Below are 54345 nucleotides of genomic sequence, written 5' to 3' on the forward strand. Positions count from 1 at the left end.
CACCTCCTCGCGCTCGGGTTCCGCGATCGGGAGTTCCAGGTGTTCCTCGAGTACGTGCGCCAGTGGGGGGTGCTGTGACCGCGCCCCTCGTCCCGCTGTTCGTGAAGCTCGCCGGCCGCGAGGTCGTGGTCGTGGGCGGCGGGGCGATGGCGGCCCTGCGCGTCCGGCAGCTCGCCGAGGCCGGCGCGCGCGTGACGGTGGTCGCGCCGGAGGTGCGCGACGACGTCGCCGCGGGCGCCGCGGCGGTGCACCGCCGGCCGTTCCGGCCCGCGGATCTCGACGCGGCCTGGCTCGCCGTCGCCGCCGCGACGCCGGCGGTGAACCGCGAGGTCGCGGAGGCCGCCGAGGCGCGGCGCCTGCTCGTGAACGCGGTCGACGATCCGGAGACCGCGACCGCGTACACCGCCGGCGTCGTCCGGCGGGGCGACGCCACGGTGGCGATCTCCACGGGCGGGCGCGCCCCTGCCCTCGCCGGGCTGCTGCGCGAGGCGCTCGACGCGCTCCTGCCGCGCGACCTCGCGTCCTGGGTGGACACCGCCGAGGCGGAGCGCGAGGGCTGGAAGCGCGCCCGCGTGCCGCTCGCCACCCGCCGCCCGCTCCTGCTCGAGAAGCTGAACTCCCTGTACGCGCGCGCGCCCTCCCCCGGCGCCGCCGCGCCGACGCCGCCGGGCCTGGTGTCGCTCGTCGGCGCGGGGCCCGGCGATCCGGGCCTCCTCACCCGGCGCGCCGCCGACCGGCTCGCCGAGGCGGAGGTCGTCCTCTACGACGCGCTCGTGGACGCCGACGTGCTGAGGCTCGCGCCGCGCGCGCACTGCTTCCAGGTCGGGAAGCGCGCCGGCCGCCCCAGCGTGTCGCAGCGCGCGATCGAGCGGCTCCTCGTGGGCGCCGCGCGGCAGGGCAAGCGCGTCGTCCGGCTCAAGTGCGGCGACCCGTTCGTCTTCGGGCGGGGCGGCGAGGAGGCGCGCGCGCTCGCCGCCGCGGGCGTGCCGTTCGAGGTCGTACCCGGGGTGTCGTCCGCCATCGCCGCGCCCGCGCTGGCCGGCATCCCGGTGACGCACCGCGGGCTCGCGGCCGGCTTCGCGGTGATCGCGGGGCACGACGAGCGGACCTACGGGCCGATCCTGGATCGGATGGGCGCCGAGACCTCGCTCACGCTCGTCGTCCTCATGGGGATCGGCGCGCGCGAGCGGATCGCGACCCGGCTCCTCTCGCGCGGGTGGGATCGGGAGACGCCCGCCGCGATCGTCCTCGGCGCGTCGTCCCCCGACGCGTTCGCCTGGAAGGGCACGCTCGCGGGGCTGCGCCACGCCGCGCTGCCCGATCACCCGGAGCTCCCCGGCACCCTCGTCATCGGCGCCGTCGCCGCCCTGCAGCTCACCTCCTCGCGCGCCGACGCGCGTGACCACGAACCGCTCGCGCCCGCGCAGAGCGCCTGAAAGGAGCCGCATGTCCCGCCCCTCAGAGCCCACCCCGCCCGTCCGGGAGACCTTCGCGGACGACCGCGAGATCGACGCCTTCGTCGAGACGCTCGGCCGCTTCGAGCGCGGTGAGATCGACGCCGACGCCTGGCGCGCCTACCGCGTGGTGCGCGGCGCCTACTCGCAGCGGCAGGACGGCCTGCACATGCTGCGCATCAAGCTGCCGCAGGGCGCGACCTCCGCCGCGCAGCTCCGCGCGCTCGCCGACGTCGCGGCGCGCTTCTCGCGCGGCTACGGGCACGTGACGACCCGCCAGAACTTCCAGGTGCACTTCGTGCGGCCGGCGGACCTCGAGCCCGCGCTCCGCCGGCTCGCGGCGGACGGCGTCACCACCTCCGGCGCGGGCGGCAACGCGGTCCGCAACGTGGTCGCCTGCCCCCTCGCCGGCGTCTCGCCGGACGAGCTCTTCGACGTGACGCCCTACGCCGAGGCGGCGACGCGCCACTTCCTGCGCCACCCGCTCGCGAACGCGCTGCCGCGCAAGTTCAAGATCGCCTTCGAGGGCTGCGCCGAGGACCACGTCGCGACGGCCATCCACGACCTCGGCTTCCGCGCGCGCGTGCGGACCGAGGGCGGGCGGACCGTGCGCGGCTTCTCGGTGACGGTCGCGGGCGGGACGGCGTCCCTGTGCACCTCCGGCGCGCCGCTCGTCGACTTCCTGCCCGCGTCGGAGCTCCTCGCGCTCGCCGAGGCGATCGTCCGCGTGTTCCACGCCCGCGGCGACCGGGTGAACAAGCAGCGCAACCGGCTCAAGTTCCTCGTCCGGTCGCTCGGGTTCGAGCCCTTCCGCGCGCTCGTCGAGGAGGAGCTCGCGCGCGTGCGGGCCGAGGGCGCCCCGCGGCTCCCGTTCGATCCCGACGCCGCGCCGGCGGACGCCCCGCCGCCCGCGCACGCGCGTCCGGAGCCTCCCACCGCCGCGGAGATCTCCGCGCGCGTCGCCGCGGCGCCGCCCCGCGGCCCCGGCGAGCCGCCGGCGGTCCTGCCCGTGCTCGCGCCGTCGCCCGCGGCGCTCGCCGCGTTCCGCGCGACGAACGTCCGGCCCCAGCGCCAGCCCGGCTTCTCCGCGGTCACCGTGTCGCTCCCGCAGGGAGACGTCACCGCCGCGCAGCTCGAGGTGCTCGCGGACCTCGCGCTCGCGCACGGCGACGGCGCCGTCCGCTTCGCGAGCGACGGCAAGGTCCTGGTGCGCTGGGTGCCGTCCGACGAGGTCCCCGCCCTGTTCGCGCGGCTCGCCGCGGCGGGGCTCGGGCGCGACGGCGCGCGGAGCGCCGCGGACGTCGTCGCCTGCCCCGGCGCGGACGTGTGCCGCCTCGCCGTGACGCGCACCCGCGGGATCGCGCGGCTCGTCGAGGAGCGCGTCCGGCAGCGGCTCGGCGCGCCCGGCCTCGCCGCCGCGCTGCCGGTCCACGTCTCCGGCTGCCCGAACGGCTGCAGCCAGCACCACCTCGCCGCCATCGGCCTGCAGGGGAGCGCGCGAAAGCTCGGCGGCCGGGCGGTCCCGCAGTACTTCGTGCTCGTCGGCGGGGGCGCGGAGGACGGCGTCGCGACGTTCGGGAAGCTGGCGGGCAAGGTGCCCGCGCGGCGCGTCCCCGAGGCCGTGGAGCGGCTCACGGCGCTGTACCTCGCCGAGCGGCGCGAGGGCGAGGCCGCCGGGCCGTTCTTCTCCCGCGCGCTCGATCGCGTGAAGGCCGTCGTCGCTCCGCTCGAGGCGCTCAGGCTCGAGGACGCCGCGCCGGAGGACTTCGTCGAGCCCGGGGCGAGCGACGACTTCAGCCCCGAGACCCAGGCGGGCGAGTGCGCCGCCTGAAAATGGAGATCCTCCGCTTGACGGGAGGCTCGTCCGCTAAATAGGATGACCACCGATCGCCGCAGCCGCGGCGATCGGAGTCCGTGGCGATTTGCGGCGTATTGCGGCCACGTTAAACCAACCGCTAAAAAGCCCCTCCCCGGCTGCCTGCAGTGCCGTCCGGCGAGGGAGAAGGAAGTCTCCAGCATGTCCTCGTCCCTCGCGGCCGCGCCCCGCGCGGCGTCCGCTTCAGCGGATCCGCACCGTCCGGAGCTGTCCCCCCTCGTCTGCCGCCGCTGCGGCGCGCGCTTCGAGCCTCGCCCCGTGGCGGTGTGCGAGGAGTGCGTCGGGCCCCTCGAGCCGGCGTACGAGAGCGACCGCGTCCTGCCCACGCGCTGGCAGATCGAGGCGCGGCCCCGCTCGATCTGGCGTTACCGCGAGTGGCTCCCCATCCTCGGCGAGCCCGTCCTCTCGCTCGACACCGGCTTCACGCCGCTCGTGGACGCGCCGGCGCTCGCCCGCGCGCTCGGCGTGCGGCGCGCGCTCGTGAAGAACGACGCGGTCTCCCACCCGACCCAGTCGTTCAAGGACCGGGTGGTGGCGGTGGCGCTGAACGCCGCGGCGGGGCTCGGCCTCGACACGGTCGGCTGCGCGTCCACCGGCAACCTCGCGAACGCCGTCGCCGCGCAGGCGGCGCGCGCCGGGCTCGCCGCCTGGATCTTCATCCCCGAGGACCTCGAGCTCGCGAAGATCGTGGGCACCGCCGTCTACGGCCCGCGCCTCGTGCGCGTGCGCGGCACGTACGACGACGTGAACCGGCTCTGCGCCCAGGTGGCGGATCGCTTCGGCTGGGGGCTCGTGAACCTGAACCTGCGCAGCTACTACGGCGAGGGCTCGAAGACCATGGCCTTCGAGATCGCGGAGCAGCTCGGCTGGCGGCTGCCCGACGCGGTCATCGCCCCGATGGCGGGCGGCTCGCTCGTGACGAAGCTCGACAAGGGCTTCCACGAGCTCGCCGGCGCCCACCTCGTGGACGGGCCGCTGCCGCGGATGTACGGGGCGCAGGCCGCCGGGTGCGCGCCCATCGTGAACCTGTTCGAGAAGGGCGGCGAGGCGATCGAGCCCGTGGTCCCCCGCACCATCGCCCGCTCGATCGCCATCGGGAACCCGGCGGACGGGCCCTTCGCGGCGAGGGCGATCCGCGCCTCGGGCGGCGCGGCGGCGGCGGTCACCGACGAGGAGCTCGTGCGCGGCATCCGCCTCCTCGCCGAGACCACCGGCGTCTTCACCGAGACCGCCGGCGGGGTCACCGTCGCCGCAGCGCTGAAGCTCGCGCGCGAGGGTAAGCTGCGCGCGCAGGACGAGCTCGTGCTCTGCATCACCGGAAACGGTCTCAAGACCATCGACGCCGTCGTCCCCGCCCTGCCGGAGACGCCGGTCATCTCAGCGAAGCTCCGCGAGGTCGCGGCGCTCGTGGACGCCTGATCCGAGGAGAGACGAAGATGCCCATCACCTTGAGGCTCCCCGCCGTGCTCGCGAAGGCCGCCGGCGGAAAGACCGTCCACGAGGCGCGCGGCGCCACCGTCGGAGAGGTCGTCGGCGACCTCGCGGGCCGCTTTCCCGAGCTCGGCCCCCGGCTTCGCGATGCGAAGGGCGAGCCGTACCCTTACGTCATCTTCTACCTGGACGACGAGGACATCCGGTTCCAGCAGGGCTTCGCGACGCCCGTGCCGGACGGCGCCGAGATCGTGGTCGTCCCCGCCATCGCAGGAGGCTAGCGAGATGTCCATCGGCCGCACCGCACAGGAGCTCCCGCCGCTGTCGCAGGAGGAGATCCTCCGCTACAGCCGCCACCTCATCATCCCGGAGGTCGGCGTCGAGGGTCAGCGCCGCCTCAAGGCGGCGCGCGTGCTCATGGTGGGCGCGGGCGGCCTCGGCTCGCCCATCGGGCTCTACCTCGCCGCCGCGGGCGTCGGCACCCTCGGGATCGTCGAGTTCGACGTGGTGGACGCGACGAACCTGCAGCGCCAGGTGCTGCACGGCACGAAGGACGTCGGCCGCAAGAAGGTCGAGTCCGCCCGCGATCGGATCCGCGATCTCAACCCGCACGTGGAGGTGGTCGCGCACGAGGCGTGGCTCACCTCCGAGAACGCGCTCGAGATCATCCGGGACTACGACCTCGTGGTGGACGGCACCGACAACTTCGCGACGCGCTACCTCGTGAACGACGCGTGCGTGCTGCTCGGCAAGCCCAACGTCTACGGCTCGATCTACCGGTTCGAGGGCCAGTCCACGGTGTTCTGCACGGACGCGGGCCCCTGCTACCGCTGCCTCTACCCGGAGCCGCCTCCCCCCGGGCTCGTGCCCTCCTGCGCGGAGGGCGGCGTGCTCGGGATCCTGCCGGGCCTCGTCGGGCTCGTGCAGGCGACCGAGACGGTGAAGCTCATCGCCGGCATCGGCGAGCCGCTCGTCGGGCGGCTCCTCCTCGTGGACGCGCTGGGGATGCAGTTCCGCACGGTGAAGCTCCGCAAGGACCCGCGCTGCCCCGCCTGCGGAACGCGCGAGATCGAGGAGCTCATCGACTACCAGCAATTCTGCGGGATCCGCGGCGGCGAGGACGAGACGGCCGGCGTGCCCGTCCTCACGGTCGCCGAGCTCGACGAGCGGCGGCGCGGCGGCGCCGACCTCGACCTCGTCGACGTGCGCGAGCCGCACGAGTGGGACATCGGCCGGATCGAGGGCGCGCGCCTCGCGCCGCTCTCCTCCTTCGCCGACGCGCTCCGCACCTTCGACAGCGCGCGCGACGTGGTCCTCTACTGCAAGAGCGGCGTGCGCAGCGCGAAGGCGGTGCGCCAGCTCCAGGAGGCAGGGTTCAAGCGCGTGTGGAACCTCGAGGGCGGCATCCTCCGCTGGAGCGAGGAGATCGACCCCACCGTGCCGCGGTACTGACCGTGCCCGCCTCCGCGCGCCCCCGCGCCGCCCCGCCGCTCGAGACGATCCTCGACGCCGTGGGCGGCACGCCCGTCGTGAAGCTCCGCCGCGTGGTCCCTCCCGGCGCGGCGGAGGTGCTCGCGAAGCTCGAGTCCATGAACCCGGGCGGCTCGGTCAAGGACCGCATCGCGGTCGCCATGATCGAGGCGGCCGAGCGCGACGGCCGGCTCGCGCCCGGGGGGCGCGTGGTGGAGCCGACGAGCGGGAACACCGGGCTGGGGCTCGCGCTCGTCTGCGCGGTGAAGGGCTACCGGCTCACGCTCGTCATGCCGGACTCGACCTCCCTCGAGCACCGGCAGGCGCTCGAGGCGTACGGGGCGGAGCTGGTCCTCACCCCCGCGGAGGCGGGCATGCCGCCCGCGGTGGCGCGGGCGAGCGAGCTCTCGCGAGAGACCGGCGCGCTCCTCCTCCAGCAGTTCGAGAACCCGGCGAACCCGCAGGCGCACCGCGACGGGACCGCGCGCGAGCTCCTCCTCGCCCTCGACGCGCTCGGCGGGCCGTTGGGCGCCTTCGTCGCAGGCGTCGGGACGGGCGGGACGCTCACCGGCGTCGCCGGGGTCTTGCGGAGGGAGCGCCCCGGGACGCTCATGGTCGCGGTCGAGCCCGAGGCCTGCGCCGTCCTGTCCGGCGGGACTCCCGGCCCGACGCGGATCCAGGGGCTGGGCGCGGGCTTCGTCCCGCGCGTGCTCGACCCGGCCGCGTACGATCGGGTCGAGCGGGTGAGCGACGAGGAGGCGTGGGCGATGAAGCTCCGGCTGGCCCGGGAGGAGGGGCTCCTCGTCGGCACCTCGAGCGGCGCGGCGGTCGTCGCTGCGATCCGGGTGGCGCGCGAGCTCGGCGCGGGCCACCGCGTCGCAACCGTGCTGCCCGACACCGGCGAGCGCTACTTCTCCGCGGCGGAGTGGTTCGCGCGCGAGGCCGCGCGATGACCGCGCCCGGCCTCCGCCACGGCGCCGCGCCCGTCGAGACGGTGGCGCGGCTCGTCGGGAGCACGCCGCTCGTGCGGCTGCGCCGCATCGGGGCGGAGCTCCCCGGCATCCGCCTCTACGCGAAGTGCGAGTTCATGAACCCCGGCGGCTCGGTCAAGGACCGCCCCGCGCTCCGCATGATCGAGGCCGCGCTCCAGGACGGGCGCCTCGGGCCCGGGCGCACCCTCGTCGACTCCACGAGCGGCAACACCGGCGTCGCCTACGCCTGGATCTGCGCGGCGCTCGGGGTCCGCTGCGCCCTCGTCATGCCGCGCAACGTGAGCGCCGCGCGCAAGCGCATCGCGCAGGCGTTCGGCGCCGAGCTCGTGTTCTCGGATCCGCTCGAGGGCTCCGACGGCGCCATCCGCCAGGTGCGCGAGCTCGTGGCGCGGGAGCCGGATCGCTGGTTCTACCCGGACCAGTACGGGAACCCGGAGAACCCGCGCGCCCACGAGCTCGGGACCGCGGTGGAGATCGCCGAGGCGCTCGACGGCGGGGTGGCCGCGTTCGTGGCCGGGATCGGCACGAGCGGCACGGTGATGGGGACCTCGCGCGGGCTGCGCGCGCTCGCGCCGGGGGTGCGCTGCCACGCGGTCGAGCCCGCCGAGCCGCTCCACGGCCTCGAGGGGCTGAAGCACATGGAGAGCTCGATCGTGCCGGCGATCTACGACGAGGCCGAGCTCGACGGGAAGATCTCCATGCCCACCGCGGAGGGCTGGGCGATGGCCGAGCGCCTGGGTCGCGAGGAGGGGCTGCGCGTCGGGCACTCGAGCGGCGCCGCGGTGGCCGGGGCGCTCCAGGTGGCCGAGCGCATGGCGGCGGCCGGCGAGCGGGGTAACGTCGTGACGGTCCTGCCGGACCGCGCCGACCGCTACTTCGAGCCGCGCCGCTGGGACCGGAGGATCACCTGGTGACCTACGGCCCGGAGCTGCTGGCGCGCCTGCGAAAGCTCAGCGAGGCGGACCCGGAGCGCGAGGTGTGCGGGTTCGTCGTCCGCCGCGGCGACGCGCTCGAGGCCCTCTCGCTCCCGAACGTCGCCGACCGCTACCACGCGCTCGATCCCGCGAGGTTCCCGCGCACGAGCCGCGAGAGCTACCTCATGGATCCGCGCGCCCAGCTCCGCGTCCACGAGGAGCTCGAGGCGAGCGGCGGCGAGATCGTGGCCGTGTGGCACTCGCACGTGGAGGTCGGCGCCTACTTCTCCGCCAAGGACCGGGCCGACGCGGTGGTGGACGGCCAGCAGCTCCTGCCCGGCGCCGAGTACCTCGTCCTCGGAGTCCGGGGAGGGCGCGTCGACGAGGCGCGGCGCTACCGCTTCGACGCGGGCGATTTCGTCGAGGCGAAGCTCGACTAGCCCGCCGCGAGTCGAATCGATCTCGACCCCGACCTCTCGACCCCGACCTCTCGACCTCGACTGCTCGACCTCGACTGCTCGACCTCGACTGCTCGACCTCGACTGCTAGCGAGGCCGAGCCCACACCCGCCTATCGCGTCGCCGGCGAGGGCGCATCGAGCGCGGGGGGCACGGGCATCCCGAGCGCCTCGAGGAGCTGGCGCGCCTTCCCCTGCACGATGCGCGTGTTTCGCGGCCCCATCCTGAGCAGGTGCTTCTCCACCTGCGGCGCCGTCTCGAGCCGCTCGTCCTGGAACAGGAACACGCCCTCGCGCTCGACGACCGGAACGTCCCCCTCGACGACCGGCGCCGCCGCGAGCCGGCCGAGGGCGCGCGCGGTGACGTCGTCGAGCGACGCCTCCGGATAGCCGAGCGCGCGGTAGGCGAGCTGGAGGACCCCGTGGAGCGAGCGGTAGACGCGCGCCGCCTCGCGGGCGTCCACCGAGGCGATCGCGTCGCCGAAGGCGTCGTAGCGCGCGTACGAGGCCGGGTCGATGACGGTCTCGGCGCCACGCCGCTGCACCGAGAACGGACGCTCCGGCCGGAGGGGGTCGAGCTGCTTCCGGGGCGAGACGCCCTCCGCGAGGTTGTCGAGGAGCACGGCGGCGCGCCGGACGACCTCGCCCTGCGCGAGCGTCCGCCGGTAGAGCTCGCTCTGCGAGACCGTGTCGGCGAGCGCGCGCGCCTCGGGGTCGCTGACGTTCGGCCCGAGGTCCGCCGCCCGCACCGGCGGGGCTGCCGGCGACGCCGCGGGCGAGGTCTCGCCGGCCGGCGACGCGGGCGCGGCGGCCGGCGGGGTCTGCTCGGTGCGCCCGCCGAAGCGCCGGCTCGCCCAGAAGCCGGCAGCGCCGAGCACGACGAGGATCGCGACGACGAGCGGCGCCCTGCTGGGCCGACGGAGCGTGGTCTTCGGGGTCTCGTCCATGCGTGCCTCACTCGTGAGCGGCCGCGGGGGCCGGGGACGGCGCGCCCTGGAGGCGCCGCGCGTAGCGCTCCGCCAGGATCGAGCCGACGAACAGCTGGAGCTGATGGTAGAACATGATCGGCAGCACGATGAGGCCGAGCCCGGGGTGCGCGCCGAAGATGAGCTTCGCCATCGGCACCCCCGAGGCGAGCGTCTTCTTGGACCCGCAGAACACCGCGGCGATCTCGTCCTCCTTGTCGAGCCCGACGAGCCGCGCGAGGCGCGTCGAGAGCGTCAGGACCACCGCGAGGATGAGCGCCGCCCCCGCGACCGCGATCGCGAGCACGGAAACGCCGTGCTTCGTCCAGAGCCCCGCCCGGACCGAGTCCGAGAACGACACGTAGACGAGCAGCAGGATCACGAGCTTGTCGAACGTGCTCGCGTGCCGGTGCCAGCGCTGGAACCACGCGCCGAGCGCCGGGCGGAGGAGCTGACCGAGGACGATGGGGAGGAGCAGCAAGGTGGCGATGTCGAGCACGGCGCGTCCGACGGAGAGCGACTCGCCCGAGGTGGACGCCCACACGCTCACGAGCAGCGGCGTCGCGATGATCCCGATGAGGCTCGACAGGGTCGCGTTGAAGATCGCGCCGGGGACGTTCCCGTGCGCGACCGCCGTCATCGCCACCGAGGAGGAGATCGTGGAGGGCAGCGCGCAGAGGTAGAAGAAGCCGAGCAGCAGGTCCTCCGGCAGGAACCGCCCGAACGCCGCGGCGAGCACGAGGCCCACGATCGGGAACGCCACGTAGGTCATGGCCTGCACGACCGCGTGCAGCTTCCAGCGCATCATGCCGGCGCGCAGGCGGTCGCGGGAGAGCGCGAGCCCGTGGAAGAAGAAGATGCCGAAGATGCCGGCGTTCGCGACGCGGTCGGCGTGCAGCGGCCCCCCGCTGCGGCCGAGCTCCGGCAGCAGCGTCGCGAGCACGACCGCCGAGACCATGCCGGCGAGGAACCAGTCCCGGGCGAGGCGGCGCAGCCGTTCGATCACGCGGTGACCTCCACCGACAACGAGTAGCACGAGCGGCCGGGTCCAGCCGGGTGACTTGGAAGCGCGCCCATTCCCCTGGCCTCCCGCGGGGCGCGCCACGCGGCCTTCTTCACCCGGCGGCCGCCGCGGGCTTCCGCGCGACGAGCCGCGCCTCGTGGCGGCCCGACTCGAGCCAGCCCTCCTCGTAGCGGACGACCTCGAGCCCGCGGACGAGCGTCGGGAGCTCGCCGTCCTCGAGGAGGTGCGCCGGCCCCGGGCGCGCGTGGCGCTCGAGGTTCCTCCGCGTCGCGTGCGCGACGACGAGGAGTCCTCCCGGCGCGAGCTCCGCCGGGATCGCCGAGAGGAGCGGCCGGTGGAGGAAGTACGTGCAGAGGACGAGGTCCCACGGGCCGTGCGGCAACGGCGACGCCTCGAGATCGATCCGGAGGGTCGCGAGCGAGAGCCCGCGCCGGCGCGCCTCGCGCGCCGCGCGCTCGAGCGCGACCTCCGAGACGTCGGCGAGCGTGACCTCGAGCCCGCGCCGGGCGAGCCAGAGCGCGTTCCGGCCCGAGCCGCCCGCGACGTCGAGCGCCCGACCCTGCCGCGGGAGGAGCGCGTCGAGCGCGTCGAGGAGCGGCGAGGGCTCGGGGATCGCGTCCTCGTCCCGGTACCGCGCGTCCCACCGCTCGCGATCGCCCTCGGCCACCCTCTTCTTTCTAGTCGAGGCGCGCCGCGAGAGCGCCGGAGGGAACGGGGGCTCGGGAGGGGCGAGCCGCAGGCGAGCGCCCCACCGGTACGATCAGACGACCATCACCGCGTCCGGCAGCTCCGTGATCCGCTCCCCGCCGCCCTCGCCCACCGCCCAGGTGTTCTCGATCCCGATGGCGCCGAGCCCGGGGAGGACGAACTTGGGCTCGACGGCGAGCACCTGCCCGCGCACGAGCGGCACGTCGAGCCCGGGCGCGAGCACCGGCAGCTCGTCCAGCTCGAGGCCGACGCCGTGGCCCACGAAGCGCGCCTGCGCCCCCGGCGGTCCCATGAAGCGATCGCCCAGCCCCTCCCGCTCGGCGAGCGCCTTCGCGCGCGCCCAGAGCTCCGACGGGATCGCGCCGGGCCGGAGCCCCTTCACGACCTCCTCCTGGATCGCGAGCGCCACCTCGAACGCGCGCGCGAGCTCGGGGGCGAGCCGGCCGCACACCGCGATGCGGGTCATGTCCGTGACGTAGCCCGCCTTCATCGCGGTGTAGTCGAGCAGGATCGGCACGTCCCCCGGCACGGGCTCGACCGACGCGCCGAGCGGGGAGGACGGCGACAGCCCGCGCCCGGTGACCGGCCCGTCGAAGTAGCTCGGGGCGGTGGCGGAGCCGGCGGCGAGCGCGAGCCCCATGAAGAACTCCTGGTTGAACCCGCGCAGCCGCGGGCTCCCCTCGTTCCCGGCCTTGCGCATCCGGTACTCGAGCTCCGCGGCGAGATCGACCTCGCGCATGCCGGGGCGGAGGAAGGACGGGATCTCGCGGAAGACGCCGCAGAGGAGCGCCGCGGTCTCGCGCATGCGCTCGAGCTCCCAGGGGGACTTCACGCTCCGCTGCACGCGGAGCGCCATCGACACGTCCGCGAGCTCCGCGCCGAGCGCGCGCGCCCAGAAGCGCTCCACCGCGCCCGGGGCGACGTCGAAGGTGAACCCTACCCGACGCGGCCCGCCGAGCGCCGCCGCGAGCTCCTTCGAAGCCGGGAACGGGCGGACGTCCGCGAGCGGGCTCTCCGCCCGGGCGCGCTCGAGGCTCTTCCGCACGAGCAGGACCGCGTCGCCGCCCGCCGGCACCCACAGCGCCGCGTTCTGGCGCGTGCCGGCCAGGTAGAAGACGTCGGTCGCGTGGACGAGGACCGCGCCGTCGAGCCCCTGGGCGCGGAGCGTGTCGCGAAGGGCGTCGAGGCGGGCCCGGCATTCGGTGGCGGGGGTCATGTGGTCAGCATGGACGGGACGGGGCGCGCCCTGCAACCGGGGGCGCCGTGACCCGGGCGCCACTCCCGGAGCTCCTCACCCTCGGTGACGGCGTCGCATTCCCCGACGCCGCCGCGTCGCGGCTACGGCCTCGTCGAGAGCCAGACGAACGCCCCGATCAGCGCGACCAGCGCCAGCACGGCGACGACGATCGCCCCGGCGCCGCCCTTCCGCTCGACACGGTAGCGTTCGAGGCCCGGGCTCGCGAGGCGAGCGCGGACGGTGTCGTCGAGGTAGCGCCGGGCGGTATCCCCGAGGCGTGGCATCTTTGCGGCCATCCCATCACCCCTTTCGTCGCGAGCCATCCTACCGCACGGACCGGCCCGTCTCGGCGGCGCTCGGGGACTCACCGCCGGGGCGAGCGCGACCCGGCGCCCGCCGGCGGCGAGGCACATGGGCTACCGTGGTGGGATGAGCGAGATCGAGATCCGCCGGGCCCGCCCCGAGGACGCGCCGGCGCTCGGGCGGATGGGGGCGACGCTGGCGCGCCTCCACAACCGGATGGACTCCCGGCGCTTCTTCGCGAGCCCGGGGATGGAGGAGGGCTACGCCTCCTGGCTCGCGCGCGAGCTCGCGAGCCGGAAGGCGGTGGTGCTCGCGGCGGTGTCGCGCTCGCGCGGGCGCGAGCAGCTCGTGGGGTACGCGTACGGCCGGCTCGAGGGGCGAGACTGGAACACGCTGCGCGACCCCTGCGGCGTCGGCGTCGATCTCTACGTCGCGCCGCGCGCGCGCCGCCGTGGCGCGGGCCGCCTGCTCCTCGAGGCGCTGGTGCGCGAGCTCGGCCGGCGCGGAGCCCCACAGGTCGTCATCCAGGTCGCGGCGCGGAACGGCCGTGCGCTCGCGATGTTCGAGGGGATGGGCTTCCGCCGGACGGTGGTGGAGCTCGCGATCGATCCCGCCGAGCTCCGGACGCCCGGCGCGGAGTGACGGCGGGACCCGCGTCAGGCGACGCGCGGGCCGGCCGGAGCGCCGGACGACGGCGCGACGCGAGGAGCCCCCCACGCGGCGTTCCGGTCGTGCATCCCGGCGAGCATGCCGATCATCCCGGTCATCGCCTGCTCCGGGCTCGAGGTCCCCCCGATCGCCGCGTAGACCCCCGCCGCGACCGCGTGGGCGGCGTACGCCCCCTCCGCGTACCTCCCCGCCTCGACGCGCGCCTTCCCGGTCCGCGCCCCTGCTCCCTCGAGCTCTCGACGCAGCTCGGCGACGACGGCCTCGTCCTGGTCGCGCCAGTCCTGGAGGTCGCGGAACGCACGTCCGTCCAGCGCGCGGAGCCGCGTCTGCGCGATCGCGCGCGCCACCACGGCGGCCGAAGCCTTCGCGACGCCGGCCGTGACCGGAAACTCGCCGAGGCGAATCCTCCCGAGGTCGCGATCCGCCTCGGCGGTCAGGCGGTCCGCCCACCGCGTCGCGCCCTCGAACGACAGGAGCCGCACGGTCTCCGCCGCGAGGTACGCGCGCGCGATGTCCGCCGGATGCGGATCCTCCGTCCTCCCGACGTTCCGCAACGTCCCCGCGCCGCCCGCGGCCCCGTTCATCGCCCGGAAGTACCCGACGAGCCCGACCGCCGCCGCGGGCCCCATGTTCAGCACGCCGAGGACGTCCGACGCCGTCTCCTCGATGCGGTCCGCCCAGTAGTCGGCGAGGGCGAGCCCCATCTTCTCGCCGAGGAGCCGCTCTCGCACCACCCGCGCGAGCTCGTCGCGCAGCCCGTCGTCCGCCTCGAGGAGGTCGTGTCCCGCCGTCTCGTGCGCGAGGGCCGGCCACGCGAGGATCCCCGCCGAGGCGTTCGCCGCCGGGAGGCTCACCACCGCCGCCTCCACGCCGAGCGTCTCCGTGGCCGTCGCCGGCCAGGTGTACGGGCCGGTCTCGGCGCTGCCCCATCGCACGAGCGGCGGGACCACGCCGTGATCGGGCGGCTTCACGCCGCGGCGGTCCTCGGCGGACAGGAACCCCTCGTAGAGATCGCTCACGACCTCCTGGAAGGCGGCCGTCGCGCGCGCCGCGTAGCCCTCCCCGTGCTGGAGCACCGCCTGCGCGACGTCGAGCAGGAGGCGCGCGGCCCCCTCGCGCTCGGGATCCTCCGCGAGGACGCGGGCGAACCCGCGCGCGCCGAGCCGATCGAGCGAACGCAGGAGCGGGTCCGCGACCTCGCGCCGGTAGCTCGGCGGGAGCTTCGCAGCCGCCCGCTCGAGCCGCGCCCTGAGCGAGGCGAAGGTCGTCGGATCCGGCGGGCCGTCCCCGCCCGCGAGGGCCGCCGTGCGGGCGTCCGCGATGCAGGCGGCGAGGCCCGCGAACGACAGCGGGTCGGAAGGCGAGCGCGGCGCGACGGCGCGGAGCGGCGCGACGCCGTTCGCAGCGTGAAGCGGGTCGCGACGGAGCTCCGGACCGGGGTGCGGGGCGGCCTCGGGCAGCTCGGCGGCCGGGGCGAGGCTTCGGACGGATGCAGCGGAGACGGTTCTCGGGAACATGTGCGCCTCTGGGTGTGGGGGATCGCGCGGGCTTGCGACGGCCGTGCCGGCGCCGTGCCGCGCGCAACCGCGGAGGAGCTGGGGATCCGCGCGCCGAACCTCGCCGTCTCACGCCCACGGCCCACCGCCGCGCGGCCGGGCGGTACGCGCCGCGGACCGATCGCGGGTCGTGGATGCTCAGAACCCCACGATCTCCCCGCTGCACACGCAGCTCCCGCTCGTGGCGCCAGCGGGGACCTCGCAGTTGCCGGAGCAGCAGTCGCCGTTCGCGGTGCAGCTCCCGCCCGCCGCGGCGCACGAGGACGCCGGGCTGCACGTGCCGCTCGTGGCGCCGGCGAGGATCTCGCAGACGCCGGAGCAGCAGTCGCCGGTCGCGGTGCAGCTCCCGCCCTCCGCGACGCACGACGACGGGCTGCACGTGCCGCTCGTGGCGCCGGCGACGATCTCGCAGACGCCGGAGCAGCAGTCGCCGGTCACGGTGCAGCTCCCGCCCGCCGCGGCGCACGACGGCGGCCTGCACGCGCCGCTCGTGGCGCCCGCCGGGAGGTCGCACGAAAGCCCCGCGCAGCACTCGACGCTCGCGGTGCAGCTCTCTCCCACGAGGCCGCACAGGACGGGCGGCGCGGCGACGCACGTGTACTTGCCCTGGCCGCCCGTCGGGAGGCAGGTCGATCCGCCGCAGCAGCTCGTGTCGGCGGTACCGGTGCACCGCGCACCCTCTGCCAGGCAGGCGAAGCACCGCAGGATCCCGGCGCGGTCGGCGACGCACCGGCCGTGGTCGCAGCACTGCTCGCTGAACTGGCAGACGTCTCCTTGCGGGATGCACATCCAGTCCCAAGGCGACGCGCAGGAGCCGTTGTAGCAGGCGCCCGCGCAGCACTCTGCGTTCTGCCGGCAAGGCATCCCGGTCGCCAGGCACATCATCGGCACGGGAGGGCAACCGCGGGTGCAGGTGCCGTTCACGCACGCCGTCCCGCTGCAACAGGTCTCGCCGTTCGCGCACGACCCGCTCGCCTCCGCGCACGCAGGCGCGGCGCACGTTCCCGTGGAGGGATCGCAGGTCAGGCCGGCGCAGCAGACGACGCCGCCCGCGCACGACTGCCCCGCGGCGCCGCACGCCGCGTCTGCTCCGCTCGCCGCCTCCGAGGTCTTGCAGGAGGAGGCGCCGAGCGACAGGGCGAAGACCAGCGGCAGCACTCGTCGACTCAAGGTGGCGTGCGTCATGGCGGCTCCTCCTCGCGAGCCGAGACGAATACCACCGCGCGTGCGCCACGGGTGACGGACAGTGCGCTACGGCCAGGAGTGAATGTGGGATTCCGGAGCCCGACACGACCGGGACTGCGACATCGCGCTCGCGCCGCGCTCCCGGCTCCAGCGCGCCGGCGTCACCGCCCGAACGCGCGCAGGAACGTCCGCACCGCGCCGCGCACCGCCTCGCGCACGGCCGCGTCCGCGGGCCGCTCGAGGATCCCGAGCCGGGCCTTCAGCACGAGGTCGGACTGGCACAGGCTCACGAACTGCACCGCCGCCGCGCGGGGGTCCTCGAGCAGGAGGACGCCCCGCTCCTTCCAGCGCTGGAGGTACGCGGAGAGCATGGCGTAGAGCGAGCCCGGGCCGCGGTCGTAGAGCGTCTGGCCGATCTCCGGGAAGCGCGACGACTCCGCCTGCGCGTGGCGGTAGAGGCCCACCACGGCGGGCGAGAGGAGCAGCCCCATCACCTTCTCGCCGGTCTCCTGCAGCGCCTGCTCGAGCTCGCCCGCGGGCTCGGCGAGGAACGCCCGGATCCCCTCGCGCAGGGCGTCCACCTCCTCCGAGAGGCAGGCGACGTAGAGGCCCTTCTTGTCGCCGAAGTGGTTGTAGACCGTCGCCTTCGAGACCCCGGCGCGGGCTGCGATGACGTCCACGCAGGCCCGCTCGTAGCCGAGCTCGCCGAAGGTGGCGCGCGCCCCCGACAGGATCTGGCGCCGCTTCGCGGGGGAGAATTCCGCTGTTCTGGCGCCAGGTTCGCTCATTCGCACGCTCTATACTGAACGGTTCAGTCTTGACCGTCAACAGGTGCGACAGTATGTCTTGCGGCTCGCCGGAGCGCTCGTCCGGCGTGAACGGATCGACGAAAGCCGCGAAATGACTCCTCTCTCCGTGACCTCGCCCGTCGCTCCGCGACGCGCGCTCCCGTTCCCCCTCCGTGCCGGAGCGTCGCTCGCCACGGTCGCCGCCCTCGCGCTCGCCCTCTCCGGCTGCGAGCGGACCCAGGCGAAGGGACCGCCTGCCGCGGCCCGCCCGGTCGAGGTCGGGGTCGTGACGCTCGCCCCGACCTCGGTGACGCTCGTGAAGGAGCTGCCCGGCCGGACGTCGGCGTTCCGCGTCGCCGAGGTGCGCGCGCGCGTGAACGGGATCGTGCTGAAGCGGCTCTTCACGGAGGGCAGCGACGTGAAGGAGGGGCAGCCGCTCTTCCGGATCGACCCGGCGCCGTACCAGGCGGCGCTCGACAGCGCGAAGGCCGCGCTCGCGCGCGCGGAGGCGAAGGTCGCGTCCGCGCGGCTGCAGGCGCAGCGCTACACGGAGCTCGTCGAGGCGAACGCGGTGAGCCGGCAGGAGCACGACGACGCGGTGGCGACGCTGAAGAGCGCGGAGGCCGACGTCGCCGCGGGGCGCGCGGCGGTGCAGGCGGCGCGGATCAACCTCGGGTACACGACCGTCACCTCCCCGGTGCCCGGCCGCATCGGGCGCTCCGCCGTCACCGAGGGCGCCTACGTGCAGCAGGCGCAGGCGACGCTGCTCGCGACGGTGCAGCAGCTCGACCCCCTCTACGTGGACGTCACGCAGTCGAGCACCGACGCCCTGCGGCTGCGTCGCGACCTCGAGAGCGGGAAGCTCCAGAGCGCCGGGAAGAACCAGGCGAGCGTCTCGCTCGTGCTCGAGGACGGGCGGGAGTACGAGCAGCACGGCACGCTGCAGTTCTCCGACGTCTCGGTCGACGCCGGCACGGGATCGATCTCGCTCCGGGCCATCTTCCCGAACCCGCGCGGCGACCTCCTCCCCGGCATGTTCGTCCGCGCGCGCATCAACGAGGGTGTGAACCCGCAGGCGATCCTCGTCCCGCAGCGCGGCGTGACGCGCGACCAGAAGGGCCAGCCGACCGCGCTCGTCGTGAACGCCGAGAAGAAGGTCGAGCTCAGGCAGCTCGTGACCGACCGCACCATCGGCGACACGTGGCTCGTCACCGACGGCCTCAAGGCCGGCGATCGGGTGATCGTCGAGGGCCTGCAGAAGGTCCGGCCCGGGGCCGAGGTGGTCCCCGTCCCCGCCGCGTCCACGCGGCAGGCCTCCCGCTAGCAGCGCGGTCGCACCCTCCCCAGGAGATCGGACACCCGTGGCCAGGTTCTTCATCGATCGCCCCATCTTCGCGTGGGTGATCGCGATCATCGTGATGCTGGCGGGGGTCCTCTCCGTCCTGTCCCTGCCGGTGGCGCAGTACCCGGCGATCGCGCCGCCCGTCATCAGCGTCAACGCGAGCTACCCCGGCGCGTCGGCGAAGACGCTCGAGGACACGGTCACCCAGGTGATCGAGCAGAAGATGAACGGCCTCGATCACCTGCGCTACCTGTCCGCGACGAGCGACTCGGCCGGCAACGCGAGCGTGGTCCTCACCTTCGACGCCGGGACGAACCCGGACATCGCGCAGGTCCAGGTCCAGAACAAGCTGCAGCTCGCGATGCCGCTGCTGCCGCAGGAGGTGCAGCGCCAGGGCGTCCGCGTCGCCAAGGCGGTGAACAACTTCCTCATGATCGCCGGCTTCGTCTCCGAGGACGGCAGCATGAGCCGCAACGACCTTGCGGACTACGTCGTCTCGACGCTCCAGGACCAGGTGAGCCGCGTGACGGGCGTCGGCGACGTGCAGGCGTTCGGGTCGGCGTACGCCATGCGGATCTGGCTCGACCCGGAGAAGCTCACGAACTACGGCCTCACCCCGCTCGACGTGAGCGGCGCGGTCCAGGCGCAGAACGCCCAGGTCTCGGCCGGCCAGCTCGGCGGCGCGCCCGCCGTGAAGGGGCAGGAGCTCAACGCGACCATCACCGCGCAGACGCGGCTCCAGACTCCGGAGCAGTTCCGCGACGTCCTCCTGCGCGTGAACCCGGACGGCTCGCAGGTGCGGCTCGGCGACGTCGCGCGCGTCGAGCTCGCCGGCGAGACCTTCGAGATCGAGAGCTACTACAACGGCCGCCCGGCGGCCGGCATGGGCATCAAGCTCGCCAGCGGGGCGAACGCGCTCGCCACGGCGAGCGCCGTGCGCGCGCGGCTGGACGAGCTGTCGCGGTTCTTCCCGCCGGGGATGAAGGTCGTCTACCCGATCGACACGACGCCCTTCGTGCGGCTCTCCATCGAGGAGGTCGTGAAGACGCTCCTCGAGGCGATCCTGCTCGTCTTCCTCGTGATGTACCTGTTCCTCCAGAACTTCCGGGCGACGCTCATCCCCACCATCGCGGTGCCGGTCGTGCTGCTCGGCACGTTCGGCGTGCTCGCGGCGGCGGGGTACAGCGTGAACACGCTCACCATGTTCGGCATGGTGCTCGCCATCGGGCTCCTCGTCGACGACGCCATCGTGGTCGTCGAGAACGTCGAGCGCGTGATGAGCGAGGAGGGGCTCTCGCCCCGGGAGGCCACGCGCAAGTCGATGGGGCAGATCACCGGCGCGCTCGTCGGCATCGCGCTCGTGCTCGCCGCGGTGTTCGTCCCGATGGCCTTCTTCGGCGGCTCGGTGGGCGTCATCTACCGCCAGTTCTCGATCACGCTCGTCTCGTCGATGGCGCTCTCCGTCGTCGTCGCGCTGACGCTCACCCCCGCGCTCTGCGCGACCATGCTGAAGCCGGTCGCGAAGGGCCACGGCCTCGAGCGGGGCGGCCTCTTCGGCGCGTTCAACCGCCTGTACGACCGCGGCAGCGCGCGTTACCGCGGGCTCGTCGGCGCCCTGCTCGGCCGGACCGGGCGGGCCATGATCGCCTACGTCGCGATCGTCGCCGCGCTGTCGGCGCTCTTCCTGCGCGTGCCCACCGCGTTCCTCCCCGAGGAGGACCAGGGCCAGCTCTTCGTGCAGGTGCTGCTCCCGCCCGGGAGCACGCTCGAGCACACCCGCGAGATCATGCTGCGGGTGTCCGACCAGCTGCTGCACGACGAGAAGGACGCGGTCGAGTCGGCGATGAGCATCGTGGGCTTCAACTTCGGCGGCCGCGGCCAGAACGCGGGCGTCGCGTTCGTGAAGCTCAAGGACTGGAGCGAGCGCAAGGAGGCGCGGCTCAAGGCGAAGGCGGTGGCCGGCCGCGCCATGGCCGCGTTCTCGGGCATCAAGGACGCGATGGTGTTCGCGTTCGTCCCGCCCGCCGTCTCCGAGCTCGGCAACGCCACCGGCTTCGAGCTCCAGCTCCAGGACCGCGGCGGCCTCGGCCACGAGCAGCTCGTGGCGGCGCGCAACCAGCTCCTCGGCCTCGCCGCCAAGCACCCCGCCCTCGCCAAGGTCCGGCCCGCCGGCCTCGAGGACACGCCGCAGTACAAGGTGGACGTGGACCAGCAGAAGGCCGCGGCGCTCGGCGTGTCGCTCGCCGACGTGAACGCCACCCTGTCCTCCACGTGGGGCATCTCCTACGTGAACGACTTCATCGACAAGGGCCGCACGAAGCGCGTGTACCTGCAGGCGGACGCGCCGTTCCGGATGCAGCCCGCGGACGTGGAGCGCTGGTACGTCCGGAACCGCCAGGGCCAGATGGTCCCGTTCTCGTCGTTCTCGAGCGGTCGCTGGACCTACGGCTCGCCGAAGCTGGAGCGCTTCAACGGGACGCCGGCGGTGGTGATCCAGGGCGAGGCCGCGCCGGGTCACAGCACCGGCGAGGCCATGGCCGCCATGGAGTCCATCGTGAAGCAGCTCCCCACCGGCGTCGGCTCGGAGTGGTCCGGGCTCTCGTACGAGGAGCGGCTGTCGGGCGCGAACGCCCCCGCGCTCTACGCGATCTCGCTGCTCGTCGTGTTCCTGTGCCTCGCGGCGCTGTACGAGAGCTGGTCCATCCCGGCCGCCGTCATGCTCGTCGTGCCGCTCGGCGTGCTCGGCGCGGTGCTCGCGACGCTCCTCGGCGGGCTCGCGAACGACGTCTACTTCCAGGTCGGCCTGCTCACGACCATCGGGCTCTCGGCGAAGAACGCCATCCTCATCGTCGAGTTCGCGAAGGAGCTGCGCGAACGCGGGAGAGGCGTGGTGGAGGCCGCCCTCGAGGCCGCGCGCATGCGGCTCCGGCCGATCCTCATGACCTCGCTCGCGTTCATCCTCGGGGTCCTGCCGCTCGCGCTCGCGCGCGGCGCGGGCGCCGGGAGCCAGAACGCCATCGGCTTCGCCGTGGCGGGCGGCATGATCTCGGCGACGGTGCTCGGCGTGCTCTTCATCCCGGTGTTCTTCGTCGTGATCGGGCGCCGCGCCAGGGTCACCTCGGCCCCCGCGCCGGCGGAGGGCGACGAGGAGGGGGACGGGGGGACCGAGGGGGAGGCGCTCCATGCGTAGCGCCCCGCTCGCCGCGGCCACGGCCGCGGTCCTCCTCGCGAGCTGCACCCTCGCGCCGCGCTACCGCCGCCCCGAGGCTCCCGTCGCCGGGCAGTGGCCCGAGGGCGCCGCCGCGGAGGCGGCGCGCGCCGCGGCGCCCGGGGCAGCGCCGGCGGAGCTCGGCTGGCGCGACGTGTTCGGCGACCCGCGCCTGCAGGCCCTCATCGCGCTCGCGCTCGAGAACAACCGGGACCTCCGCGTCGCCGCCCTGAACGTCGAGCTCGCGCGCGCGCAGTACCGCATCCAGCGCTCGCAGCAGCTCCCCACCGTGGCGGGCACCGCGAGCGCCACGCGCCAGCACGTCGACGCCGACCTCAGCCCCACCGGCCGCGCCTCCACGAGCACGCAGTGGGAGGTCGGCGCGGGCGTCACCGCGTTCGAGCTCGATCTGTTCGGGCGGGTCCGCAGCCTCAAGCGCTCGGCGCTCGAGCAGTACCTCGCGACCGAGGAGGCCCGGCGGAGCGCCCACCTCTCGCTCGTCGCCGAGATCGCCACCCAGTACCTCGCCGCCCGCGCGCTCGACGATCAGGTCGCGCTCGCGCGGCAGACGCTGAAGACGCTCCAGGCCTCCTACGACCTCACGAAGCGCAGCTACGACGTGGGGCGCACCTCGGAGCTCGACCTGCGCACGGCGGAGTCGCAGGTGCTCTCGGCCCGCTTCAACCTCGCCGCGTACGCGCAGCAGCGCGAGCAGGCGCAGAACGCGCTCGTGCTCCTCGTCGGCCAGCCCTTGCCGGCGGGGCTCCCCGCCCCCGAGCCGCTCGAGGCCGCGCCGCTCCTCGCCGACCTCCCGCCCGGGCTCCCGTCGGAGCTCCTGCAGCGGCGGCCGGACATCCTCGGAGCGGAGCACGCGCTCCGGGCGGCGAACGCCAGCATCGGCGCCGCGCGCGCCGCGTTCTTCCCCTCCATCACCCTCACCGCGTTCGGCGGCACCGCGAGCGGCGAGCTCTCCGGGCTCTTCGGCGCCGGCTCCGGGCTCTGGAGCTTCACGCCCCAGCTCACCCTGCCGCTCTTCACCGGCGGCCGGAACCGCGCGAACCTCGACGCGGCGGAGGTGCGGAAGTCGATCGAGGTCGCCCGGTACGAGAAGGCGATCCAGGTCGCGTTCCGCGAGGTCGCCGACGCCCTCGCCGCGCGGGCGTCGCTCGACGATCAGCTCGCCGCCCAGACGGCGCGCGTCGAGGCCGAGCAGCGGCGCTACGCCATCTCCGACCTGCGCTACCGCAAGGGCGTCGACAGCTACGTGACCGTGCTCGTCGCTCAGCGCGACCTGTACGCCGCGCAGCAGCAGCTCATCCAGTCGCGGCTCGCGCGGCTCGGGAACCTCGTCGCCCTCTACAAGGCGCTCGGCGGCGGCTGGCTCGAGCGCTCCGCCCACGCCGCGGCCGCGAGCACGCCGCCGTCTCCGGCGCCGTGATCGCGGATGCCGTCCGGGGCCCGGTGACTCACGGCCCCGAGTCCACCTCCCCCACCCGGAGCCGCTCGGCGAGCCACCGCGCTTGCCACGCGCGCTCCGCCTCGAACGCCGCGAGCCCGCCGCCCAGCGCGGAGGCGAGCGTCGCGGCGATGTAGGAGGTCGTCGCGGGGCCGACGTGCAGCGCGTTCTGGGCGGCGTCGGCCACGAGCTCCGCCGCGCGGGAGGCGGGGCCTGCGCCGCTCGCGACGTCCGCGATCGCGTCGAGCTCGGTCGCTCGCGCGAGCGCGTCCCGCGCCGCGGTGGGCACGTGCGGCAGGGCGAGGTCGCGGGCGCGCAGCGCGCACGCCCGCGCGTAGTCCCCGGCGAGCGCCCGATCCCAGGCCGCGACGCGCGCGACCAGCCGCGCGCGGGGAGCCGCGACCTGGTAGCGGGCCTCTCTCACCGGGCCGTCGAGCTCGATCCGCCAGAGCTCGTCGGCGAGCCAGTACGGGAGATCGCCCGCGCGGCAGGCGTGGATCCAGAGCTCGGGCCGATGGGCTGCGGCGCTCACCCATTCGCCCGACGCGGGCCACTGGAAGCGGGTGAAGGGGGCGAGCGCGCCCGCGGCGAGGAACTTGAAGGCGATCACGCGCCGCCTCCGGAGCCCTTCTTCCAGTCGCGAAAGATCGCGAGCAGCGCGTCGCGCGCCTCGGGCGCGACGGACTCCTCGGTGAGCTCGCCGGCGCGCTCGAGGACCCGGCGCATCTGGGCGAGGTAGGTGCGGCACCAGTCGCAGTAGGTGAGGTGCAGCTCGAAGCGGGTCCGCTCCTCGACCGGCAGGGTCGCCTCCAGGTAGTCCGTCACGAGCTCGACGAGCTCGCGGCAGGAGAGATCGGGGACCGCGGCCGTCACGGCGCCTCCTCCCGTCCCATGCGCGCCTCGAGGAAGGCGCGCACCTTCGAGCGGGCGCGGTGCAGCAGCACGCGCTGGTTCACCTCCGTGATGCCGAGCAGCGCGCACACCTCGCCGGCCTCCCAGCCCTCGACGTCGCGCAGGGACATGACCGTTCGCTGAGCGTGCGGGAGCGTCTCGAGCGCCTCGGCCACGAGCGCGACCAGCTCGCTCGACTCCGCGCGCGCGTCGGGCCAGGGCTCGGGCGGCTCCGACCAGTGGCCGGCCCACCGGTCCTCGTCTCCCCGGAAGCGATCCGGCGACACCGACGGCGCGTCCTCCTCGCCCTCCGGTCCGAGCGACGACATCGGCACCGAGCGACTCTCCTTCAGCCCCCGCGCCTTCGCGCAGTTCACGAGGATGCTGAAGATCCAGGACTTGAGAGACGAGCGCCCCTCGAAGAGGTGGAGCCCCCGGAGCACGCCGAGCCACGCCTCCTGCACGACCTCCTCCGCCACCGCCTTGCTCCGCACGAACGTCGCCGCGACCCGCACCATCGCGCCGTGATGGCGCGTCACGAGGGCGAGGAACGCGGCCTCGTCGCCGGCGCGGAGGGCCGCGAGCTCTCGCTCCTCGGCTGCGCACCCGACCGGCTCCGAAACGCACGGCGGCTCCATCCGCGGCACCTCCCCTGCCAGGAACGCGGGTCGCGCCGGATGTAGCTCGCAGGGCGCCGGGCCACTGTGCTTCGACGGGGACGGCCGTTCGGAGTCGGGCGACTCCACCTCGTGCGCAAGGGGCAGGCGCCAATGCACGGGCGCCCGCCCGCCGAGCTGCCGCCGCTCGTGTAACGGAGGTGACGCTCCGCGCCTCTACGACGAGAGGAGAGCGAGGACGTCATGGCGCACGCAGAGCACGAGCTCGACCTCGAGCAGGCGGCGTTCCGGAGCTGCATCACGGGCGCCGTGGTCGCCACCGGCCCGTTCCACGACGTGACGCTGCTGCCCGACGGCCTCGACGCGGACCTCGAGGAGTGGCAGGCGGGGTTCCTCACCGTCGCGGGGCGGTTCCTGGACCGCCGCGAGGCGGCGGTGGCGCTCGGCCACGCCGGGCGGCTCGAGGCGCGCGCGTACTTCGCCGGCGACCCGTGCCCGACGCTCGAGGCCGGCCACCCGGTGAGCTGGCATGGGCGGCGGGCGGCCTGAGCGTCGCCCCGGCCGCGCGGCCAGGCGCCCTGCTCGGGAGCGTAACGGTGGCCAGCTTTTCCCACACCGCTCGCGTGCGGACGTGCCGTGCGCGTGCCCAGGGAGACCCCCATGGACCTCGACGCGATCATCGTCGGCAGCGGCCAGGCGGGCGTGCCGCTCGCCACCCGCCTCGCGAGCCACGGCCAGCGGGTGCTCCTCGCGGAGCGCGGGCCGCTCGGCGGCACGTGCACCAACACGGGCTGCACGCCCACGAAGACGCTCGTCGCGAGCGCCCGCGCCGCACACGTCGCGCGGACGGCGGGCCGGCTCGGCGTGCAGGCCGGGGCCGTGAAGGTGGACCTCCCCGCGGTCATCGCGCGGAAGGACGCGATCGTCCGCCGCTGGCAGGAGAGCATCGCGAAGCGCCTCGCCGGCGCCGGCGCGAACCTCCGGCTCGTTCGCGGCCACGCGCGGCTCGTCGGCGAGCGGACCGTGGAGGTCGCGGGCGAGCGCCACCGCGCCGCGGTCGTGATCCTGAACGTGGGCGCCCGGCCGATCGAGCCGCCCATCCCCGGCCTCGGCGGCGTGCCCTGGCTCGACAACCGGCGGCTGATGGAGCTCACGGAGCTCCCGTCGCACCTCGTGGTCGTGGGAGGCGGCTACATCGGGTGCGAGCTCGCCCAGGCGTACCGGCGCTTCGGCGCCGACGTGACCGTGGTCGAGCCCGCCCCGCACCTCCTCGGCCACGAGGACCCCGAGATCTCGGAGGCGATCGAGGGGTTCTTCCGGGACGAGGGCCTCGCGCTCGCGCTCGGCGTCCGCGCCGAGCGCGTCTCGGGCGAGCCCGGGCGCATCACGGTGGGGCTCTCGAGCGGGCGCGCGGTGACGGGCTCCCACCTCCTCGTCGCCACCGGCCGCAGGCCCAACACCGACGACCTGGGCTGCGACGCGGCCGGCGTGAAGCTCGACGGGCACGGCTTCGTCGAGGTGGACGATCACTATCAGTCGAGCGCGCCGGGGGTCTACGCGGTGGGCGACTGCGCGGGCGGGCCGCAGTTCACGCACGCGGCCTGGGACGACCACCGGCTCCTGTTCGACGTCCTCACGGGAAAGCCGGGCCGCGGCCGGAAGGATCGACTCATCCCGTACACCGCGTACACCGACCCCCAGGTCGCGGGCGTGGGGCTCACCGAGCACGAGGCCAAGGAGAAGGGCGTCCGGTACGAGGTCGCGACCCTGCCGTTCGGCAGCGTCGCGCGCGCGATCGAGACCGACGAGAAGGCGGGCGTCCTCAGGGTGCTCGTCGATCCGGTGAGCGAGCGGATCGTCGGCGCGTCCATCGTGGGCGCGGAGGCGGGCGAGCTCATCCACGTCTTCGCGGCGCTCATGCAGGCCGGCGCACCGGTGCGCGCGCTGGTCGACATGGAGGTCGTGCACCCCTCGTTCGCCGAGGGCCTCCAGTCGGTCGTCATGGCGCTCCCGCGGTACGCCCTGTCGTGAGCGGCGCGACGACCGGCGAGCTCCCCGGCGAGCTGACGTGCCGCGAGCTCGTCGAGCTCGTCACGGAGTACCTCGAGAACGCGCTCGCGCCCGACGAGCGGACGCGCTTCGAGCTGCACCTCGCCGTCTGCCCCGGGTGCGAGGCTCACGTCCAGACGCTGCGCGCGACGCTGCGGGCCGCGGGCCGCCTCTCGGAGGAGTCGCTCCCGGAGGAGGCGCGCACGCGCCTGCTGCGCGCGTTCCGCGACTGGAAGCGCCGCCCCCCGGGCGCGGCGTGACGCGTTCTCTGCTCGGCGGGCCTGCGAAGAAAGCGCTCCGGGCCGCGCCCCGCGTCACGCGACGCGCAGGCGCGGCCGCCGCCAGAGCAGGCTCGCGCCGGCCGCGGCCAGGAGCACCCCGCCCACGTGGAAGGCCAGGAGGTGCGGGACCTCGCTCTGCAGTCCGCAGGTGACCTGGAGCGCGGCGTCGCCGGCCAGCGCCCCGGCCGCCGCCACCCCCGCGACAGCGAGGCGCGCCGGCGAGGTGGAGCCCCCGCGGAGCGCAAGCCAGACCGCCCCCAGCACCAGCGCCGCAGCGGCGAGCTCGCTCGCGAGGCAGTCCGCGCCCGGTGCGCCGGCGATGGGGGTCCCGGCAGCGGCGATCCCGGCGAGGATCGTCGCGACCACGCTCCCCCCGAGGACGAGCAGCGGCCTCCGGTTCGCCGCCGCGGCGAGGGCGAGGGCGAGCGCCAGCACGAGACCGGCCCTGCCCCAGTCATCGATCGCGCCGGAGCGGCTCCGCGCGATCACCACGAACACGAGGGCGGCCACGCAGGCCGCGGCGCTCGACCCGATCGTACGCCTGCGCGCCTCGCGCCGGAGCTCGGCGACGATCGAGCGAGACACCCGCTCGAGCGCCCCCACCGGCAGCGGCACGGGCTCCGAGCGCTCGATGAGCACCTGGAGCCGCTCCGCCTCCCGGAGCGCGCGGGCGCACTCCGCGCACGCCTTCGCGTGCAACGCGGCGGCGATCCGCTCCGGGTCGTCGGGGGCCAGCGCGGCGAGCCCCGGCGCGTCACCCCCGACGTGCTCGCGGCCGGTCATGAGCGGTCCTCCGCGACGAGGTCCGCGAGGGCGACGCGAAGCTGCTCGTAGGCGCGAAACGCCCGCAGCTTGGCGGCGCCCTCGGAGATGCCCAGCACGCGGCCGATCTCGGCGAAGCCGAGCTCCTCGAAGCGGTGCAGGTAGACCACGACGCGCTGAGGCTCGGCGAGGCCGTCCAGGGCGACCCGCACCCGCTCGGCCCGCTGCCCTGCCAGGACTGCCTCTCCCGCATCACGCGCCTCGGGATCCATGACCTCGTCGTCGCCCTCCTGCACCTCGCGCCCCTGCTTTCTCAGCCAGTCGATCCGCACGCGCCCTGCGATGGTGAAGACCCAGGGGCGGAGCCGCTCCCCTCCCCGCCAGCTCGCGCGCGCGACGTGCATCTTCAAGAACGTACTCTGCAGGAGATCCTCGGCCACCGCTCCAGGCCCGACCGATCGCACGAAGAACGCGTGAACGGACGGCGCGAGGGAACGGAACAGGCGCTCGAACGCTCCCGCGTCTCCCGCGACGTAGGCCTCCATCAGGGCCTCCTCGTTCACCTGACCCCGCATACGTGCGCCGAGGGCTCCGGGTTACGCAGCCGCCGCGAGTAACCGGCGCCTCCGGTCGCGCGTACTCGGAGCACCCCAGGAGCGCACGTTCCTGGAGGGAACGAACGGAGCGAGCACATGCCGCACGCGAGCCATCCGGGAGCCGTCTTCGCGTTCCTCTGGCTGTCCACCCTCGCCTGTGGGGCTCGAGCGGGCGGGACCGAAGCGGCGCCCCGCCCGGCCGTCGCGCAGGAGACCTCGAAGATGTCGACCTACCGGAAGCCGTCGGACGAGGAGCTCCACCGGCGCCTCTCTCCCGAGCAGTACCGGGTGACGCAGCAGGAGGGCACCGAGCCGGCGTTCCGCAACGCCTACTGGGACGAGCACCGGGCCGGCATCTACGTGGACGTCGTCTCCGGCGAGCCGCTCTTCAGCTCTCTCGACAAGTTCGACTCCGGCACGGGCTGGCCCAGCTTCACCCGTCCACTCGATCCCGCGAGCATCTCGACCCGCAGCGATCGCAGCCTCCTCTTCACGCGGACCGAGGTCCGCTCGCGGCAGGCCGGCTCGCACCTGGGCCACGTGTTCGACGACGGGCCCCCGCCCACGGGGCTGCGCTACTGCATGAACTCCGCGGCGCTGCGCTTCGTCCCGGTCGAGCGGCTGGCCGAGGAGGGGTACGCGAGGTTCCTGCCCATGTTCGAGTCGGTGGACGCCACGGCGCCCTCGAGCGACGGGAGGACGAGCCCGTGAAGCTTGCCCTGCTCCTCGGCGCCCTCGCGGCCGCCGTCGCGACGGTCCAGCTCCTCGGCGCTCCCGCCCGCGCCGGGCGCGGAGGCGACGGCCAGATCGGCAACCCCAGCGTGGGCACGAAGCCGGGCCACGTCGGCCACGGCACGGCGCTCGTCGCCTCCGGGAAGAACCAGCTCGCGATCTTCGCCCAGGGCTGCTTCTGGGGCGTGGAGGAGCGCTTCCGCAAGGTGCCCGGCGTCGTGGCGACCGCGGTGGGCTACACGGGCGGGCGGGCCCGGAACCCCAGCTACGAGGACGTGTGCACGAACACCACCGGCCACGCCGAGGCGGTCCTCCTCGAGTACGATCCCGCGAAGGTGAGCTACCCGGAGCTGCTCGCGTTCTTCTGGAAGACCCACGACTCGACGAGCGGCGATCGCCAGGGCCCGGATCGCGGCAGCCAGTACCGGTCCGCCATCTTCACCTTCGGTCCAGAGCAGCAGGCCGCGGCGCTCGCCTCGCGCGCCGAGGAGCAGAAGCACCTCGCGGACCCGATCACGACGGAGATCGCGGCGGCCGGCCCGTTCTGGGTGGCGGAGGACTACCACCAGCAGTGGGACGAGAAGCACGGCGCCCTCTCCTGCCCGGTGCCGCACCGGGCGCGGGCGAAGTGAGCGCAGCCCGCGGAGGCCCCGCGACGCCGTCCCCGCGCCGCGCTGCCGGACTGGGGGCCGCCCGTGGCGGGCGGCGCCACCGTCACACGCCTGCGAACCACTCGTAGCCCTGGTCTTCCCAGTACCCGCCGGTCCGCACCGGGAGGAAGCTCACCTCGGTGAGGTACTTCACCATCTTGTAGCCGAGCTTCACGGCGGAGTAGAGGCGCAAGGGCGCGCCGTGCTCCCGCTGCAGCGGCGCGCCGTTCATCCCGTACGCGAGGATCGTCTGCGGGTGGAGCGCGCTCTCGAGGTCCCAGGACGACCAGTACCCGGAGTCGAAGGAACGGAACTCGACGTAGCGCGCCCGCCGGTCGACGCCGGCGAGCCGGGCGAGCTCGGCGAGGCGGACGCCGTCCCAGGAGGCGACCGCGGACCACCCCTCTACGCAGTGGTGGCGAACGCGCGTGCGCGTGGCCGGGAGGCGCCGGAGCTCCGCGACGGACAGGGTGAGCGGGCGCGCGACGAGTCCCCGCACCGCGAGCGCCCAGCCGGCGGGCGCGACGGGGAGCTCCCTCGAGATCTTGTACGCCGGGAAGTCCTCGGGGGCGCTCTCCTCCCCCTCGGAGAGCTCGGGGGCGAGCCGGCCCGGATCGAACAGCGCGCGCTGGAAGCGCTCGTTGACGTTCTCCATCAGGCCGAGGAACCCCGCGTGCGGGCGATCGCCGTCGCACGCGAGCCCGCCGAGCGCGAGGAGCCCGGCCGAGCGGAGCCCACCCGAGAGGAAGTTCCGTCGCGTCGAGCTCATGGCGCCTCCTCCGGGAGCCGCGTCTCCCGCGGAGCCCGGCGCTCCTCCGGGCCGAGGTCCCGCCCGACCGTCATGCCGGCGAGCGTCCGCGGGTGGAGCACCACCTGGACCACGTGGACGACGGTGAAGAGCGCGAGCCCCGCGAGCACGAGCAGGTGAATGGCGCGGGCGGCGTCGTAACCGCCGAGGAGCGCGGTGAGGAGCGAGAGCTGCACCGGCTTGTACATGGCGAGGCCCGAGAGGACGAGGAGCGGAGCGGCCGCGAGGACCCCCGTGTACGTGAGCCGCTGCATGCCGTTGTAGAGGCCGACCGGCGGCGGAGCCTCCCTGCGCAGCCGCAGATCGTGGAGGAGGGTGCCCCACGCGTTCCGCGCGTCGCGGCGCGGGGAGAAGAGCCGCCGCCGCCACTCGCCGCTCGCGAAGAGATACACGCCGTAGACGAGCGCGTTCGCGACGAAGAGCCAGGCGAAGGCGAAGTGCCAGTGTCGCGCCCCGGCGAGCCACCCGCCGATCGTCAGGGCGTCGGGCGGGCGCATGCCCTGCAGCAGATACCAGCCGTAGTCCCGGCCGCGCTCGCCGAGGAAGGGGTACGCGGCCAGGATGCGGAGCCCGCTCCCGGCCATGACGACGAGGAAGACGAGGTTGGCCCAGTGGGTGGTCCGGATGAGCCAGGGCTGCTTGGAGCGAGGCATCGCTTCGGGAGGTACGAGGGAGGCGGGGTTTCGTTACGCGCCGGGCGGGGGTGCGGCGTACGGCGGGCCGCCAGAGCCCATCGGCTAGAATCCTCTAATGCCATCAACTCCCCGCGGCGCCCCGGGAGCGCCGATGCGAACGCTCGAGCGCGTGGTGATCTGCGGCGCGGGGGCGGTGGGCAGCGCCTACGCCGAGCGCTTCCAGGACACGGACGGCGCGGACCTCTCCGTCGTCGCGGGCGGTGAGCGCCGCGAGCGCCTCCTGCGGGAGGGACTCACCGTGAATGGACGGCGCATCGACGTGCGGGTGATCGCGCCCGGCGAGCCGGGTCCGCCCGCCGACCTCCTGCTCGTCGCGGTGAAGCACCCCCAGCTCGCCGCCGCGATCGAGGACGTTCGCTCCCGGGTGGGCGAGAGGACGATCATCCTCCCGCTCCTGAACGGCATCACGAGCGAGGCGGCCCTCGCGCGCGCGTTCGGGGCCGAGAAGGTGCTGCACGCCTTCGTGGTCGGCAACGACGTGGTCCGGGAAGGGACCCACGTCCGCTACGCGAACATCGGCCGGCTCGTCTTCGGCGCGGCCTCCAACGACCGGGGCGATCCGCGCGTGGTCGCGGTCGAGGCGCTCCTCGCGCGCGCCGGCATCCCCGCCGTGGTCCCCGCCGACATCCTCCGCGAGCAGTGGTGGAAGTTCATGCTCAACGTGGGGGTGAACCAGGTCTCGGCCGTCCTGCGGGTCCCCTATCGCGCGTTCGGCGCCGTCCCGGAGATCCGCGAGCTCACGCGCGCCGCGGCGCTGGAGGTGGTGGCGCTCTCCGCGCGCGAGGGGATCGCGCTCGGCCCCGAGGACGTGGAGCGCATCTTCCCCATCCTCGCGACCCTCGCGCCGGGCGGGAAGACCTCCATGCTCCAGGACGTGGAGGCCGGGCGGAAGACCGAGGTCGAGATCTTCGCCGGCGCGGTCGTCGAGCTCGGCCGGCGACACGGGATCGCGACGCCCGTGAACGCGCTCCTCGGCACGATGATCGCGGCGCTCGAGCGGCTCGCCGGGATCCCGGGCTGAGGCGCTCCGAGGCGCGCAAAGGCCCGGACCGGCCGGGCCGCGCGAGGTGCGCGGCCGGCCGGACCGGGGGAGCCCGCTCCGGGGGGAGGCGTGGCGGGCTCTCTCCCGTTGCGGCCGCTCGTGCTCAGGACGCCGCGTGGGACGCAGGCTTCGCGAGCCCCGCGAGGGCCGGGGCGACCACCGCGGTCCGGCCCCGGGCCGCGCGCAGCGCCTCGGCCGCCGTGTACACCGACGCGCCGAGCAGGACGAGGTCCTTCACGAGGAAGCCGAACGCGGGGCCCTGCGGCGACAGCCCGCCTGGCGTCGTGAAGAGGAACGAGAGCGTGGTCGCGAAGATGACGGTCGCGAGCGCGCTGCCGATCGCCGACGCCACGGGCGAGAAGCGCCGCGAGGCGATGAGGAGCCCCGCCGCGAGCTCGATGACGCCGACGAGGTTCGAGACGCCCTGGACGCTCAGGATCGCGTACAGCCAGCTCATGAACGGGCTGTTCGAGACGAGCGGCTGGATCGCCTTCGCCTCGAACCCGGCGAACTTCAGCCCGCCGAACGCGAGGAGCAGGAACACGACTCCATAGCGCAGGATGGCGGTGCCTGCGGCCTCGATCTTCGCGATGCGGTGCTCGACGTCTGCTGGGTTTCGCTTGTCCATCTGGTCCTCCGAGGGTTCGGGATCGCGGGCGCTGCCCGGGTCATGGCGCCGGGTGTCTCCGGCCGCGGGATCCGTTACGTCGCGCGCGAGCGCCGCCCGGACACGGCGGACACGGATCGGGAAGCGACCTGCTCCGCCGAGGTCGTGCGCGAGCGGGTCGGGCGAGTGACAATGATCGGCGGTGATCGTGGGATGGGTTCACCCGGGCCAGCAGGCCCTTGCTCGAGGCGCGCCATGATCGAACGGGTCGAGCTCGAGGAGCACGTCGGGCTCGACGACTACACCCGGTTCCTGCATCTCGCCGAAGGCGTGCGGCAGCTTCGGTCCGAGGCGGAGCCGTGCGTCCCGAAGCTCGCCGGGCGAAGGGTCTGGATGCTGAGCTCGACGCGGCAGGGCGGCGGCGTCGCGGAGATGATGCCCCGGCTCATCTCCATCATGCGAGAGCTGGGGGTCGCCACCGAGTGGGTGGTGATGCGGACGGACCGCCCGGAGTTCTTCGCGCTCACGAAGCGCCTCCACGCGCTCCTCCACGGAGAGGGCGACCCGCGCCTCGGTCCCTCGGAGCGGGAGCTCTACGAGAGCGTGAGCAGCGAGTGCGCCCACGCGTTGCGTCCGCTCCTCGCGCCGGGCGACATCCTCGTCGTGCACGATCCGCAGCCGCTCGGGGCGGGCGCGCTCCTGAAGGCGATGCCGGGGCTGCACGCGATCTGGCGCTGCCACATCGGCCTCGAGGTGGAGTCGCCCATCGCGAGCGCCGCGTGGACCTTCCTCCGGCCGTACGCCGAACGTCACGATCACGCGATCTTCTCGGCCCCCGAGTACGTCCCCGGGTTCCTCGCAGCGCGCGCCTCGGTGATGCGCCCCACCATCGACCCGCTCGGCCACAAGAACCGCGAGCTCTCCCCCCACAAGCTCGTGGGTGTCCTCTGCAACTCCGCGCTCGTCGCCGGCGCCCACCCCGTGCTGACCCCGCCGTTCGCGCACCCGGCGCTCCGGCTCCGGTCCGACGGCACGTTCGCGCCGGCGGATCAGCCGAGCGACATCGGGCTCCTGTTCCGCCCCGTGGTGACCCAGGTCTCCCGCTGGGATCGGCTGAAGGGGTTCCGGCCGCTGCTCGACGGGTTCCTCGCCCTGAAGCGCCGCGCGGGCGACGGGGCTCACCCTCCGAGGCACCGGCGCCGCCTGGAGATCGTGCGTCTCGTGCTCGCCGGGCCGGACCCCGCGGCGATCCAGGACGATCCCGAGGCGCGCGAGGTGCTGGCCGAGCTGACCGCCGCGTACCGGGCCCTCGAGCCGGGCGCGCAGGCGGACGTGGCCGTCCTGACGCTGCCGATGGCCTCGGTGAAGGAGAACGCGCTCATGGTGAACGCCCTCCAGCGCTGCTCCACGGTCGTGGTGCAGAACTCGCTGCGCGAGGGCTTCGGGCTCACGGCCACCGAGGCGATGTGGAAGGCGGTGCCGGTCCTGGGGACGCAGGCCTGGGGGCTGCGCCAGCAGATCCGCGACGGCGTGGACGGCCGGCTCGTCACGCACCCGGACGACCCCGAGGAGCTCGCGCAGGTCCTGGACGAGATGCTGGCGGACCCGAAGCAGCGCTTCGTCTGGGGGCAGAACGGGCAGCGCCGCGTCCACGACGCGTTCCTCGTGTTCGGGCAGGTGTCGGAGTGGCTGCGGGTGCTCGGCGAGTGCGACGGCCCGGCGCGGGCCGCCGCGAGCGACGCGGTCAGACCCGCCCGCGGACCGCGATGACGCGCGCGGGCAGCGAGAACGGCGCGGTCGGCGCGCCGAGGAGCTCGCGGTACGCCTCGCGGATCGCGGCGCGCCGCTCCTCGGGCTGGGCCACGAGGTAGCCGCCGGCCGGCCCGATCCCGAAGGCGAACGGCGCCCAGAGATCGTCGAAGTCGGCGTAGCGCTCCTCGAGGTCGATGTGGCCGGTCGCGACGTCGCGGAGGCCGGCGCGCTCCCACAGCGCGACGAGCTCCGGCATGCGGCGGAAGGGGAGCCGGGCGTCGTCGGGTGCGTTCGGGTCGAAGCGCCTCGCGGCCTCCCAGAACGTCCGGACGAGGGCGAAGCCCTCCGCCTGGAACGTACAGGCCGCCGCGACGCCGCCGGGACGGACCACCCGGCGCAGCTCGGCCGCCATCCGGTCCGGCTCCTTGACGAAGGTCAGCACGAGCTGCGACAGGGCCGCCTCGAACGTGCCGTCGGCGAAGGGGAGCGCCTCGGCGGACGCGAGGCGTACGTAGGCGCCCGGGACGCGCGTGCGGCACGCGGCGACGAACGACTCGGAGAGATCGACCGCCGCGACCTTCACCGCCCCGAAGCGCTGCGCCATCACGGCGGTGAGCCCGCCCGGCCCGCACCCCACGTCGAGCACGGGCCCCGCCTGCACGCCCGCGAAGTCGAGGAAGCGCGGCGCGAGCTCGCGCGAGTAACGCCCGATGTACCGGTCGTACGCGTCGGCCGCGACTGCGAAGGTCATGGACCCGGAGTTGAGCGCCCCCGCGCGAACGCGTCAAGGCGTGACCCCCGGAAGAGCCCCGTCGCCGAGGCGCGGTCGATCAGCGTGGTCTTGCCTGGCCGGAGCGCAGCACGTCGGCGACCCTGCGACGCAGCTCTCCCGGATCGCCCTTCGGCACCCAGCCGTCGATCGCGAGCCTCGCCGCGACCTTCCTGAGCGCCTGCTCGTCGTTGGACGAGTGGAGGAGGATGCGCACGCCGCGCGTCTTCTCCCGCCCCCGGAGGACCGCCACGAGCCCCTCGCCGGAGAGCGCCGGCATGTTCACGTCCACGAGGACCAGGTCGGGCGCGTTCAGGAGCACCTGCTGCGTGGCGCCGAACGCGCCCACGTGGACGAGGACCTCGTAGCCCTCCGCCTCCAGCAGCTCCTTCGTGCAGACGAGGTGCATCTCGTCGTCGTCCACGACGAGGATCCTGGCTCGGCTCATGGCGCTCTCCTCGGGGGCGGGGTGCCCGGCAGGTGAACGGTGAACGTGCTGCCCTCGCCTCGCCGGCTCGCGACCTCGACCCGGCCGCCGAGGAGCTCCGCGAGGGAGCGGGTGATGACGAGGCCGAGCCCCGTCCCCGGGTGCGACTTCGTGGCCGCGTCCTCGAGCTGGCCGAACGGGACGAACAGGCGCGGGAGATCCGCCTCGGCGATGCCGCACCCGGTGTCGGCGACGGACACCGCGGCGCCGCCCCCCTCCCCCCTCCCGACCCTCACGCGGATCGCGCCGCGGTCGGTGAACTTCGCCGCGTTCGACACGAGGTTCACGAGGATCTGGCGGACCTTCTGCGCGTCCGAGGCGACGACGGGCGCCCCGGCGGCCTCGACCTCCACCCTCACCGGCTTCTCGCCCAGGAGCAGCCGCGCCGTGGCCGCCACCTCCGCCACGAGCTCGGCGAGGTCCACCGGGCCGATCGACACGTCCATCCGCCCCGCCTCCACCTTCGAGAGGTCGAGGATGTTGTTGACGGTGCCGCGGAGCGTGGCGGCCGCGCGGAGCAGCATCGGCAGCTTCGCCCGCACCTGCTCGAGGTTCTCCCGCTCGCAGGCCATCCGCACCAGCTCCGCGAGCGCCACGATGGCGTTCACCGGCGACCGGAGCTCGTGGGTGGCGTGGGCGAGGAACCGGGACCGGAGCTCATCCACCTTCTCGAGATCGCTCGCGCGCGCCACCGCCGCCTCGCGCTCGAGCGCGGTGCGCTCGAGGGCCGCGCCCTGCTCCTGCACCAGCTCGCGAACGGAGGAGTACCCGAGGTACCGGCCCAGCGCGTCCACGACGATCACCTCGTCGTAGACCGACGCCGCGTCGCGCTCGAGCGCGCGCTCGACCGCGGTGGCGAGCGGGACGTCGTGGGGCAGCACGAGCGGGGCGAGGTCGGCGATGCGGGTCACCGGCTTCTTCGCGTACAGCTCGTGGCCGAAGTTGCGCGCGAGCTTCACGAGGAGCCGGCCGCGCGTGAGGAGCCCCACGGGGCGCTCGTCGGCGACGAGGGCGACGGCCTCCAGCTCCGGCCGTCCGAAGAAGAGCTGCGCCACGTCCTGCACCCGCTCCTCGGGCGCGACCCACGCGTCCCCGGTGAGGAGCCGACCGAGTGACGGCGGCGACCCGTCGCGCTCGGCGTCGGGGGTCCCGTCGGCGCGCTCCGGCGGGCGACCCGCGGCGCCCAGGCTCAGCGGCTGCGAGGAGGCGAGGCTCACGCGCGCACCGCCGTCTCGCACTCGACCGCGGCGAGGGTCGCGGGCTCGATGCGGGTGCCGCGCCGCACGACGAGGCGCGTGCCCCGCCAGGCCACGTCGCGGCGGAGGAGTCCCCACATCCAGGCCCCACCGATGACGAGGTCCTTCGCCGGGACGAGCGCGAGCTCGCGCACCCGGAAGCCGCACGGCCTGAGCGCCCGCGCCGACGCCCCGTCGAGCGCGGCCTTCGCCGCGCAGGTCGTCGCGAGGAGCCCGAGCGAGGCCGGCGTGCGCTCGAGCAGGGCGGCCGCCGAGGCGAGCAGCACCGGGTTCAGGAGCGCCTGCGCGGAGTACACGAACGGTCCCACTGCCTGCCGCTGGAGCACGCTCCACCGTGCGTAGCGCGCCGCGAAGTCCCGGACCGTCCGGCGCTCGCTCACGTTCTGGATCGGCCGCTGCCCGACGGCGACGCGCTTCCCGAGCGCGCGGCCCACGAGGAGCCCGAGCACGTAGTCCTCGGCGAGGACGTCCTTCACCGCCTCGAAGCCCCCGAGCGCCTCGAGGTCGCGCCGCCTGAACGCCATCGACTTCCCCACCACGATGTCGCGACCGACGAGCCGCTTCGCGGCCACCACCCCCGGCGCGACCGAGCCGGCGAGGTGCAGGTGATCGAGGAGCGAGCCGACGCGCGCCTCGCCCACGCCGGCGATGGGGTGCGTCACGAGCCCGACGGCCTCGTCCTCGAGCAGGGCCGCGATGCCGGCGAGGTAGCCGGGCTCGACGCGCACGTTGGAGTCGGACACCACGAGCACGCCGTGCCGCGCGGCCCGCGCGAGCGTGACGAGCTGGTTCACCTTGGGGTTCAGGCCCGGCTCACCGCGCTGGAAGACGATCCGGAAGCGGCCCGGGAAGCGCTGCGCCGCCTCGCGCGCGGGCCCGAGGGCGAGGTCCTCGACGCTCCGGAGGCCGAGGAGCACCTCGTAGTCCGGGTAGTCGAGCGCGGCGAACGAGGCGAGGTTCGCGGCGAGGCCGTCGTCGAGCCCGCAGAGCGGCTTCAGGATGGAGATCGGCGGGGTGTGGCGCGGCGTCCGGGCCGGCTCCCGCAGGTGCCGCCGCAGGGCCACGCACTGCACCGAGAGGAAGACGAGGCCCACCGCCGCGGCCGCGAAGAGAGCGAGGGTCGGATGGCTCGGCAAGGAGGTCTCCCGTTCCGCGAACGCCGCGCGCGGGCGTCGCACCGGAAGATCCTGGACGGCCGGCGTGGCTCCGCCGCGACGGGCAGGTGACGGTTCAGCGTTGCTCGCCTGGGCGTGCCCGTCGCGCGCGGGCAGCGCCAGCGCCATCAGGCAGCGGCCGGCAGCGGCCGGGCGGCCGGCGCCGCGCTCGGGCGGTCGAGCTCGAGCCGGCGCTCGGCGACGATCCGGCCGTGCGCGTGGACGAGCACGCGGCAGGAGCAGAGCTCGGGCGTGCTCCCCGCGTTCATGACGTGGAGCGGCCGACCGGCGCGGGACGGCAGCACGACGGAGGACGCCGCGTGCCGGTGACCGTGGGCGACGAGATCGCAGCGGCCGGCGAGCGCCTCGAGCAGGTCCCGCCCGCGGGCGAGCTCCGCCGCGTTGGGCCAGCCGAGCCAGCTCGCGAGCCGCTCCGAGAGGTGATCCTCCGGGAGCGGGAGCAGGTGGTGGTGCAGCATGAGGGCGACGAGCGTGCCCGGCGGCGCCGCACGCACCGCGGAATCGACCGCGGCGATGTCGCCGTCCGAGAGCTCGCCATGAGCCGAGAGGAGCGCCCGGTTGTGGGGGGCCGTGGAGTCGAGCCGGACCACGTGCAGCCCGGGCCGCGCCTCGACGGCCACCCTGACGGGCGGCATGAGGCGGCGCGCGACGTCCTCGCCGAGCCGGTCGTGGTTGCCCGGCACGACGACGGTCCGGTCGCGGAGCGGCGCGAAGATCGCCTCGAAGGCGGCCAGCTCGGCGCGGCGTCCACGGTGGGTGACGTCGCCCGTCACGAGCACCGCGTCCACCTCGGCCTCGCGGAGGGCCACCGCCAGCCGGGCCACGTTCGCGTCCGTCCGCCGGTCGCGGCCGAGGTGCAGATCCGAGATGTGCGCGAGCGTTCGCTCCACCGGTCCTCCTGCCCCGGCAGCTCACTCCGCGCAGGTGACGCGCCGGTGGCGGGACGATCACGCCCTCGTGAATTCGCGCGCCGCGGACGGGTTCACGTCCCCGTCGCGTGCCCGTCCCGCTCTTTTCACGGAGCCCGCCTACCGTTCGCGCTCCCCCCCTGGAGGATCTCCATGACCGAACGCCGTATCCGACCCCTGCGGTCCCACGACTTCGCCGAGCTGATGCGCCTCGAGGAGGAGGTCTTCGGCGGGCACGGCGAGTCGGTGCTCGGGCCGTACTACGTGCGGCTCTGCTGCGAGTTCTTCGCGGACACCTGCTTCGTCGCCGAGGAGAAGGGGCGCGCGGTCGGCTACGTCCTCTGCTTCGTGCGCGGGCGCGAGGCGTACTGCACGACCCTGGCGATCGCCCCCGACCTGCAGGGGTCTCGCGTCGCCGTCCAGCTCCTCCGCGCGCTCGTCGCCGAGCTGGGGACGCGCGTCGACGCGTGCTGGTTCACGGTGAAGGAGGACAACGTCGCCGCGCGCGCGCTCCACGCCGCGCTGGGCGCCCGCGACGTCGAGATCCGGGAGGACTTCTACGGACCGGGCGACCGGCGGATCGTGTCGCGCATCGAGCGGGCCGCGTTCGAGCGCCTCGAGACGCGCATGCGCAGGCTCGGGATCGTGGAGCGCCAGGCGGTGATCGCGGGGGCGGCATGAGCGAGCTCGTCCGGCTCGCTCCCGCCGCCCGGGACCCCGCCTCCCGGCGCGTCGCGCGCGCGGGGGCGCGCCTCGCCGGGCTCGGCCTCACCACCCTCGAGACGGCCGGCCGGGTCCGCGGGCTCCCGAGCGTCGCATCGCAGGACGGCGCCCGAGAGCGCGCGCTCGTCCTCCGGGACGCGGCGCGCCGCGTGCTCGACCTCCACGGCATCGAGGTGGAGGCGGACGGTCCGCTGCCGTTCGGGCCGGTGATCCTCGCCGCGAACCACGTGAGCTGGCTCGATCCGCTGGTGGTCGCGAGCCTGCTGCCCTGCGCGCCCGTCTCCAAGCTCGACGTCGCGAGCTGGCCGGTGATCGGCACGATCGCGCGCGAGCTCGGGGTGGTCTTCGTCTGCCGGAGCGATCCGGCGAGCGGCGCGCGCGCCCTCGTCACCGCGGCGGAGACGCTCGCGCACGGGGTGAGCGTGCTCAACTTCCCCGAGGGCACGACGACGGACGGCACGGACGTGCTGCCGTTCCGGCCGGGGATGTTCGGGCTCGCCCTTCGCGCCCGCGTGCCCGTCGTCCCCGTGGCGCTCGCCTACGATCCCCCCAGCCTGGCGTGGGTCGGAGACGCCACGTTCCTCCCGCACTACCTGACGGTCGCGTCGCGCCGCCGCGCGCGCGCCGTCGTCCGACTCGGCACGTCGATCCTCCCCACCTCCGGCGATCGCGCCCGGGACCTCGCGCAGGCGGTCCATGCGGAGGTCGTACGTCTCCTGAAGGAGCCCTGATGCCACAGGCATCCGCGTTCGAGTACCTGAGCGGCGGGCAGATCCCGTTCTTCCGGCTGCCCACCGCTTCCGCCGCGAAGGTCCCGCCGGGGACGGCGGCGGTCCTCCTCGGCGTCTCGTTCGACGGCGGCACCACCTACCAGCCCGGCGCGCGGCTCGCCCCCTTCGCGGTGCGGCGCGTGAGCGCGCTCGTCCAGGGATACCACCCCGGCCACGAGCTGCAGGTGTTCGACGCGCTCCCCGCGGTGGACGGCGGCAACGTGGTGTTCCCGCCGTTCGACGCGGCGGCGATGCGCGAGGCGGTGCAGGCCTCCGTCGCGGGCGTGCTCGCGGCGGGCTGCGTGCCGTTCCTCGTGGGCGGAGATCACTCCATCGCCCTCCCCGCCCTGCGCGCCGTCGCCGCGCGCCACGGTCCCGTGGCGGTGGTCCACGTCGACGCGCACCTCGACACCTCCGGGCCCGAGACCTGGGGCGAGCGCTTCCACCACGGGACGCCGTTCCGACACGCGCTCGACGAGGGGCTCGTGGCGGAGGGGCAGCTCCACCAGATCGGGATCCGGGGGAGCTGGGGCGGCGCGGAGGATGCACACCCCGGGCGCTCGCGCGGCGCGCGCCTCCACCCCGTGGAGGTGATCTCCGAGCGTGGCGTCCGCCGGCTCGCCGAGGAGCTCCGCCTCGCGATCGGGGAGCGGCCAGCCTATGTGTCCTTCGACGTCGACGCGGTCGATCCCGCGTTCGCCCCCGGCACCGGCACGCCGGTACCCGGTGGGCTGTCCTCGCGCGAGGCCCTGGGGCTGCTCCGCGCGCTCGCGGGGCTGCGCCTCGTCGGCATGGACGTGGTGGAGGTCTGTCCGCCGCTCGATCACGCGGACCTGACGAGCCACCTCGCCAGCCACCTCCTCTTCGAGGGGCTGGCGCTCGCGGCGATCGCCCGGGCGGCCCGCCGCACCGCGACCGCGGAGGCCGGCCGGTCGGCGGCCCGCTGAGGAGCCACGTCGGGGAGCGCCCCGACCCGGCGGCGCGCGCGGAGCGCCGGCGTACTACACCCCGGGTGCACAGGAACGGAGGCGAACATGCCGGATCTGGGCTGGAAGAGGCTGCTCTGCCCGGTGGACTTCTCGCCGACCTCGGAGTCCGCGCTGCGCGTCGCCTCGGCGTTCGCGCGCGAGCTGGGCGCGGAGCTGACGCTGCTCCACGTGCGCAACGTTCCGGGCTCGTCGATCCCCGAGGGGATGCTCGAGCCCACCGGCGAGCTCGCGCACGACCTCTCTGCGCCCGCCGACCGGCCGCTCGAGGCGTGGAAGACCGCCGCCGAGGAGCTCGGCGTACGGCGGGTCGAGGCGGTCACCTCGGTGGGCGAGCCGGCCGTGGAGATCACGGAGCTCGCCCGCCGCGCCGCGTTCGACGCGATCGTGATCGCGACGCACGCGCGGTCCGGCCTGAAGCACGCGATCCTCGGCTCCGTCGCCGAGAAGGTGGTCCGGCTCGCGCCCTGCGTGGTGATCAGCGTGACGCCCGAGGCGGCGAGCCGGCAGGGCTGACCTCCGCGCCCCGCGACGCCGAGCCCTCCGCCCCGTACTGCTTCAGCTTCCGCTTGAGCGTGGCGAGCCCGATCCCGAGCTCCGCGGCGGCGCGCGTCCGGTTCCCGCCCGCCCCCTCCACCGCCGCGAGGATGTACTCGCGCTCGACGTCCTCGAGCGGGCGCGTTCGTCCCGCCGGCCTCGGCCGCGGCATCGCCGCCCGCAGCTCCTCCGGGAGATCCTCGACGTCCACGCGGCTGCCCCCGCTGAGCGCGACCGCGTGCTCGATCGCGTTCTGGACCTCCCGGACGTTCCCGGGCCAGTCGTGGCGGAGGAGCTGATCGGCGGCGCGCGGCGTGAACCCGGTGAGCCTCCGCTTCATGCGACGCGCGGTCTCCGCGAGGAACACCCGCGCGAGCGGCAGGACGTCCTCCGGCCGCTCGCGCAGCGGCGGCACTCGCAGCTCGATCACGCGCAGCCGGTAGAAGAGGTCCTGGCGGAACCGGCCGGCCGCCACCTCGTCGGCGAGGTTGCGGTTCGTGGCCGCCACGACCCGCGCGTCCACCGCGCGCGAGCGGGTCTCTCCCACGCGCCGGATCTCCCTCTCCTGCAGGGCCCGCAGCAGCTTCACCTGCATGCCCGGCGAGACCTCCCCGATCTCGTCGAGGAAGAGCGTCCCGCCGTTCGCCGCCTCGAAGAGCCCCGCGCGATCGCGGTCCGCGCCCGTGAAGGCGCCCCGGGCGTGGCCGAACAGCTCGCTCTCGAGCAGGGTCTCGGTGACCGCGCCGCAGTTCACCGCCACGAAGGGGCGGCCGGCCCGGGGCGACTCCTCGTGGATGAGCCGGGCGATCCGCTCCTTGCCCACCCCGCTCTCGCCCGTGATGAGCGCGGTGGACTCGACCTTCGCCACGCGCAGCGCGAGGTCGAGGACGCGGTGCATGGCCTCGCTCCGCACGACGAGGCCGGAGCGCTCCTCCGCGCCCGGGGCGAGGCGCGAGAGCTCCTGCCGGCGGGCGCGCAGCCGCCGCTCGGCGCTGCGCAGCGCGGCGCTGACGCCCTCGAGCGCGCGGTCCACCGACGCCTTGTCGTAGAACTCGAGGTCGGGCTCGATCGCCGCTCCCCACTCCTCGCGCGAGCGGCCGACGAGGTGGCAGGCCGGCGCCCCCGCGCCGCGGCAGCGATCCTCGACGCAGTAGATCGCGCGGCCGTTCGCGAACGAGAGGTAGCCGCTCGCGAACCCGGCGAGCGTCCAGCAGACGGGCGCGTCGGCCTGGCCGAGGTGGAGGAGGTGCTGCTCCGCCTCGTACGACTCGTGCCAGATCGCCTCTGCGAAGGGCGCGGGGCCGTCGGAGGCGGATCGGACCGGCTGCTCGATCACCACGAGCCCCTGCAGCATGTGGAGCCGCCCGCCGGCGATCTGCCACTCGCGCTCGCTCTCCCACGGGAACTCCGAGCGCAGGCTCTCCGCCGTGCGCCAGCCGTGGGCGTAGCCGAAGCGCGTGAGGATGCCGCGCGCCGCGGTGAGGCCGAGGGTGTCGATGAGCTCCTTGCGCAGGATGCCGAGCGCCACCGCGTCGAGCAGGAGCGCGCGCTGCCCGGCGAACCGGATGATCCCTCCCGCGGGATCGAAGGTGAGCAGCTCCCTGAGATCGAGGTCCATCGCGCGCATCGGCCGTCTCCCGCCCTGATCGAAGTGAGCCGGATCGTATCATTCTGAGCCGGTTCACGATCCCGGCCCTTCCGTGATCGCCAGTGTTTCCGACAGTTTACTGCCCCGGGGCCGTGGGCCCGCCAGGTGCAATCTCCTATCCCCGGACAACGAGCCCGGAAGGGCGACAGGAGAAAAGATGGCTCAGGAGAACTGGCAGGTCGACGGCGCGCACTCGGGCATCCACTTCACGGTCCGGCACATGGTGATCTCCAAGGTGCGCGGCAAGTTCACGCGCTGGAACGCGAGGCTCGCGCTCGACCCCGCGGACCTCTCCCGCTCGACGGTCGAGGCCGAGATCGAGGCGGCGAGCATCGACACCGGCGTCGCCGACCGCGACACCCACCTGCGCTCCGGGGACTTCCTCGACGCGCAGAAGCACCCCGCGCTGAAGTACCGGAGCCGCCGCGTCGAGGTGCTCTCGCCGGAGCGGCTGCGCGTCACGGGCGACCTCACGATCCGCGACACCACGCGCGAGGTCGTCCTCGACGTGGAGTACGGCGGCCGCGGCAAGGATCCGTGGGGCAACGAGCGGAGCGGCTTCACCGCGACCACCTCCCTCAACCGCAAGGACTTCGGCCTCACGTGGAACCAGGCCCTCGAGACCGGCGGCGTCCTCGTCGCGGATCGCGTGGACGTCGAGATCGAGCTGCAGGCCGTCAAGCAGGCCGCTGCGAAGGTCGGCTAGCGTCGTGACGCTCTGCCCCGAGCTGCGCCGCCTCGCCGGCGAGCACGCCCGCTGGCTCGCCAAGATCGCGGACCTGGGCGCGGCCGACGCGACGAGGAGCGCCGAGCGGCTCCTCGACCTGTGGGACGCGGAGATCCTGCCGCACTGCCGCGGCGAGGAGGACGTGCTCCTGCCCGAGCTGGCGCGGCGCGTCTCCGAGGCGGACGCCGTCATCGTGTTCACGCTCGGCGACCACGTGGTGCTGCGCCGTCTCGCGCGCGAGCTGCGCGCGGCGGCCGGGCCGGCGCGAGGGGCGGTCGCCGCGAGCCTCGCGCGCAAGCTCGAGGAGCACGCCGCCTTCGAGGAGCGGACGCTCTTCCCCGCCCTGCAGGAGACGCTCGGGTGCGCGCGCCTGGCGGAGCTCGCCGCGGAGCTCGCGCGCCGGGCAGGGAGCGCGGGCCCCCGGCGCGCGGCTAGATGAAAGGCTCGAGAGCCATGCACGACCCCACCCACCATGCGACCGGGCGCATGCCCGTCCTCTTCGTGGGCCACGGCAATCCCATGAACGCGATCGAGGACAACGCGTGGAGCCGCGGCTTCCGGGCGCTCGCAGCGGAGCTCCCCCGGCCGAAGGCGATCCTCTCGATCTCCGCGCACTGGTACGTGGACGGCACCTACACCACCGCGAACGACCGCCCCGAGACCCTCCACGACTTCGGCGGCTTCCCCGAGGAGCTCTACCGCGTCCGCTACCCGGCGCCCGGCGACGTCGCGCTGGCGCGGCACGTGGTCGGGCTCGTGGGCGAGCGGCGGTCGTCGCCGAGCCTGGAGTGGGGGCTCGATCACGGGACCTGGAGCGTGCTCGTGCACCTCCGGCCCGAGGCGGACCTCCCCGTCGTCCAGCTCAGCGTCGACGGCCGGCTCGCTCCGAACGAGCACCTCGCCATCGGACGCGCCCTCGCGCCGCTTCGCGACGAGGGGGTGCTCGTCATGGGCAGCGGCAACGTCGTCCACAACCTGCGTCACGCGTTCTCGGCGTGGTCCCGCGGAGACACGACGACGCCGGACTGGGCGCGCGCGTTCGACGCCGAGGTCGCGGACGCCGTGTCGCGCCACGATCGGACGGCCCTCGCCGGCCTGCTCGAGAGCGACCTCGGGCAGGCGGCGCATCCCACCCCCGACCACTACCTCCCGCTCCTGTACGCGGTCGGCGCGAGCGACCCCGGGGAGCCGGTGCGCTTCCCCATCGTGGGGTTCGACATGGCGTCGCTGTCGATGCGGTCGGTGGTGCTCGGCTGAGGATCGCTTCCCTTCCCCATCCTGCCCTCCTGCGTGACCGCGCCGGTCACAGTGTGGCCGGCCGCTCCCCTCCGCTGCGGCCGCCGCCCGGGGAATACGGGCCCGTTCGCGCGAATTTGGTCGGCACGCCTCCTGCTATCAGCCCCTCCGAACCGCGTCCGCCCAGGCGAACGCACATCCGACTGGAGAAGTCCCCGATGACCACCAAGTCCTTCCTCCTGCCCGTCGCGGCCGCGTTCGCCTTCGCGGCGGCGCCGGCGCTCGCCCAGCACGATCACGGCTCCATGCACGGCTCCATGCACGAAGGCGCGGCGCCCGCGAGCGCGGCGCAGGGCATCGCCGAGGGCACGGTCGCGAACGGCGTCCGCACGGTGAACCTCACCGTCACGGACAACGGCTTCGAGCCGTCGAAGGTGAAGGCGAAGAAGGGCGAGAAGCTGCGCCTCGTCGTGACGCGCAAGACGAACAGCACGTGCGCGAAGGAGATCGTCATCAAGGACCACGGCATCAACCAGCCGCTGCCGCTCGACAAGGCGGTCACGGTCGAGCTCGTGCCGGCGAAGTCGGGCGAGATCCGCTTCGCGTGCGGCATGGACCACGTCAGCGGCGTGGTCTTCGTCCCGTAACGCTCCGATCGGCCCGGCGCGGAGGTCTCGCGCCGGGCCGTCGTCTTCTCTCCGAGCTGCCGCGGCCCGACCTCCTCGCCGGCCGCGAGCGCCGCCTACTTCGCTTCCTTGCCGCGCAGCCGGTGGTAATCGGCCATCGTCTTCGCGTCCGCCGCCAGCTTGTCCGCGTCCTTGGCGAGCTGCGCGCAGTGCTTCTCCATCGTCGCGACGTCCTTGGGATCGCCCCGAGACTTCTTGTACTCCGCCGCCATCTTCCGGTGGATGTCGGCTTCCTTCCGCCACTCCGCCGCGTTCTCGTCGTAGATCTTCGCGAGCGCCGCGTGATCGGCCGGCGTCTCCGGCAACTTCATCATGCGGTCCTCGCGCGTGGGGTCGGCCGCAAGCCCCACGCTCGTCGAGATCAGGGCTGCCAGGAGCCCTGCCAGCATCACTGCCACGAGTCTCATGACTTCCTCCTGTTCCGGCGCGATCGCCTCCCCGCCGCTCCGCCTCACCCCGCGCCGCTCCTACCGGTACACCAGGGCGATCCCGATCTCTTTCCTGCATCAAGCGGGCGACACGGCGCCACTCCCGGTGGATTCCCCCGGGCGGCCGAGCCACGCGGAGCTTGCGGTCGCGACACCGAGACAGCCGGGGTGAGGGGCCTCACGCCGGCCGTCGGCCCGACCTCCGAGGCGTGATCCGCCGGGTTACGGTGTGGCCGCGCTGGCCGGGGCGACCGGCCCCGGGGCGCCTCCGGCCGCGCGGAGGGCCGCCGTTTCGCGCGATCCGCGCTCGGCCGGCCATGGCATGCCAGGTGCTAAAGGGGGCAGCGACCATGCAACCACACGATCCGACGGGCCACCCGCGACGACTTCTCGTGCGAGCGATGGCCGCCCTGCTCCTCCTCGCGCCTCAGGCGCGCGCGGACGCGCCGGCCGGGGCGGGCGCAGGCCTCGTGCTCCCGAGCGATCCGGTGCTCGCGGGCCTCCTCGAGCAGAGCCTCGCGGCTCGCCCCGAGCTCCGCCAGGCCGACGCCGCCGCGCGCGCCGAGCGAGAGCGCATCCCCCAGGCCGGCGCGCTGCCCGATCCCGTGCTGACCCTCGGGATCCAGAACGACGGCTTCGGCGAGATCATGGTCGGGAAGATGGAGACGAGCTTCTACCAGGTGATGGTGAGCCAGGGCCTCCCCTGGCCCGGCAAGCGCGGCCTGCGCACCGACGTCGCGCGCCTCGCCGCCGACGAGGCCGGCGCCTCGCTCTCCCGCGCCCGCCTGACGACGGAGGCCGACGTCCGCCGCGCCTACCTCGACCTCCTGCTCGCGCGGGATCGGCTGGACCTGCTCGCGCGCCTCGAGGGGATCTGGACCACGTCGGCCGGCTTCGCGCGGTCGCGCTACGAGTCCGGCGAGGGCGCCCAGTCCGACGTGCTCCGCGCCCAGCTCGAGCTGAACCGGCTGCGCCAGCGGCGCTTCGGCCTCGAGGCGCAGGAGCGGACCGCGGTCCAGACGTTGAACCGGCTGCGCGGCAGCCCCGTCGACGAGCCCATCCCGACCTCGACGAGCGTGCGCGACCTCACGCTCCCGGAGCTCCCTGCCGTCGACGCCGCGCTCGCGGACGCGCTCGCGCGCAGCCCGGAGCTGGCCCAGGCGAGGCTCGGGTCGGCGCGGGCGGAGAAGTCCGTCGCGCTCGCGCGGCGCGAGCGGTTCCCCGATCTGAGCGTGAACGCCGGCGTCATGCCGCGCGGGCAGCTCGAGCCGATGTGGCTGGCGAGCGTCTCCATCGGGTTGCCGGTGTGGTCGCACCGGAAGCAGAACCGCGCGGTCGCCGAGAGCGCGGCGCGGGCCGAGGCCGGCGCGAGCGCCGCCCAGGCGATCGAGCAGGTCCTCCGGCTGCGCGTCGCCGAGCGCCGCACGGCCTACGCGGCGGTCGCGGACACCGCCCGCCTCTTCCGCGAGGGCCTGCTCGTCCAGTCGCGCGCGACCGCCGAGAGCACGCTCGCGCAGTACCGCGTCGGCAAGGTCACCTTCGCCTCCGTTCTCGAGGCGAACGCCGGCTACGTCGCGGACGAGGACGGGTTCCTCGGGGCGGTCGCCGAAGCGCAGCGGATCGCCATCGGCGAGGCGGAGGTGAGCCTGGATCCGGTGGGCGCCCCGGGCGCCGGCGGAGCGATGGCGACGGGCGGGGTGCCCGGGGCGGGCGCCGCGGGCGGCGGAGGCGCGGGGGTGGCGAGCGCGGCGGCCGCGCCCTCCGCGGCGGCGGCCTCCTCGTCCGGCTCGATGACCTCAGGGATGTGAGACACGGAGAAACGATGAACACCGAGACGAACCACCCGAGCCCCGCTCACCGCCGCACCTTCGGCCTGCCTGCGCTCGTGCTCGCCGTCCTCGCCACCGCGGCGGTCGCCGGCGGCGCCGGCTTCTTCGTGGCGACGCGCGGGACCGGCGACGGCCACGCCCACGCCGGCGCGGCCACGGCGGCGAAGGAGCAGTGGCAGTGCCCCATGCACCCGAGCATCGTCCAGGACCACCCCGGCGACTGCCCGATCTGCGGCATGAAGCTCGTCAAGGTCGAGGCGGCCGGGGCCGGCGCCGCGCCGAAGAGCAGCGCGCCCACCGCCCCGCAGAAGGACCAGTGGCAGTGCCCCATGCACCCGAGCATCGTCCAGGACCACCCCGGCGACTGCCCGATCTGCGGCATGAAGCTCGTGAAGGTGGAGGGGACCGGCGCCGGCGCCGGTGAGCCGGACGAGCCCGCACCCGAGGGGCTCTCGGCGGTCACCATCGACGCCGCGCGCCAGCAGCTCATCGGGCTCAGGGTGGCGCACGCCGAGCGCGGAGCCGTGGGCGGGTCGTGGCGCACGAGCGGCCGGGTGGCGGTCGACGAGACCCGCGTGCACCACGTGAACGTGAAGTTCTCCGGCTTCATGGAGAAGGTCTACGCGGACTTCATCGGGCGCCCCGTGAAGGCGGGGGAGCCCCTCTACTCGATCTACAGCCCCGAGCTCCTCGCCGCGCAGCAGGAGTACCTCCTCGCGCTCGACACGCGGAGGCGGCTCGCGGCGTCGGGCGGCATGAGCTCGGACGGCGACGCCCTCGTCGCCGCCGCGCGCCGCAAGCTCGAGCTGTGGGACGTGCCGCGCTCGGAGATCGCCCGCATCGAGCGCACCGGCGAAGCCACGCGCACCCTCACGTTCTACTCGCCGGCCGGGGGCGTCCTGACCAAGAAGGACGTGGTCCCGGGGATGCGGGTGAACGCGGGCGACATGCCCTTCGAGATCGTGGATCTCTCGCGCGTGTGGGTGCTCGCCGACGCGTACGAGTCCGACCTCCGGCACGTGAAGGTCGGCACGCCCGCCACGCTCGCGTTGAAGGCGTTCCCGAACCGCACCTTCAACGGGCGCGTGGCGTTCATCGACCCGCTCCTCGATCCGAAGAGCCGCACGGCGAAGGTGCGGGTGGAGGTCCCGAACCCCAAGGGCGAGCTCAAGCCGGAGATGTTCGGGGAGGTGGTGTTCCAGGGGACGAGCCGCGAGGGCGTGCGGATCCCCGCGGACGCGGTCATCCACTCGGGGACGAAGAGCGTCGTCTTCGTCGCGCGCGGAGGCGGCAAGTTCCAGCCGCGCGAGGTGCAGCTCGGCGACGGCGACGCCGCGTTCGTCGAGGTGGTCTCCGGGGTCGAGGCGGGCGAGGGGGTCGTGACCCGCGCCAACTTCCTCGTCGACTCGGAGTCCCGCCTGCGCGCGTCGCTCGCGGCCCTCGCGTCCCCGGACGCGGCCGCGCCCGCGAGCGCCGGGCACGCGGGCCACGGCGGCGCCACGGCCGCGCCGCCCCCCTCCAGCCCGGCGCCGGCCGCCGCCGACCCCGCGGCGCCCGCCGCGAACCCGCACGCGGGACACGGACGGTAGCGCCCCATGATCAAGCGAATCATCCGCTTCTCGGCGGAGAACCGGTACCTCGTCATCGCCGCCACGATCGTCGCCCTCATGGGCTCGGTCTGGGCGATGCGGAACATCCCGCTCGACGCGCTGCCGGATCTCTCCGACACCCAGGTGATCGTCTACTCGCGCTGGGACCGGAGCCCGGACATCATCGAGGACCAGGTCACCTATCCCATCACCACCGCGCTCCTCGGCGCGCCGAAGGTGAAGGCGATCCGCGGCTTCTCGGACTTCGGGTTCAGCTACGTCTACGTCATCTTCGAGGACGGGACCGACATGTACTGGGCGCGAACGCGCGTCCTCGAGTACCTGTCGAAGATCACCTCCCAGCTCCCGCAGGACGTGAAGGTGGAGCTCGGCCCCGACGCGTCGAGCGTCGGCTGGGTGTACCAGTACGCGCTCGTCGACCGCAGCGGGCAGCACTCGTCGGACGAGCTGCGCTCGTTCCAGGACTGGTTCCTGCGCTACTCCGTCCAGAGCGTCCCCGGCGTCTCCGAGGTCGCGACGGTGGGCGGCCAGGTCCGCCAGTACCAGATCACCGTGAACCCGAACGCCCTCGCCTCGTACAAGCTGCCGCTCGAGGCGGTGATCAACGCGGTCCGCAAGGGCAACAACGACGTGGGGGGGCGCCTCGTCGAGTTCAGCGGCCGCGAGTACATGGTCCGCGGCCGCGGCTACGTGAAGAACATCTCGGACCTCGAGAGCCTCGTCTTGCGCTCGGAGGGCGGCACGCCCGTGCTCGTGAAAGACGTCGCCACGGTCGCGCTCGGGCCCGAGATGCGCCGCGGCGTGGCCGACCTCGACGGCGAGGGCGACGTCGTCGGCGGCATCGTGGTGATGCGCCAGGGCGAGAACGCGCTCAACGTCATCAAGCGCATCGAGAAGAAGCTCGAGGAGGTGAAGCCCTCGCTGCCGAAGGGCGTCGAGGTGGTGACGACCTACGACCGGTCGGAGCTCATCGACCACGCCATCGAGACGGTGAAGGGGAAGCTCGTCGAGGAGATCGTCATCGTCTCGATCATCATCCTCATCTTCCTCTGGCACGTCCCGTCCGCCATCATCCCCATCGTCACCATCCCGGTGTCCGTCGCGCTCGCGTTCATCCCCATGTACGCGATGGGCCTCAACGCGAACCTGATGTCGCTCGCGGGCATCGCCATCTCCATCGGCGTGCTCGTGGACGGCGCCATCGTCGAGGTGGAGAACGCCTACAACAAGATCCACCACTGGGTGAAGGACGGGAAGAAGGGCGACTTCCACCACGTCCGGCTCGAGGCGCTCCTCGAGGTGGGGCCAGGCGTCTTCTTCTCGCTCCTCGTGATCGCGGTCGCGTTCATGCCCGTGTTCACGCTGGTGGACCAGGAGGGCCGGCTCTTCCGCCCGCTCGCCTACTCGAAGAACCTGGCGATGGCGATCGCGGCGTTCCTCGCCATCACGCTCGACCCCGCGATGCGGATGCTGTTCGCGCGCATCGACGAGTTCAGGTTCCGGCCGCGCTGGCTCGCCTGGATCGCGAACCAGGCGCTGGTCGGGAAGTACTACTCGGAGGAGGCGCACCCGATCTCGAAGCTCCTCCACCGGCTCTACGAGCCGCCCTGCCGGTTCGTGCTCCGCCACCCGAAGGCGACCATCGCGGCGAGCATCGCCCTCGTCCTCACCACGATCCCGGTGTACCTGTCGCTCGGCTCCGAGTTCATGCCGCCGCTGCGGGAGGGGACGATCCTCTACATGCCCTCCGCGGTCGAGCCCGGCATGTCCGTCGCGGAGGCCCAGAAGGCGCTGCAGGTCCAGGACAAGATCCTGAAGACGTTCCCCGAGGTGGAGCGCGTGTTCGGCAAGGCCGGCCGCGCCAACACCTCCACCGACCCGGCGCCCTTCACGATGATGGAGACCACCATCATCCTGAAGCCCGAGTCCGAGTGGCGGGAGGCGCCGCGCTGGTACTCCTCCTGGGCGCCCGAGTGGGCGAAGTCCCTGCTCCGGCCGTTCTGGCGCGATCGCATCACGCAGGAGGAGCTCGAGAACGAGATGAACGCGAGGCTCCAGCTCCCCGGCATCTCGAACGCCTGGACGATGCCGATCAAGGGGCGCCTCGACATGCTCTCGACCGGCATCCGCACGCCCGTGGGGATCAAGATCAGCGGCGCGGATCTCGCGACCATCGAGCGCGTGGCGAAGGAGACCGAGGCCATCATCCAGAAGGTCCCCGGCACCCGCAGCGCCTACGCCGAGCGCGTCGCGGGCGGCTACTTCCTCGACTTCGTCCTTAAGCGCGAGCAGCTCGCCCGCTACGGGCTCACCGTCGACGACGCGAACATGATGGTGATGACGGCCGTGGGCGGGGACAACCAGTCCACCACGGTGGAGGGGCGCGAGCGCTACGGCATCAACGTGCGCTACGCCCGCGACTACCGCGAGGACCTGTCGGCGCTGCGACGGGTGCTCCTGCCGCTGCCCGGCGGCCAGGGCCAGATCCCGATGGAGGAGATCGCCGACGTCGTGCTCGCGCAGGGCCCGTCGATGATCCGAGACGAGAACGGGCTCCTCGCCGGCTACGTGTACGTGGACTTCGACACCTCGAAGATCGACGTGGGCTCGTACGTGACGGAGGCGAAGAAGGCGGTGGCGGCGGGGCTGAAGCTCCCGACCGGCTACAGCATGGTCTGGAGCGGCCAGTACGAGAACATGCTGCGCGTGAAGGAGCGCCTGAAGCTCATCATTCCGCTGACGCTCGTGCTCATCTTCGGGCTGCTGTACATGAACACGAAGTCGTCGTTCAAGGCCACGCTCGTCATGGCTGCGGTGCCGTTCTCGGCGGTCGGCGCGGTGTGGCTCCTGTGGGCGCTTGGCTACAACGTCTCGATCGCGGTGTGGGTCGGGCTCATCGCGCTCATGGGGCTCGACGCCGAGACGGGAGTGTTCATGCTCCTCTTCCTCGACCTCTCCCACGACGAGTACAAGGCGAAGGGCCTGCTCCGCACGAGGCGCGACCTCGTCGAGGCCATCGTCCACGGCGCCGTGAAGCGCGTGCGGCCCAAGGCCATGACGGTGTTCGCCGCGATGATCGGCCTCTTGCCGATCATGTGGTCGGTCGGCACCGGCGCGGATCTCATGAAGCGCATCGCCGCGCCCATGATCGGCGGCCTCGTGACCTCGTTCCTGATGGAGCTGCTCGTCTACCCCGCGGTGTACTACCTGTGGAAGAAGAAGGAAGTGAGCGACGAGGACACGATCACGGCGGTCGCCGCCTGAAGAACGCGGCGCCGGGCACGCGTTCCCGGGGCGCGGGACCCGGTCCGTCGCGGGGCGGGCCGGGGGCGGCGGGGTTGCCGGCCAGGGGGACACGGACTTGAGTGCGCTGACATCGCCTGCCGGGAGCCTCGCGATCGCGATCTCGGCCCTGCTCCTCGTCATCGGCTTCCGTCTGGCCGCGCCGGGGCGGTTGCGCGAGTGGCTGGCCGTCGCGGCGTACGCCGGCGCGCTGGCGGCGCAGGCGCTCGGGGCCCTCGGCCTTTTCGGGCCGGCGAGCGTGCCCGCCATGAGCCAGCGCATCGCCGGGGCGGCCTTCCTCGTCGCCGGGATCCTGCTCGCCGGGGGCCCCTCGCGCGCGCGCAGGCGCACCGCGCTGGGCGTGCCCGCGTCGCAGGCTCCGGCTCCGCCGCGGGTGGATCCGGTGTACGCGGGGCTCGCGCTCGTCCTCGTCGGACAGCTCCTGCGCGGCCCCTCTCGCGTCGGGGCCACCGCGGTCGCGGTGGCGTTGCTCGTGGCCGGCTGGGTCGCGCTGTCGCCGCGGGCGGGCGGCCGTGCCCGCGAGGCCAGCGCCCGTTGAACGCGTGAGGGAAGGGACGAGCGGGTTCGTGCGGCGCGCGACGGCGTACGAGCGTGCGGATTCGATCTTCTCGGACACACCGCGGATGCGGTCGGTCCGACGGCTCGCGACTCGTCGCGGGATTCACCGACATCCCGCTGGCGGGATCCCTGGCACGCGAGAGCATGCTCCACCTCCCCGAGGCTACCTCGGAGCCTTCGCGGCCCCGAGCT

At 74.1% G+C, this 54345-nt stretch carries 56 protein-coding genes and 1 riboswitch (2 of these 57 cut by a window edge); of the genes, 32 read left to right on the plus strand and 24 right to left on the minus strand.

Annotated elements, in window-relative coordinates:
- The 9 genes from MNY60_RS00275 to MNY60_RS00315 form a co-directional block, all read left to right on the plus strand.
- Positions 1-78, plus strand: partial view of a hypothetical protein gene (locus MNY60_RS00275; protein ID WP_242337858.1) — the 3' portion only. It extends 156 nt beyond the left edge of the window; only the last 78 of its 234 coding nucleotides appear in the window; its start codon lies beyond the left edge, outside the window; the stop codon is at positions 76-78.
- Positions 75-1436, plus strand: coding sequence for a uroporphyrinogen-III C-methyltransferase (gene cobA, locus MNY60_RS00280; RefSeq protein ID WP_242337860.1), 1362 nt, complete (start codon positions 75-77; stop codon positions 1434-1436). The genes MNY60_RS00275 and cobA overlap by 4 nt, the downstream gene beginning before the upstream one ends.
- Positions 1437-1446: 10 nt before the next feature.
- The gene (locus MNY60_RS00285; RefSeq protein ID WP_242359821.1) at positions 1447-3285 is read left to right on the plus strand and encodes a nitrite/sulfite reductase; all 1839 of its coding nucleotides are present in this window, start codon (positions 1447-1449) and stop codon (positions 3283-3285) included.
- Between the two features lie 73 nt (positions 3286-3358).
- A riboswitch (SAM riboswitch) is annotated at positions 3359-3434 on the plus strand.
- A gap of 37 nt (positions 3435-3471) precedes the next feature.
- Positions 3472-4749, plus strand: coding sequence for a threonine synthase (gene thrC / locus MNY60_RS00290; RefSeq protein ID WP_242338313.1), 1278 nt, complete (start codon positions 3472-3474; stop codon positions 4747-4749).
- Positions 4750-4766: 17 nt separating this feature from the next.
- Complete coding sequence (locus tag MNY60_RS00295; protein WP_242338311.1) at positions 4767-5042, plus strand: MoaD/ThiS family protein; 276 nt, start codon at positions 4767-4769, stop codon at positions 5040-5042.
- A 4-nt stretch (positions 5043-5046) separates the two neighbouring features.
- The gene (gene moeB / locus MNY60_RS00300) at positions 5047-6213 is read left to right on the plus strand and encodes a molybdopterin-synthase adenylyltransferase MoeB (RefSeq protein WP_242338309.1); all 1167 of its coding nucleotides are present in this window, start codon (positions 5047-5049) and stop codon (positions 6211-6213) included.
- Between the two features lie 2 nt (positions 6214-6215).
- Entirely contained in the window at positions 6216-7184 is a 969-nt protein-coding gene (gene cysK / locus MNY60_RS00305; RefSeq protein ID WP_242338307.1) for a cysteine synthase A, read from the plus strand.
- Positions 7181-8137, plus strand: coding sequence for a PLP-dependent cysteine synthase family protein (locus tag MNY60_RS00310; protein ID WP_242338305.1), 957 nt, complete (start codon positions 7181-7183; stop codon positions 8135-8137). The genes cysK and MNY60_RS00310 overlap by 4 nt, the downstream gene beginning before the upstream one ends.
- Positions 8134-8577, plus strand: a complete 444-nt coding sequence (locus MNY60_RS00315; RefSeq protein WP_242338303.1) for a Mov34/MPN/PAD-1 family protein — start codon at positions 8134-8136, stop codon at positions 8575-8577. The genes MNY60_RS00310 and MNY60_RS00315 overlap by 4 nt, the downstream gene beginning before the upstream one ends.
- 130 nt (positions 8578-8707) lie before the next feature.
- Here MNY60_RS00315 and MNY60_RS00320 read toward each other — a convergent pair whose 3' ends face one another.
- From MNY60_RS00320 to MNY60_RS00340, 5 genes are all read right to left on the minus strand, one after another.
- The gene (locus tag MNY60_RS00320; protein ID WP_242338301.1) at positions 8708-9541 is read right to left on the minus strand and encodes a DUF3014 domain-containing protein; all 834 of its coding nucleotides are present in this window, start codon (positions 9539-9541) and stop codon (positions 8708-8710) included.
- 7 nt (positions 9542-9548) lie between these two features.
- Positions 9549-10565 (minus strand): bile acid:sodium symporter family protein, encoded by a 1017-nt coding sequence (locus MNY60_RS00325; RefSeq protein WP_242338299.1) that lies wholly within the window; start codon positions 10563-10565, stop codon positions 9549-9551.
- A gap of 109 nt (positions 10566-10674) precedes the next feature.
- Positions 10675-11250, minus strand: a complete 576-nt coding sequence (locus tag MNY60_RS00330) for a bifunctional 2-polyprenyl-6-hydroxyphenol methylase/3-demethylubiquinol 3-O-methyltransferase UbiG (RefSeq protein ID WP_242338297.1) — start codon at positions 11248-11250, stop codon at positions 10675-10677.
- A gap of 93 nt (positions 11251-11343) precedes the next feature.
- A complete protein-coding gene (locus MNY60_RS00335; RefSeq protein WP_242338295.1) occupies positions 11344-12507 on the minus strand; it encodes a Xaa-Pro peptidase family protein in 1164 nt (387 codons plus the stop codon).
- 122 nt (positions 12508-12629) lie between these two features.
- The gene (locus tag MNY60_RS00340; RefSeq protein ID WP_242352924.1) at positions 12630-12812 is read right to left on the minus strand and encodes a hypothetical protein; all 183 of its coding nucleotides are present in this window, start codon (positions 12810-12812) and stop codon (positions 12630-12632) included.
- A 145-nt stretch (positions 12813-12957) separates the two neighbouring features.
- On the opposite strand from MNY60_RS00340, the gene MNY60_RS00345 reads away from it, so the two are divergent.
- The gene (locus tag MNY60_RS00345; RefSeq protein WP_242338291.1) at positions 12958-13473 is read left to right on the plus strand and encodes a GNAT family N-acetyltransferase; all 516 of its coding nucleotides are present in this window, start codon (positions 12958-12960) and stop codon (positions 13471-13473) included.
- A gap of 14 nt (positions 13474-13487) precedes the next feature.
- Here MNY60_RS00345 and MNY60_RS00350 read toward each other — a convergent pair whose 3' ends face one another.
- From MNY60_RS00350 to MNY60_RS00360, 3 genes are all read right to left on the minus strand, one after another.
- Positions 13488-15017 (minus strand): hypothetical protein, encoded by a 1530-nt coding sequence (locus MNY60_RS00350; protein ID WP_242338289.1) that lies wholly within the window; start codon positions 15015-15017, stop codon positions 13488-13490.
- Between the two features lie 177 nt (positions 15018-15194).
- The gene (locus MNY60_RS00355) at positions 15195-16241 is read right to left on the minus strand and encodes a hypothetical protein (RefSeq protein WP_242338287.1); all 1047 of its coding nucleotides are present in this window, start codon (positions 16239-16241) and stop codon (positions 15195-15197) included.
- A 161-nt stretch (positions 16242-16402) separates the two neighbouring features.
- Positions 16403-17029, minus strand: coding sequence for a TetR/AcrR family transcriptional regulator (locus MNY60_RS00360; protein ID WP_242338285.1), 627 nt, complete (start codon positions 17027-17029; stop codon positions 16403-16405).
- Between the two features lie 112 nt (positions 17030-17141).
- Here MNY60_RS00360 and MNY60_RS00365 point away from each other — a divergent pair, with 112 nt between their 5' ends.
- The 3 genes from MNY60_RS00365 to adeC are packed head-to-tail and all read left to right on the plus strand — an operon-like array spanning position 17142 to position 23017.
- Positions 17142-18353 (plus strand): efflux RND transporter periplasmic adaptor subunit, encoded by a 1212-nt coding sequence (locus MNY60_RS00365; RefSeq protein WP_242338283.1) that lies wholly within the window; start codon positions 17142-17144, stop codon positions 18351-18353.
- Positions 18354-18390: 37 nt separating this feature from the next.
- Complete coding sequence (locus MNY60_RS00370) at positions 18391-21561, plus strand: efflux RND transporter permease subunit (RefSeq protein ID WP_242338282.1); 3171 nt, start codon at positions 18391-18393, stop codon at positions 21559-21561.
- Complete coding sequence (adeC, locus tag MNY60_RS00375) at positions 21554-23017, plus strand: AdeC/AdeK/OprM family multidrug efflux complex outer membrane factor (RefSeq protein WP_242338280.1); 1464 nt, start codon at positions 21554-21556, stop codon at positions 23015-23017. The genes MNY60_RS00370 and adeC overlap by 8 nt, the downstream gene beginning before the upstream one ends.
- Before the next feature lie 28 nt (positions 23018-23045).
- Here the strand turns inward: adeC and MNY60_RS00380 are convergent, their stop codons facing one another.
- Genes MNY60_RS00380 through MNY60_RS00390 form a run of 3 tightly spaced genes read right to left on the minus strand, consistent with a single transcriptional unit; the run spans position 23046 to position 24564 of the window.
- Positions 23046-23645, minus strand: a complete 600-nt coding sequence (locus tag MNY60_RS00380; RefSeq protein ID WP_242338278.1) for a hypothetical protein — start codon at positions 23643-23645, stop codon at positions 23046-23048.
- Complete coding sequence (locus MNY60_RS00385) at positions 23642-23908, minus strand: anti-sigma factor (RefSeq protein WP_242338276.1); 267 nt, start codon at positions 23906-23908, stop codon at positions 23642-23644. The genes MNY60_RS00380 and MNY60_RS00385 overlap by 4 nt, the downstream gene beginning before the upstream one ends.
- On the minus strand, positions 23905-24564 hold the full coding sequence (locus tag MNY60_RS00390; RefSeq protein WP_242352936.1) for an RNA polymerase sigma factor: 660 nt from the start codon (positions 24562-24564) through the stop codon (positions 23905-23907). Before MNY60_RS00390 ends, MNY60_RS00385 begins: the two co-directional genes overlap by 4 nt.
- A 222-nt stretch (positions 24565-24786) precedes the next feature.
- Between MNY60_RS00390 and MNY60_RS00395 the strand changes: the two genes are divergently transcribed.
- The 3 genes from MNY60_RS00395 to MNY60_RS00405 all read left to right on the plus strand — a co-directional run bounded on the left by MNY60_RS00395 (position 24787) and on the right by MNY60_RS00405 (position 26852).
- Positions 24787-25092 carry a hypothetical protein gene (locus tag MNY60_RS00395; protein WP_242352947.1) on the plus strand — a complete coding sequence of 102 codons (306 nt, stop codon included), beginning with the start codon at positions 24787-24789 and terminating at the stop codon, positions 25090-25092.
- A gap of 93 nt (positions 25093-25185) precedes the next feature.
- Complete coding sequence (locus tag MNY60_RS00400) at positions 25186-26574, plus strand: NAD(P)/FAD-dependent oxidoreductase (RefSeq protein WP_242352958.1); 1389 nt, start codon at positions 25186-25188, stop codon at positions 26572-26574.
- Positions 26571-26852: an anti-sigma factor gene (locus tag MNY60_RS00405; RefSeq protein ID WP_242338269.1), complete on the plus strand. Its 282-nt coding sequence runs from the start codon at positions 26571-26573 to the stop codon at positions 26850-26852. Before MNY60_RS00400 ends, MNY60_RS00405 begins: the two co-directional genes overlap by 4 nt.
- A gap of 54 nt (positions 26853-26906) precedes the next feature.
- Here MNY60_RS00405 and MNY60_RS00410 read toward each other — a convergent pair whose 3' ends face one another.
- Both MNY60_RS00410 and MNY60_RS00415 read right to left on the minus strand, forming a co-directional pair.
- Entirely contained in the window at positions 26907-27656 is a 750-nt protein-coding gene (locus MNY60_RS00410; protein ID WP_242352968.1) for a hypothetical protein, read from the minus strand.
- Complete coding sequence (locus tag MNY60_RS00415) at positions 27653-28180, minus strand: RNA polymerase sigma factor (RefSeq protein ID WP_242352970.1); 528 nt, start codon at positions 28178-28180, stop codon at positions 27653-27655. Before MNY60_RS00415 ends, MNY60_RS00410 begins: the two co-directional genes overlap by 4 nt.
- 273 nt (positions 28181-28453) lie before the next feature.
- Here MNY60_RS00415 and msrB point away from each other — a divergent pair, with 273 nt between their 5' ends.
- Positions 28454-28942 (plus strand): peptide-methionine (R)-S-oxide reductase MsrB, encoded by a 489-nt coding sequence (msrB, locus tag MNY60_RS00420; RefSeq protein WP_242352973.1) that lies wholly within the window; start codon positions 28454-28456, stop codon positions 28940-28942.
- Positions 28939-29595: a peptide-methionine (S)-S-oxide reductase MsrA gene (gene msrA / locus MNY60_RS00425; protein WP_242338262.1), complete on the plus strand. Its 657-nt coding sequence runs from the start codon at positions 28939-28941 to the stop codon at positions 29593-29595. Before msrB ends, msrA begins: the two co-directional genes overlap by 4 nt.
- An 82-nt stretch (positions 29596-29677) precedes the next feature.
- Here the strand turns inward: msrA and MNY60_RS00430 are convergent, their stop codons facing one another.
- Positions 29678-30382: a molybdopterin-dependent oxidoreductase gene (locus MNY60_RS00430; protein WP_242338260.1), complete on the minus strand. Its 705-nt coding sequence runs from the start codon at positions 30380-30382 to the stop codon at positions 29678-29680.
- On the minus strand, positions 30379-31074 hold the full coding sequence (locus tag MNY60_RS00435) for a cytochrome b/b6 domain-containing protein (RefSeq protein ID WP_242338258.1): 696 nt from the start codon (positions 31072-31074) through the stop codon (positions 30379-30381). The genes MNY60_RS00430 and MNY60_RS00435 overlap by 4 nt, the downstream gene beginning before the upstream one ends.
- Before the next feature lie 133 nt (positions 31075-31207).
- Here MNY60_RS00435 and MNY60_RS00440 point away from each other — a divergent pair, with 133 nt between their 5' ends.
- On the plus strand, positions 31208-32137 hold the full coding sequence (locus MNY60_RS00440) for a ketopantoate reductase family protein (RefSeq protein WP_242338257.1): 930 nt from the start codon (positions 31208-31210) through the stop codon (positions 32135-32137).
- A gap of 124 nt (positions 32138-32261) precedes the next feature.
- Here MNY60_RS00440 and MNY60_RS00445 read toward each other — a convergent pair whose 3' ends face one another.
- Positions 32262-32786: a YkgB family protein gene (locus MNY60_RS00445; protein ID WP_242338254.1), complete on the minus strand. Its 525-nt coding sequence runs from the start codon at positions 32784-32786 to the stop codon at positions 32262-32264.
- Positions 32787-33020: 234 nt separating this feature from the next.
- On the opposite strand from MNY60_RS00445, the gene MNY60_RS00450 reads away from it, so the two are divergent.
- Positions 33021-34535: a glycosyltransferase gene (locus tag MNY60_RS00450; protein ID WP_242338253.1), complete on the plus strand. Its 1515-nt coding sequence runs from the start codon at positions 33021-33023 to the stop codon at positions 34533-34535.
- Here MNY60_RS00450 and MNY60_RS00455 read toward each other — a convergent pair.
- The 5 genes from MNY60_RS00455 to MNY60_RS00475 form a co-directional block, all read right to left on the minus strand.
- A complete protein-coding gene (locus tag MNY60_RS00455) occupies positions 34510-35268 on the minus strand; it encodes a class I SAM-dependent methyltransferase (protein ID WP_242338251.1) in 759 nt (252 codons plus the stop codon). The two genes, MNY60_RS00450 and MNY60_RS00455, sit on opposite strands and share 26 nt — an antisense overlap.
- A gap of 79 nt (positions 35269-35347) precedes the next feature.
- A complete protein-coding gene (locus MNY60_RS00460; RefSeq protein WP_242338249.1) occupies positions 35348-35734 on the minus strand; it encodes a response regulator in 387 nt (128 codons plus the stop codon).
- The gene (locus MNY60_RS00465; RefSeq protein ID WP_242338247.1) at positions 35731-36990 is read right to left on the minus strand and encodes a HAMP domain-containing sensor histidine kinase; all 1260 of its coding nucleotides are present in this window, start codon (positions 36988-36990) and stop codon (positions 35731-35733) included. Before MNY60_RS00465 ends, MNY60_RS00460 begins: the two co-directional genes overlap by 4 nt.
- Positions 36987-38165: a glycosyltransferase gene (locus tag MNY60_RS00470; protein WP_242338245.1), complete on the minus strand. Its 1179-nt coding sequence runs from the start codon at positions 38163-38165 to the stop codon at positions 36987-36989. The genes MNY60_RS00465 and MNY60_RS00470 overlap by 4 nt, the downstream gene beginning before the upstream one ends.
- Positions 38166-38311: 146 nt before the next feature.
- On the minus strand, positions 38312-39094 hold the full coding sequence (locus tag MNY60_RS00475) for a metallophosphoesterase (RefSeq protein WP_242338243.1): 783 nt from the start codon (positions 39092-39094) through the stop codon (positions 38312-38314).
- 171 nt (positions 39095-39265) lie between these two features.
- On the opposite strand from MNY60_RS00475, the gene MNY60_RS00480 reads away from it, so the two are divergent.
- From MNY60_RS00480 to MNY60_RS00495, 4 genes are all read left to right on the plus strand, one after another.
- Positions 39266-39793: a GNAT family N-acetyltransferase gene (locus MNY60_RS00480; RefSeq protein ID WP_242338240.1), complete on the plus strand. Its 528-nt coding sequence runs from the start codon at positions 39266-39268 to the stop codon at positions 39791-39793.
- Positions 39790-40566 carry a 1-acyl-sn-glycerol-3-phosphate acyltransferase gene (locus MNY60_RS00485; RefSeq protein WP_242338238.1) on the plus strand — a complete coding sequence of 259 codons (777 nt, stop codon included), beginning with the start codon at positions 39790-39792 and terminating at the stop codon, positions 40564-40566. The genes MNY60_RS00480 and MNY60_RS00485 overlap by 4 nt, the downstream gene beginning before the upstream one ends.
- Entirely contained in the window at positions 40566-41552 is a 987-nt protein-coding gene (gene speB, locus MNY60_RS00490) for an agmatinase (RefSeq protein ID WP_242338236.1), read from the plus strand. The genes MNY60_RS00485 and speB overlap by 1 nt, the downstream gene beginning before the upstream one ends.
- An 87-nt stretch (positions 41553-41639) precedes the next feature.
- Positions 41640-42107, plus strand: a complete 468-nt coding sequence (locus MNY60_RS00495; RefSeq protein ID WP_242338234.1) for a universal stress protein — start codon at positions 41640-41642, stop codon at positions 42105-42107.
- On the opposite strand, the gene MNY60_RS00500 is transcribed toward MNY60_RS00495, so the two are convergent.
- Positions 42070-43755 (minus strand): sigma-54-dependent Fis family transcriptional regulator, encoded by a 1686-nt coding sequence (locus MNY60_RS00500; RefSeq protein WP_242338232.1) that lies wholly within the window; start codon positions 43753-43755, stop codon positions 42070-42072. The two genes, MNY60_RS00495 and MNY60_RS00500, sit on opposite strands and share 38 nt — an antisense overlap.
- 178 nt (positions 43756-43933) lie before the next feature.
- On the opposite strand from MNY60_RS00500, the gene MNY60_RS00505 reads away from it, so the two are divergent.
- From MNY60_RS00505 to MNY60_RS00520, 4 genes are all read left to right on the plus strand, one after another.
- Positions 43934-44482: a YceI family protein gene (locus MNY60_RS00505; protein WP_242338230.1), complete on the plus strand. Its 549-nt coding sequence runs from the start codon at positions 43934-43936 to the stop codon at positions 44480-44482.
- 4 nt (positions 44483-44486) lie between these two features.
- Positions 44487-44942 (plus strand): hemerythrin domain-containing protein, encoded by a 456-nt coding sequence (locus MNY60_RS00510; RefSeq protein WP_242338229.1) that lies wholly within the window; start codon positions 44487-44489, stop codon positions 44940-44942.
- A gap of 14 nt (positions 44943-44956) precedes the next feature.
- A complete protein-coding gene (ygiD, locus tag MNY60_RS00515; protein WP_242352987.1) occupies positions 44957-45760 on the plus strand; it encodes a 4,5-DOPA dioxygenase extradiol in 804 nt (267 codons plus the stop codon).
- A 197-nt stretch (positions 45761-45957) separates the two neighbouring features.
- Complete coding sequence (locus tag MNY60_RS00520; protein WP_242338225.1) at positions 45958-46386, plus strand: cupredoxin domain-containing protein; 429 nt, start codon at positions 45958-45960, stop codon at positions 46384-46386.
- Between the two features lie 95 nt (positions 46387-46481).
- Here MNY60_RS00520 and MNY60_RS00525 read toward each other — a convergent pair whose 3' ends face one another.
- Positions 46482-46832, minus strand: coding sequence for a hypothetical protein (locus tag MNY60_RS00525; protein ID WP_242338223.1), 351 nt, complete (start codon positions 46830-46832; stop codon positions 46482-46484).
- A 422-nt stretch (positions 46833-47254) separates the two neighbouring features.
- On the opposite strand from MNY60_RS00525, the gene MNY60_RS00530 reads away from it, so the two are divergent.
- The 4 genes from MNY60_RS00530 to MNY60_RS00545 all read left to right on the plus strand — a co-directional run bounded on the left by MNY60_RS00530 (position 47255) and on the right by MNY60_RS00545 (position 54133).
- Positions 47255-48661, plus strand: coding sequence for a TolC family protein (locus tag MNY60_RS00530; RefSeq protein WP_242338221.1), 1407 nt, complete (start codon positions 47255-47257; stop codon positions 48659-48661).
- 14 nt (positions 48662-48675) lie between these two features.
- Positions 48676-50271 (plus strand): efflux RND transporter periplasmic adaptor subunit, encoded by a 1596-nt coding sequence (locus MNY60_RS00535; protein WP_242359822.1) that lies wholly within the window; start codon positions 48676-48678, stop codon positions 50269-50271.
- 6 nt (positions 50272-50277) lie between these two features.
- Positions 50278-53556 (plus strand): efflux RND transporter permease subunit, encoded by a 3279-nt coding sequence (locus MNY60_RS00540; protein ID WP_242336100.1) that lies wholly within the window; start codon positions 50278-50280, stop codon positions 53554-53556.
- A 97-nt stretch (positions 53557-53653) separates the two neighbouring features.
- Entirely contained in the window at positions 53654-54133 is a 480-nt protein-coding gene (locus MNY60_RS00545; RefSeq protein ID WP_242336103.1) for a hypothetical protein, read from the plus strand.
- A 183-nt stretch (positions 54134-54316) separates the two neighbouring features.
- On the opposite strand, the gene MNY60_RS00550 is transcribed toward MNY60_RS00545, so the two are convergent.
- On the minus strand, positions 54317-54345 hold the final stretch of the coding sequence (locus MNY60_RS00550; RefSeq protein ID WP_242336106.1) for a DUF5666 domain-containing protein. The gene runs 283 nt beyond the window's last position; only the last 29 of its 312 coding nucleotides appear in the window; its start codon lies beyond the right edge, outside the window — the gene reads right to left on this strand; the stop codon is at positions 54317-54319.

Source organism: Anaeromyxobacter sp. SG17 (assembly GCF_022690695.1).
Taxonomy (GTDB): Bacteria; Myxococcota; Myxococcia; order Myxococcales; family Anaeromyxobacteraceae; genus Anaeromyxobacter; species Anaeromyxobacter soli.

Excerpts from the sequence above, each read along its gene's own strand:
- MNY60_RS00285 (WP_242359821.1), top strand. The coding sequence starts at position 1,447 with ATGTCCCGCCCCTCAGAGCCCACCCCGCCCGTCCGGGAGACCTTCGCG.
- thrC (WP_242338313.1), top strand. The coding sequence starts at position 3,472 with ATGTCCTCGTCCCTCGCGGCCGCGCCCCGCGCGGCGTCCGCTTCAGCG.
- MNY60_RS00295 (WP_242338311.1), top strand. The coding sequence starts at position 4,767 with ATGCCCATCACCTTGAGGCTCCCCGCCGTGCTCGCGAAGGCCGCCGGC.
- moeB (WP_242338309.1), top strand. The coding sequence starts at position 5,047 with ATGTCCATCGGCCGCACCGCACAGGAGCTCCCGCCGCTGTCGCAGGAG.
- MNY60_RS00310 (WP_242338305.1), top strand. The coding sequence starts at position 7,181 with ATGACCGCGCCCGGCCTCCGCCACGGCGCCGCGCCCGTCGAGACGGTG.
- MNY60_RS00320 (WP_242338301.1), bottom strand. The coding sequence starts at position 9,541 with ATGGACGAGACCCCGAAGACCACGCTCCGTCGGCCCAGCAGGGCGCCG.
- MNY60_RS00335 (WP_242338295.1), bottom strand. The coding sequence starts at position 12,507 with ATGACCCCCGCCACCGAATGCCGGGCCCGCCTCGACGCCCTTCGCGAC.
- MNY60_RS00340 (WP_242352924.1), bottom strand. The coding sequence starts at position 12,812 with ATGCCACGCCTCGGGGATACCGCCCGGCGCTACCTCGACGACACCGTC.
- MNY60_RS00345 (WP_242338291.1), top strand. The coding sequence starts at position 12,958 with ATGAGCGAGATCGAGATCCGCCGGGCCCGCCCCGAGGACGCGCCGGCG.
- MNY60_RS00350 (WP_242338289.1), bottom strand. The coding sequence starts at position 15,017 with ATGTTCCCGAGAACCGTCTCCGCTGCATCCGTCCGAAGCCTCGCCCCG.
- MNY60_RS00355 (WP_242338287.1), bottom strand. The coding sequence starts at position 16,241 with ATGACGCACGCCACCTTGAGTCGACGAGTGCTGCCGCTGGTCTTCGCC.
- MNY60_RS00360 (WP_242338285.1), bottom strand. The coding sequence starts at position 17,029 with ATGAGCGAACCTGGCGCCAGAACAGCGGAATTCTCCCCCGCGAAGCGG.
- MNY60_RS00365 (WP_242338283.1), top strand. The coding sequence starts at position 17,142 with ATGACTCCTCTCTCCGTGACCTCGCCCGTCGCTCCGCGACGCGCGCTC.
- adeC (WP_242338280.1), top strand. The coding sequence starts at position 21,554 with ATGCGTAGCGCCCCGCTCGCCGCGGCCACGGCCGCGGTCCTCCTCGCG.
- MNY60_RS00390 (WP_242352936.1), bottom strand. The coding sequence starts at position 24,564 with ATGGAGCCGCCGTGCGTTTCGGAGCCGGTCGGGTGCGCAGCCGAGGAG.
- MNY60_RS00395 (WP_242352947.1), top strand. The coding sequence starts at position 24,787 with ATGGCGCACGCAGAGCACGAGCTCGACCTCGAGCAGGCGGCGTTCCGG.
- MNY60_RS00410 (WP_242352968.1), bottom strand. The coding sequence starts at position 27,656 with ATGACCGGCCGCGAGCACGTCGGGGGTGACGCGCCGGGGCTCGCCGCG.
- MNY60_RS00415 (WP_242352970.1), bottom strand. The coding sequence starts at position 28,180 with ATGGAGGCCTACGTCGCGGGAGACGCGGGAGCGTTCGAGCGCCTGTTC.
- msrB (WP_242352973.1), top strand. The coding sequence starts at position 28,454 with ATGTCGACCTACCGGAAGCCGTCGGACGAGGAGCTCCACCGGCGCCTC.
- MNY60_RS00430 (WP_242338260.1), bottom strand. The coding sequence starts at position 30,382 with ATGAGCTCGACGCGACGGAACTTCCTCTCGGGTGGGCTCCGCTCGGCC.
- MNY60_RS00435 (WP_242338258.1), bottom strand. The coding sequence starts at position 31,074 with ATGCCTCGCTCCAAGCAGCCCTGGCTCATCCGGACCACCCACTGGGCC.
- MNY60_RS00440 (WP_242338257.1), top strand. The coding sequence starts at position 31,208 with ATGCGAACGCTCGAGCGCGTGGTGATCTGCGGCGCGGGGGCGGTGGGC.
- MNY60_RS00445 (WP_242338254.1), bottom strand. The coding sequence starts at position 32,786 with ATGGACAAGCGAAACCCAGCAGACGTCGAGCACCGCATCGCGAAGATC.
- MNY60_RS00450 (WP_242338253.1), top strand. The coding sequence starts at position 33,021 with ATGATCGAACGGGTCGAGCTCGAGGAGCACGTCGGGCTCGACGACTAC.
- MNY60_RS00455 (WP_242338251.1), bottom strand. The coding sequence starts at position 35,268 with ATGACCTTCGCAGTCGCGGCCGACGCGTACGACCGGTACATCGGGCGT.
- MNY60_RS00460 (WP_242338249.1), bottom strand. The coding sequence starts at position 35,734 with ATGAGCCGAGCCAGGATCCTCGTCGTGGACGACGACGAGATGCACCTC.
- MNY60_RS00480 (WP_242338240.1), top strand. The coding sequence starts at position 39,266 with ATGACCGAACGCCGTATCCGACCCCTGCGGTCCCACGACTTCGCCGAG.
- MNY60_RS00485 (WP_242338238.1), top strand. The coding sequence starts at position 39,790 with ATGAGCGAGCTCGTCCGGCTCGCTCCCGCCGCCCGGGACCCCGCCTCC.
- speB (WP_242338236.1), top strand. The coding sequence starts at position 40,566 with ATGCCACAGGCATCCGCGTTCGAGTACCTGAGCGGCGGGCAGATCCCG.
- MNY60_RS00495 (WP_242338234.1), top strand. The coding sequence starts at position 41,640 with ATGCCGGATCTGGGCTGGAAGAGGCTGCTCTGCCCGGTGGACTTCTCG.
- MNY60_RS00500 (WP_242338232.1), bottom strand. The coding sequence starts at position 43,755 with ATGCGCGCGATGGACCTCGATCTCAGGGAGCTGCTCACCTTCGATCCC.
- MNY60_RS00505 (WP_242338230.1), top strand. The coding sequence starts at position 43,934 with ATGGCTCAGGAGAACTGGCAGGTCGACGGCGCGCACTCGGGCATCCAC.
- ygiD (WP_242352987.1), top strand. The coding sequence starts at position 44,957 with ATGCACGACCCCACCCACCATGCGACCGGGCGCATGCCCGTCCTCTTC.
- MNY60_RS00520 (WP_242338225.1), top strand. The coding sequence starts at position 45,958 with ATGACCACCAAGTCCTTCCTCCTGCCCGTCGCGGCCGCGTTCGCCTTC.
- MNY60_RS00525 (WP_242338223.1), bottom strand. The coding sequence starts at position 46,832 with ATGAGACTCGTGGCAGTGATGCTGGCAGGGCTCCTGGCAGCCCTGATC.
- MNY60_RS00530 (WP_242338221.1), top strand. The coding sequence starts at position 47,255 with ATGGCCGCCCTGCTCCTCCTCGCGCCTCAGGCGCGCGCGGACGCGCCG.
- MNY60_RS00535 (WP_242359822.1), top strand. The coding sequence starts at position 48,676 with ATGAACACCGAGACGAACCACCCGAGCCCCGCTCACCGCCGCACCTTC.
- MNY60_RS00540 (WP_242336100.1), top strand. The coding sequence starts at position 50,278 with ATGATCAAGCGAATCATCCGCTTCTCGGCGGAGAACCGGTACCTCGTC.